Here is a 54177-nt window from a genome sequence, read left to right as displayed (position 1 = left end):
GATTTGTCAGTCAATTATACTTACAACTAATAATTTTCAGAAAGGTAGACGCTATGGAAAGACTTATTCTCGTCAAAACAGACGTGGTCATTACAACATCCGTGAATATGATTCAGGGGTCTGTTTTTGATATGTATGATGAGGATAAGGATAATTATAGGGCATAGCTAGTGCTTTATAACTTACATAGTATACAAAGCCTCATCAAGCGAGAGTTTGATGGGGCTTATTTTTTTAGGAGGTGGCCGATGGATAATTATGTTGATGAAAGAGACTACAAATTACTGGAAAGCTCTGTACAATAGGCTAATTGCTGTTAAAGGTCATCCCTTTTTGATATATTAGAAAAATAGGAGGAGCGACGGATGTTGAAGGACTTTTATGATGAGACTGAACCAATAGTAAAATTGGAACATTTTTATGGGGAACAAAAGCACTTGGTTGATAAGTGCATTATTATTTTTTCAAAAGAAATTCATGACCATATTCTGGAAAAATTTCATTGTGAAGAGATCGCTTCGCTAGGGGCATGTAACGGAAGTATACCTATCTATTGTCTTGAATATAAAGGTGAAAAGATAGTATTTTACCTGACATCAATAGGCTCCGCCGTTGCATCGAGTGCCTGCTATGAAGCACACTGGTTAACCGGTGCGACAAAGTTTGTAATGTTCGGTTCCTGTGGAAGCCTTGATCCGGAACAGACCACCGGAAGGTTTATTGTCCCGACAGAGAGTTACAGAGGTGAGGGCGCTTCATTTTACTATGCTCCGGCCAGTGACTACATTGATATTAAGGGCTGTGATAAATTAGAGGCTATTTTCACAGAACTCAAGGTGCCATATGTAAAAGGTCGTGTCTGGACAACGGATTCTATGCTCAGAGAGACAAAGGGACTTGTGGCCAAAAGAAGAGAAGAAGGCTGCATAGCAGTAGAGATGGAGCTTGCGGGAGTCCAGGCTGTGTGTGATTTTTACGGACTTGAACTGTATGATTTTCTGGAAGCCGGTGATGTACTGGCAGATAGCGGATATGAAGTGGAGGCACTCAATGCAGCAAACCATGATCTGGACAAGTTCTATATTGGCTTGGATATCGCGGTAAGGATATAAATTAATTTAAGGTGAAATCATAGGAAGTGGCGGCCTCGTATACCATGCAGACAGAGATGTTTGGGAAGTTGGATACAATATCAGAAAAGACCAGTGGGGACATGGTTATGTTCCGGAAGCAATGCAGGGAATAATTGATCATATTTCAAAGACCAGAAAAATTCGAGCTATTGAAGGTCAGTTTGCAGCAGAGAACCACAAAAGTCAGCGGGTAATGGAAAAGCTTGGGCATGCATTATTCACATGACAGCGAGTTAGTGAAGCTTGATGGGAGCAAAAGGTATCCTGCAAAAACTTTCATTAAGGAGTTTTGATTGAAATGATACTTGTCACAGGGGCTACAGGATTTGTTGGAAATAAAATAATGGAAATCTGCAATGGTGTCGTTGCAGCGCCATCGCTCAGGAACGCATCTGAGGAGCGGGTCAGGCGGATTATCGAAGAGAGTGGTGTGGATACCATCGTTCATACGGCAGCCATATCGGATATAGGGGCCTGTGAGGCAGATTCGGAGGCGTCTTATATAGCAAATGTTCAGATACCATGCTTCATTGCCAAAGCAGCAGAAGGAAGAAAACTTGTATGCTTTAGTTCTGATCAGGTATACAGCGGTCTTGAGGATGATGGACCTTATGCAGAGGATATAGTAAAACCTGCAAATATCTATGCAGAACACAAACTTGAAATGGAGCAGAGAATCTTGGATATCTGCCCTGATGCAGTTATGCTTCGCGCGGAATGGATGTATGACTATTATCTAAAAAAGCCCAATTACTACATGAACATAATAAATGCCAAGGAATCAGTAGCGTTCAGCTCAAAGCAGTACAGAGGCATCACTTATGTAAAGGAAGTGGCTGAGAATATAGAAAGAGTCATAGCATTACCCGGCGGATCTTATAACTTTGGAAGCGAGACAGATAAGTCCATGTATGATATTACAAAGGAATTTGTAAGTGCGCTGGGGCTGGATATTCAGGTAAATGATGCTCCTACAAGGCATAATCTGTGGATGGATTGTTCCAAGGCGAAAGAGTACGGTGTTGTTTTCAGCAGTGTTTCGGAAGCTCTGTTACAGTGCGCCGAGGATAATGGTAGAGAGAGTAAATAAGATGCTTGCGGCATATGCAGGAGGATATATGAAAATCGAAGAAGAAATAATCACACTAAAAGATGGAAGAAAGCTTACCCTGAGATCTGCGGAGGAAAAAGATTCGCAGACAATGATTGATTATATGGTCAAGACAGCTGAAGAAACGCATTTCCTATGCAGATATCCTGAGGAGATAAATCCTGATCTTGAACACGAAAAGAAGTTCTTAAATGATATTCTGGAATCTGAGGGCTCTGCATTTTTCTCGGTTTTTGATGGAGACAGGGCAGTTGGTAATTGTTCTATATCAGCTCATAGCAAGCATGTTAAGCTCAAGCACAGATGTGATTTAGCGATTGCATTGGAGCAAGATTTTTGCGGATGCGGCCTGGGGACAATTCTAATGACAAAGGCTATAGATAAAGCAAGGGAGCTGGGCTTTGGGCAAGTTGAACTTGGCGTATACGCTGACAATGACAAAGGATTAGCCCTTTATAAGAAGATGGGATTTCAGGAGATGGGCAAGACTCTAAGAGCATTCAGGCTTAAGGATGGTACATATATTGATGAAATCAACATGGTTCTCTTTTTGTAAAAACAGAAGATAAATTGGGGGATGTTAAAAATGAAGATAGAACATGTTGCAATGTATGTTAATGACCTCGAGGCAGCCAGGGACTTCTTTGTGAAATATCTTGGCGGAAAATCCAATGATGGTTATCACAATGTGAATACGGATTTCAGGTCATATTTCATCTCATTCGACGATGGAGCAAGGCTTGAACTCATGAAAAAGCCCGGACTTGTTGATGCCGAAAAACATCTGTTGAGGACAGGGTACATTCACATAGCTTTTTCTGTGGGCAGCAGGCAGATGGTTGATGAGCTGACTAAGCTTCTTAAAGATGATGGCTTCGAGGTTGTAAGCGGACCCCGGACTACAGGCGATGGATATTATGAAAGCTGCATTGTTGGTATTGAGGGCAATCAGATAGAAATTACTGAATGAGGTATGAAATATACAGACATTTTTATGACAAGTTACTACTTTTGAAAGATGAGATGAATACTGAAGCTGCGAAGGAAATTGCCATGAAGAAATAACAAAGTATCAGTGGCCGGATCCATTTGAGAGTGTTGATGATGCCAGGGAGCTTTTACAAGGATTTCTTGATGGGGTGAAGAACGGTGAAACAATACTTCTTTCTGTGCTGTCAGAGAATGGTGAGTTCATAGGGAGCTCGGAAGTGCATGGGCTTTCAGAGGACTGCTGTGAAGTCGGTGTTTGGATTAAAAAGTCTGAATGGAATAAAGGACATGCATATACTGCATTAAAAAAGGCTCTTGATATTGCTCGTACCAAGTATGGTAAAAAAGAATTTTTTTATGAGGCGGATATCCGCAATATTGGAAGCATGAAACTCCTTCGTAAGTTTGAAGATGAATATGAGATCATTGAGCAAGAACTTGAGAAGGTAACCACTGATTCCGGAAAAGAGCTGGAGCTCCAAGGGTATATCATGAAAGTCAGGGAATAGGATGGAATTAAGGAAACATCAAAAAATGAAAAGACAGAAAATCATACTGGGATGGATTAGAATTGTCATAGGCTTGTTTGTATTTGCCTTTGGCGTTCATCTGACAATATTTGCAAATATAGGACTTGCACCATGGGACTGCCTGGGAATGGGAATATCATATCATACGCCGCTTAATTATGGAGTATCCATGACACTTGTTGCTATTGCCGTTCTTGCAATAGATTTGATCATGAAGGAAAAGATAGGCTATGGAACAATAATAGATGCACTTCTGACCGGGAATTTTGTCCAATTCTTCAACAGCGTAAATCCTTTACCTCTCAACAGTAATCTGTGGAGTGGAATAGTCATTATGCTTATGGGTTTTGTTTTCATGGCGCTTGGAATGGCTGTATATATGAAAAGTGAACAGTGCTGCGGACCGAGGGATGCACTGCTTGTCGGATTGGGGAAGCGGATGCCGCGTATCCCGATTGGAATTGTCGAGATTATACTCTGGTCAGTAGTCCTCGTGGCAGGAGTGCTGCTTGGAGGACCGGTAGGCATAGGTACAATACTAAGTACTTTTGGTGCAGGGATTGTGATGCAGATAGTATATAATATTATTAGGTTTGAACCGCGAGAACTGCATCACAGAGGGGTGACAGAGGTTTCGAAAGCGCTTATAACCAGGTAAAACGGGCTATTGACTAAGTTCATGATGGAGAATGAATACTATGAAAAAATATATAGCAGGACCATTATCCCAGGAATTGTGACAGGAATACCTTTTGCAATAGGTGTCTGCTTTGTAGCATATTTGCTCTTTCTTGGAATGCTTGATGTGATGGGAATGAGAGGGTAATGGTATGAAAATTCTTGTTGTTGGGGGAACCAGATATTTTGGAATCCCCATGGTTAATAGCTTACTTCAAAAGGGGCATGAAATTACGATTGCCACGAGGGGCAACTCAAAGCCGGATTTTGAAGACTCTGTGGATTATGTTGTTATGGACAGGATGGATTCTCAAAGTGTTAATGAAGCTCTGGGCGGTCGGCATTTTGATCTCATAATCGACAAGATTGCCTATAGCTCCAAGGATGTAAAGGCACTTTTGGAAAACGTAACCTGTGACAGATATATTCAGATGTCTACGTGCTCTGTTTATCCCAAGGATCATCCTGATATCACGGAGGATGAGTTCCCCTCTGAAAAATATGAGCTACATTGGATAGATCGAATCAAGGATTATCAGGAAACCAAGAGACAGGCAGAAAGAGCGGTGTTTGAGTTCATGGATCCTGAGAACATTTCTTTTGTCAGGTATCCGATTGTTATGGGCGAGAATGATTACACCGGCAGACTGGATTTTTATATTGAGCACATAAGAGATCAGAAGCCCATGAACATTGATGATTATGATAAGGAGATGGCGTTCATCTACGAGAAAGATGCAGGTGAATTTATGGCATACCTGGCAGATCATTTTATAGCCGGCCCCGTAAATGGCTGCTCGAAAGCAACGGTTAAGATCTCGGAGATTATCAGATATATAGAAAAAGGCCTAGGCAAGAACGCTGTTATCAGTGAGCAAGGGGATGCTGCTCCGTATAACGGACTTGAAAATACACGTAGTTTTAGCACAGAAAAAGCGGAATCGACCGGTTATGGATTCCGTGAACTTGGTGATTGGTTATACCCGCTGATGGATGAAAGAATCCGGAAATTGGTCCTCTGACTTTATTTTTTAAAGTTAGGGGGCTTGTTTTTTTGTGGAATAGTATTATAATTAACATTGCACACAATTAAATGTAATAAAATGGAATATGCAGATTGAACGAAAAGGAGGATGCCATGAGCACAGCAGTCAGATATTATTCAAGATCAGGGAACACAAAAAAGGTTGCAGAGTATATTGCAGAAACAGCAGGTGTAGATGCTGTCTCAGTAGATTCAAACAATGCTGAACTTTCAGATAAAGTAGATGTCCTTTTTATTGGTGGGGCGCTCTACGCTTACGGTATTGATGAAAATCTGAAGCAGTACCTGAAGACATTATCCGGTGATAAAGTCGGCAAGGCAGTGGTTTTTTCAACATCATGGCTTTCAAAGCACGCACTGGACCTTATTAAGGATGCTCTGACAAATAAGGGGATCAAGGTTGAGAGCGATACCCTGTATTTTAAGAGCAAGGCTGTAGACGGCTGCAGGGATGAAGCAGTGAAGTTTGCAAAAAAATATATTTGACGAATATGACCAAGGAGGACATAAAGATGATCTATGATTACAAAGTAACTACAGGAACAGGTGAAGAACTTAATCTTGCTGATTACAAAGGGAAGATTATTCTGGTTGTGAACACAGCTACAGGTTGTGGTTTTACACCTCAGTACAAACCAATAGAGGAGCTTTATGAGAAGTATCATGACAAAGGTCTTGAGGTGCTGGATATCCCGTGCAACCAGTTTGGCGGACAGGCTCCCGGTACAGATGAGGAAATCCATGAGTTCTGCACACTTCACTACAATACAACATTCCCTCAGATGAAAAAAGCTGATGTAAACGGTGAGAATGAGCTTCCACTTTACACATACCTTAAATCTCAGAAGGGATTCGAAGGCTTCCAGGATCATCAGTACAGAGAATTACTTGAGAAGATGTTTGCAGAGGCGGATCCTGATTGGGACAAGAAGCCTGATATTAAGTGGAATTTCACAAAGTTCGTAATTGACAGGGAAGGAAACGTAGTTGCACGTTTTGAACCCACAGCTGATGTGGAAGATGTTGAGGCGTGCATAAAATCTCTTCTTTGAAAGTGTTTGGATTTATTAGTATTGACTCTGGCATATCAAGGATGTTTTGATTGAATCTAGAGCGGAAACTATACATCCCTTAGGATGAAAAATTGGAGGATACAACATGGAATGGAAAAAGATAGATGACAGTACATATCAGTATGATGAAGGCGGCGTGAGATTTTTCCTATTGCTTGGGACAGAGCAGGCGCTGCTGATTGACAGCGGTATGGAGGTTCATAACGCCAGAGAACTTGCGGGAGAGATCACAGAGCTTCCGGTCAGACTGTTTAATACACATGCGGACATGGATCACATCGGCAGTAATGATGAATTCGATGAAGTTATGATAAATCCCGCTGAGCTTGTTAATTATGGCAAGCCGCACCCTTCTCAGAAGATAATTCCGATATATGACGGCGATGTTATTGATATAGGAGGACGAAAACTTCTGGCAATTGCTCTTCCCGGACATACGCCCGGAAGCACAGCGCTTCTTGATGAAAACAGCGGAATGCTCTTTAGTGGTGACCCGATCCAGGATGGCGGAATATTCATGTTTGGACCCATGCGTGATATGAGCGCTTACATCCACAGTCTAAAAAGACTTGAAAAATATAAGGGTAAGATAAAGGGCATATATGCAAATCATGGAACTTTGCCGGTGGATTTTTCAATAGTGGAAAAGCTTATCGAGGGTGCAAAAAAGGTTGAAAAGGGTGAGCTTATTCCGACAGAGAGGGATATGTTTGGTCAGACCGTCAAAGCATATGATGTCGGGGTGGCAACATTCCTTTGCGAATAAAAAATTTTCGATTATTTGGGATTATTATGAGGTAGAACAGAAATGGACACAAATACAATTGATATCATGGGAGTAAGAAAAGATGGCGGTCTGGATATGGTATGGGATTCAATTATCACGCTTCCTGCGCTCAGCTTCAGGATGAGTAGCATAATAACGCTTCTTGTCGGCGTACATGTCCTCGTCTGCTTTCCTGAGCGCTAATCTTATATCCTTTGCGTCACTTACAACGCAGCTTCCTATGGCGAGGCTTACGTTGCCGGATTTCTCCGAAAGGTCTCTGACTTTTTGTATTTTATCCGCCACTTCCTCTTTAGTTGTGGAAGGAAGTATTACGGAGAATTCGTCGCCACCTGCCCTGAAGATCTGGTCAATATCAAATACTTCCGTAAGTATATCGGCAGCCTTTTTTATCAGCCTATCACCGGCTATATGACCCTCTGTATCGTTTACGCGTTTAAGGCCGTTCAGGTCAGCAAAAATAACACCAAGAGAATGACTCTTTTTCTCTGATGCATGAGCTAACCTGTCGACAAAATTATTCATTATATTTCGGTTCATGACGCCGGTAAGCATATCACGGGAACTGAGAGTTTCCAATCTGTCCAATAACAGATAATTGCTTATTTCCGAACTTAAGATAAATGTAGTTATTTCCAGAGTTTCTTTTATTGTATCTGATTTTTCAGGGTCAAAATTGTCAGCCCATATATACCCGATAATCTCATCACCTGATTTAATAGGGAAAAGGACAAGAGAAAATATTTTCTCATTTTTAAGCGAATCGTACCAGGCTCGATTCTTTTTCTTCAAATAGTTCATGTCATTTTCATCTTTCAGAATCAGACAGCTGCTTCCTGAGATAGTATCCGCCCAAGTGGAAACCACCTTGTAAAATCCCTTTTCAATATGGAAGCCAAAGGGGTTAAGCTTTGTATCTTCTGCCAGATCCTCACTTAATACTCTGCAGGACTGCTCTTCATTGTTAAGAAGCAAAATGACACACATTTCCGCTGAGCACATTTGTCTTATGGACTTAACAACTTCATTCATGGCCTTTTCAAAGTCATTGTTTTCACTAAGAACCAGGCAGTTATTTAAAACTGCTGTGGCTATTTCCCCTGATACGTCAGACATGGTTTTTGTATTGAGAGAGAGATCTATTTCCATGGTATAAGTGCAGTAGCACAGATTATCATGATCGGTCATAAGCGGCATAAAAACAATATTAAGCCATGCGCCATACCTTTCGGGACTGATATAGGTATGAACCACTTTTTTATTCACCGCTGCCTGAATAGTAGCAGTCTCAAAATTGAGATCCTTAGGAATATAGTCCGTATATACAGAGTTTGGAATAAAGGTGCGATTCTCCATGTTGAGTTCCTGGATTGGATTCTCAATAGAATCTATATATGCTTTATTGCCTGCTACAATACGGATGTCGCCGATATTTCCATCCGGGAGCTTCTCCACTGATAGAACGCATGTAAATGCCCCCATGCTATTGACAATTAAATCAAAATCCATAGTCATCTACCACCTTCCTAACTCTAATGATACGTTATTCAGCTAAAGAGAATTATTAAAAAACCCTAAAATATTAAGTGTAGGGAGAAATAACGATTTAACAGTTTGATAATTCACTGTTAATTGGAAATATTTCTGTTATAGTAAAAGGATAAAAGTGAAGATTCGCTATGTACAAGCAATCTTCATGGGGAACTAAGGAGGAGAAAAACTATGACACCTAAGGTATTACTTTTTATTGTATTAATTGCAGTACTTGCACCGGTTTATCTTTTGTTTGGTGTAGCAACGTCCAAGAATATTAAGGACATGTCTGAAAAGAACAAGGAAGAGTATGAAAAAAACAGGGCCAAACACAGATATATGCTGTTTGGACAGTGCTGGGGAATGGGCATTGGAGTTATAGCAGGATGTATTGCAAATTATTGTATTTCCGGGAAAGTTTCGACCGGAATGTGCCTCGGAACATCATTTGGAATGCTTGCAGGTATGGCCATCGGTGCTATGCTCGATAGAAGAAAAATGGAGCAGGAAACCGAGCAATAACTATTAGAGATAAGGGGATCCTCTCTATGCTTCGCGACGCAGATATCAGGGATGGACTTTGCGACTATCTTGAAACAAAATATGGAAAAATACGTTTCTTTGAAGAACTGACAATGGGAAAATCAAGAGCGGATATTGTCATGGTTACAGACGAGGGGCTCTATGGTGTTGAAATTAAAAGTGATGCAGACACCTATGAAAGACTTTCCAGACAGGTCAGGGATTATGACAGGTTTTTTGACTACAACTATGTTGTTGTGGGAACGACTCATGCAGGGCACATAAAAGAGCATGTGCCTGATCACTGGGGAATTATCACTGTTGAAGATGATGCCGGAAGCCTTGATTGCTACGAGATGCGTGCCCCGATTCGTAGTCCGAAGGTAAAACTGACCAATCAGATGGGACTTTTGTGGAAGAGCGAGCTTGCTGTTCTTCAGGAAGAAAATGGACTGTATAAGTACTCCGATAAGAGTAAAATGTACCGCAAGAAATATCTGATGGAGAGTGTTGATAAAGAACTGCTGAAAAAGCAGATGCTTGAGGTACTTTTCGAAAGAGATTATTCTGTTTTTGAGTAAGGAGGTATCCATATGCGTCTTTTTATAGCAATTGTCCTTGATGAAAATATGACGGATGCCCTGACAGAGATGCAGGATGATCTGATGCGCGAAGGAATCAGGGGCAGTTATACGAGACCAGAAAACCTCCACATCACTTTGGCATTTCTCGGAGAAAATGACGAGCCCGAAAAAGTCGTCGAGGTGATGCGGGATGTGCCTTTGAAGTCCTTTAGCATAAAGGCCTCAGGTACAAGGCGCTTTAAGGATATGGTGTTTGCGAACATTGAGGAAAATCAGGAGCTTCATGATTATGTGAAGCGCCTTAGAAAAGCTTTGTCTGATGAAGACATTGAGTATGACAGGAAAAAGTTTATCCCTCATATCACACTTGTCAGACGGGCGACCGGAAATAAGGATTTCCCCGGGCAATATGAGATTACTACCGAGGAATCGATGAGAGTAAAGGGAATCTCATTGATGAAATCAGAACGCGGAAAGCACGGAATGGTCTACACGGAGATTGGCTATGTGAGAGCTTTCTAAAAAAGATAAGGAGGAATAATTCATGCTCGAAGTAGGAACAAAGGCACCATCATTTGAACTTCCGGACCAAAACGGAGTAATGCATTCGCTGGAAGAATACAGAGGTAAGAAGGTTATCCTCTATTTTTATCCGAAAGATAATACTTCCGGATGCACTAAGCAGGCATGCGGCTTTTCAGAGAGATATCCGCAGTTTACAGAAAAAGGAGCGGTTGTACTTGGCGTGAGTAAGGACACAGTGGCTTCCCATAAGAAGTTTGAGGAGAAGTACGGACTTGCATTCACACTGCTGGCAGATCCTGAGCGCAAGGTGATTGAGGCCTATGATGTCTGGAAAGAGAAGAAAAACTATGGCAAGGTATCCATGGGCGTGGTGCGGACAACATATCTGATAGATGAAGAAGGCATAATCATCAGGGCGAACGATAAAGTAAAAGCGGCTGATGATCCCGAAAAGATGCTAGGAGAATTGTGATGAGCTTTATGTAAGGATGTACCAAGGAGAAGGAGCGAAGAAAAAATCCACTTATTTTGCTTAATTATGAAAGTTTAATACTTTTCCCAAAAGGGTTAAGAGGCTGAGAATCCGGACCGATAAATATATCAGAAAGACAATCATACAGGGAACGAGACAAGCCTCCGGTTTCTGTATGGGAGCCTCCCGAGAAAGCCCGAGCTTTCAGAGGATGTATTAAAACGAAACGATAATAAGAGATTTTCTTCATTTTTTAACTCCTCCTAATATAAATATGTGACCTGAGTAACCTGATCAATGCAGAATTGACCAGGTTATTCTTTTGAACGAATCAGTGCAGAACAGGCCAAAATCAGTGTATGATGAGGCCTGTTCTTTTTGTGCGTTTATACTAGCATCTGAAAGCCACAGAAAAAGAAAAATAAGGGTAGTGTTTTTGCTGTAAATAGATTTTATATGAAGACAAATGAGGATTATATTCGTTATATAAACAAGTGAGTGCTTCAGAAGAAAGAGAGGCGTTAGTTATGAGTGAAAAGAGAATACACAAAAGTAATGATAAAAAGATCTGTGGCGTATGCGGAGGCATTGCAGAATATTTCGGCGTTGATCCTACAATAGTAAGACTTATTTTTGTTCTGGCAGTAATGTTTACGGGCGTAGGAATCCTTCCGTACATCATAGCAGCGATCATCATGGACGAATGTCCTGAAGGCGCAGCAGAAAAAACAACTTATAAAGAAGAAAACAGTTACTCGGCAAATAATAACTATTATGAAACAGATGAACCCGTTGGCTTCAAGTTCCCGATGTCATGAGAATGGGAGAAAATCATGAACAAGACACTTCGAAATGTGTTTGCAGCATGTGCAATAGTAGGTGGCATCTTATTACTTGGAGATGCGCTTGATGAAGGAAATGCACTTTTGATGTGGGAATGCATAGGAATCTTCCTCATAGGAGTGGGCTACCTTTTCCCGGTAAAGCAGGCTGCAAAGTATATACTTGAAAAAACAATTGCGTTAAAGAAAAAGGAAAAAGCTTCCGGAGAGGAAGTTTTCAAATCGGCGTGATAAAAAAAGGAAAAACTGAAGAATATTTTAACTACAAGGGCGGGGTACTTTTCATTTGAATTGTGTCCTGCCTTTTTCATGGGTATAATTATCAAAAACACTGTTGACTCTTCCCTTAGGGAACCCCTTAAGGTTGATTTATCAACAAGAAGGAGGTTTCGAAAATGAAAAAGAAAATGACATCTGGAGAAATGGCAAAGAAGGCGGGAGTATCGCAGAAGGCAATACGTCTTTACGATGAAAAGGGGCTTCTTAAGCCGACTGAGTATTCAGAGGGGAATTATCGCCTGTACGATGCTGCTGCGCTGCAGATCCTTGAAAAGATCGTTGCCCTTAAGCAGATAGGATTTTCTCTTGAAGAAATTCGTGACAATTTAAAGAGCGGTGAGGCAAGTGACATCAAGTCGGCGATGGAGATTCAGCTTCGTAAGATGGAGGAAAAGAAATATCAGCTTGATAAAATCACTGATGCGATAAAGAGGACTTTGGCCCGCAAGGAGAACCTGGACTGGGACGATGTTGCAGGAATTGTACAGTATGTGAATGCCGATCAGACAGCCGACGAGCGCCACTGGGATGCACTTAAGCACACAAGCGGAGAGCTCGACTGGTATGTAAGGATTTTCAGATCGCTTGAGATAAAAGAGGGCAGCAGGGTTCTCGACCTTGGATGCGGATATGCGAAGCTTTGGAGAAACAACTGGACCGAGATTCCAAAGGGCACAAAGATTACGGGATACGATATTCACGGAAGCTGGGCTGATGATTTTGCAAAGTTCATTCCGGAAAACAAGGAAACACTTCCCGAAGACGTAAGTATTGAGCTTGAATTTGAGGATCTTGAGGATGAGAAGACCTGGCAGAAAATAGATGCTACCGGAGAGTATGACGTTGTTGTTGCTCACTACCTTGACTCCGAGATAAAAGATATCGAAGCTATTGTAGCGCATGCAAGCAGCGTGGTTTCCGAAGATGGATATTTTTCATTAAACGGTGCCAACGTGGCAAAGTGGAATAAATATTTCAAAGAAGCTATAGAAGCTGTTGGGGTAGATGCATCTTTCATAGATGAAAAGATAGCTAAGCAGACTGAGAAAAGAAATCAATATATAGCAATGATGGAGAAATACTTTGCAAGGGTTGAGTCGGTTATTTTGCCAAACGTTTGGCATTATACCGAGGCCGGAGAAATTGTAGAGAAAATGAAGGACTACTACAAGGATCAGGAGAAAGCCATCGTTCGTTACGAGGACAAGCTGCTTTCGTACTTCAAGGACAAGATTGAAAAGGACGGTGAGTTTGCACTTGAAACCGGAAGCCAGTTCTGGCATTGCTATAAAAAGTGAAAAAAGTTGGAGGAGCTATATGGGGAACATTTTCATTGATGATACGAAATTCGTTAAAGATCAGTACAAGAATTCAAACGGACTAAGCACCAGAATCTCAATTCACGACAAGTATTCCACCAATAAGATGGGACTGCACAACTGGTATTTTACAGTCATGAAGCTGGAAGAGGGTATGAGAGTTCTGGAGCTCGGCACCGGAAGCGCAGTTATGTGGGTAAAAAACAGAGATGTTATAGGAAAGCTGTCGCAGCTGGTTTTATCCGACATGAGTGAAGGTATGCTCGCTGAAGCGAAGAAGAACCTCGGCGAGATTCCCAATATTGAATATGAAGTCATTGATATTCAGGACATTCCATTTGAGGATAATACTTTTGATGCGGTAATTGCCAACTGCATGCTCTATCATGTGCCGGATATAAACAAGGCGGTATCTGAGGTTCGAAGAGTGCTTAAAAGCGACGGATGTTTCTACGCCGGAACATCCGGACAAAACGGCGTGCTCGAGACCATTGCCGACATTCTTGAGCAGGATATTTCCTATGAGAATAATTTCTCTCTGGAAAATGGAGGAGAGAAACTGGAGCCGTTTTTCACTAATGTCCGGATAGAGCGTTACAAGGATTCCCTTGAGATAACAAATATCGATGATCTCATGGACTACATCTATTCAGGCATCACCTTTGAAAAATCCTGTACTCTCTCACGAGAAGAGGTGAGAGAAAAACTACTGTCCAATATGGCGGACGGTGTTTTGAAACTCCCAAAAGATCCGGGAATGTTTGTAGCGTGGTGAGGGAAATGATTTATCGCGCTCATCGGGGAGTTTAGCCGAAGAAGAAAACAAGCGCAGCGGTTGCGGCAACACTGAAAAGAAAGATTAGTGTTATAAATCTTATTTTTGCACCGCAGGTGTCTGTCTGGATTTCCGGAATTCCATTATTTGTCAGAACATGTACATTAAGGGAATCTCCTGCGTGGAGGTTCCTTTTTGCTGTAAGGACATCGCTTTGCTGCCAGTGACCGTCGAGATTATATTCAACACAATACTTTTCAAAGGTATGATAATAGCTGGAGTGACCGCTAATATAAGCCTTTTCCTTCACAGTACCGAGGCTCTTTACTATATGTCCGCTATAAACGGATGCGCGGAAATAGTTAAACATGCCGATAAAATCCGATACCAGCATCCATATGAGTCTAACTAAGAAAAATCCAAGTATAGCTAAGAAAATATAATCTGTAGGTTTGTCAATCATGATGTATCTCCTTTATAACCGATTGTTTTTCGACGGGACAGCTGTCTTTGCCCCGGTCTATCTATAATACAGTTGGGCTTTGGGAAATGTTGCAGAACGTACAAAAAATATTGAAACAGAGAAGATCACAGATTTTTTTTCACAAATATTACACACTTTGTAACAAAATCTATGATACAATGCAACGCGTAGTTTTGAAAAAGGAGATAAATGTTATGAAAAAAAGAATTTTAGCTATGTGTTTTGCGGTTTCGATGAGTACTATGCTTATTGCATGTGGGGGTGCTTCAAACAGCACTGTTGATGTTCAGGAAGAAGAAATAGCTGAGGCAGCTGAGAGTGAGGCTTCTGAGGCAGCAGAGGAAGCAGCTTCTGATGTAACAGAGGCAGATGTTTCAGATATAGTTGGTGATGTTACAGAGGCAGGCGAGCTTGCCGGAGAAGAAGCAGCAGATGGCGAGGACAAAGCAGCTGATGCCGGTGAAGATGGTGCAACTGATGCCGGCGAGGATAGCGCAGTTGATTACTCAGTCTTCACAAGCGCAAGCAGTGCAGACGTTGAGGCATATGCGCAGAAAATTGTAGATGCTACAAACGCAAAGGATTGGGACACAATCGGTGATATGATCGAGTATCCTATCGGTTCTGAGGAGCTTGGCAACCTTTGCAATAACAAGGAAGAGTTCGTTGCTTATGCTAATGACAAGGGCTTTGACGAAGAGGCACTTGCTAAGCTTCAGTCTTGGAGCGTTTCCGATCTCTGGGCTAATTACATGGGCGCAAGCATCGGCGATGGCGATATCTGGTTCAGAGACCTTAGCCTTGATAACCCTGAATTCAAGATCGTTTCATATCTCGGACTCTATGAGAGCGAAGCCGATGGAGAGATATCAGAGTAATTACAATATAATATGGATTTGAGGATATGCCGTCATGCTGGTGCGTGGCGGTATATTTGTTTTATGGGAAATGGAAAATGCTCACGTGTGGAATTGTCTGAAAAAAGCCATGCTTTATGGATTGTTTACTGTTAAAAGGCTCTTTTTCTGCTATAGTAGAACTATGAATTTGAGGAGGAGAAAATGAAAACAGTTATTAAGTTGGATATTGTAGAAGCACTAAGGAAAGTGGGGCTTCAGAGCGGGGATACGGTGATGGTGCACGCATCTCTTAGCCAAATTGGATATGTATGCGGCGGAGCTCAGGCTGATGAACTAGCGTGAATTAGTGGATTTTGCGGTGTCGTGGATTGAGAAAAACAGGAAATAGGAGGATGTTATGGAGACTTGGTACTATGTTGTGGAAAGTATAGACGGCGATTATGCAAATCTTCGCAGAACGGATATAGAATCCGATGATCTTAAGCTTGTTGCGAGAGCGCTCCTGCCGGATGGCATCGCAGAAGGAATAAAGCTTAAGTATGAGCTGATGCAGTATTCTATTATTGATGGGTGAGAATATGCGGATTGTAAATCTGATAGAAAATACCGAGGGTGTAAAAGGTTGTGCGAGTGCACACGGCCTGTCGTTTTATGTGGAAACAGAAAAGCACAAGCTTCTCGTCGACCTTGGACCTTCGGAGGAGACTATAAAAAATGCAGAAGTGCTTGGAATTGATCTGAAGGCAGTGGATACTGTTGTTTTAAGTCATGGTCATTATGATCATTCGGGGGGAATTATGCCCTTTTCATCAATAAATTCCACAGCTGCGATCTATATGCAGAAATCGGCGCCGGGAGAATATTACGCAGATGATGGAGTGGCAGAGGACCGGGATAGATACACTTATATCGGAATCGATAAGAATATCGCTGACTTGCCTCAGATAAAGCTGATCGAAGGCGATTATGAAATTGATGATCAGCTTACTTTGTTTACCATAGAGGAGCGCGAAGAGGACGTTCCGTTTACCAATGCGCGTCTTCTGGAAAAGAAAGATAGTGGTTATATTAGGGACGATTTCAGGCATGAGCATTTTCTTGTTATCAAGGATGGCGGCAGACATATTCTGATTTCCGGGTGCGCCCACAATGGCATTGTGAATATCCTGAAGGAGTACATCAGGAAGTTCGGGGAAGAACCGGATGTGGTAATAAGCGGTTTTCACCTGATGAAGAAGACCGATTATTCGGATGCGCAAATGCGGGTAATCTCTGACACGGCAAAGGAACTTCAAAAGTATCATACAATCTTCTACACCTGTCACTGCACCGGAATTCCGGCCTATGATGCAATGCATGAGATCATGGGTGACCAGCTTAGATACGTACATTCAGGAGATGAAGTGGTTTTGGGATGAATTTCTTTGTGATTGGTGAGAAGTAAGGAGCATGAGTTATGTTCTTCAAAAAGAAAAGCGAAAAGAAAACCTATGATAAGGAAAACAAGAAACCCGTGATCAAAGCCAGTATTTGTAATGGGGAACAGGTTGCAGGCTTTCTGGATGTTCATACGGGAACTTTCGAGGAAGTAATGCTGATTAGGGATTCGGAAGATCTTTTTCAGTTTAAGGATACGTATGGAATCAGCGGGGATATTGAGAAGATATACTAAGGCGGCATGAGGTTTATATATGAAAGATTTATCTGCGGGACAACAGAAAATAAGCTGCGTGCTTAAACTTATTACTGTGCTGTCGGCGGTAGTAGGCATTTTTCTCAGTGCTTATGCGGGCAGAAAAGACTTCATGGGCGGATCGAGGTTTTTGATGTACTTTACGATTCAGTCCAATATTCTTATTGCCATCATCTGTGCGATAGGTCTTTTCCTGATTCTTGGGAAAAAGAAAATCAGCAAGACCTGGTATGTGGTTAAGTTTGTTGGCACGGTTTCAATAACGCTGACAGGCTTTGTGTTTGGCTTCATGCTCGCGCCTCTTCTTGGAGCAAATGCCTGGAATATTCAAAATACGTTGACGCACCTGATAGTTCCTGTTGTTGCAGTGCTGGATTTCTTTGTTATTGCCCCGAGTGCAGGGATTGCAAAGAAGAATGTGATATTTGTCACCATTCCACCCCTCCTTTATGCAGTCTATGCTGGAATCGGATATGTAAGAGGATGGGAGTTTTCACCGGGAAACAATTACCCTTACTTCTTCCTTAACTGGGGAAGCGCCGCCGGAGCATTTGGCTTCTCAAGCGAGCTCCCATATATGGGCACTGTGTGGTGGATACTCGCACTGCTGGCTTTCCTGATGGTTGTGGGCTACTGTTACCTTGTTATTGCGGATTTGATTGGGAAGATTATACATAGAGGTTAGGGCGGCTGATTGGCTCGCGGGAATATTGTAGAGCAAGTGAAAAGAAAAGGGTAAATCCACCGGAAGGAAAATCCTAATTGGATTTACGCGAAGAATATAATACAAGAAAATAATAAGGAACAGAAACAACATGGTAAAGAAAATAGTAAGAGATCCTCTCTTCTTGCAGCAAAAGTCTGAGCCTGCAACTGCAGCAGACAAGCAGGTTGTAGAAGATCTTCTGGATACATTAAGGGCTAATCAGGATAGATGTGTTGGCATGGCGGCCAATATGATAGGCGTGAAGAAGCGCATAATTGTTGTGGCGATGGGGCCATTTATATTCCCGATGATAAACCCGGTTATTACTAAGAAGACCGGAGCATACCAGACTGAGGAAAGCTGTTTGTCACTTGAGGGTGTAAGGCCTTGCACAAGATATAAAGAGATAGAGGTTGATTATCTGGATCAGGACTTCAAGCCAAAGCACGGGAAATATACGGACTTCACTGCTCAGATAATACAACATGAGATAGAACATTTTGAGGGAATCCTAATTTGATCAAAACACCAGGGAGAAGAGGATGACTAAAGTAAACGATTCAATAACCATAAACAAAACAGTAATAAGAAACAGGCTTACTATGGCGCCGACTGTGAAGTTCGACTATGCAGGGGCGGATGGAAAGGCTACAGAGAAACACATTGAGCATTACAGAGAGGGCTGAGCATGGCTGCGGGCTCATATGCGTGGAGGCGACGGCGGTCACTCCGGGCGGAAGATTTGGCAAGAACCACATGGGGCTCTGGGATGACGATCAGATCGATGGCCATGTGCAGATTGCTAAGGCATGCCACGACGAAGGGGCAGCAGTTATCATACAGCTTAATCACGCCGGCCTAAATGCAAACCCTGAGCTGGGCGAAGTGATTGCGCCGTCAGCTGTGCCGACCCGGGATGAAAATGTATTGTCAAAAGAAATGACAGTGGACGAAATCCACGCCATGCAGGAGAACTATGTGAGCGCTGCGATCAGAGCAAAGAAGGCAGGCTATGATGGAGTGCAGCTTCACGGATGCCACGGATATCTCATAAATCAGTTCATGTCAAAAAAGACAAACCTTCGCACGGATGAATATGGCGGAAGTGATGTGAACCGCGCGAGATTTGGCGCAGAAATTATCCGCAGGATCAGAGAAAAATGCGGAAGTGATTTTCTGATTTCCATAAGAACTGCCGGGATAGAGCCTGATATTGCAACGGCTATCAGCCTTGCGGAAGAATTCGTCAAGGCCGGGTGCGACTATCTCCAGGTATCCACCGGAATAGAGTGGGACGACCCGACGCTCACGGATGAGGGAAAACCGTACAATCAGATTTGTGAGCTTGGCGTCAGATTCCATGAGCACTTTAAGGGGCGCGTGCCGGTTTCATGCGTCAACGGCATCTATGAACCTGAGCTTGCGAAGTATCTTATTGAAAATGAGCTTGTCGATACAGTGGATCTCGGAAAAGCGATTCTTGCTGATCCGGCTTTTTGCGAGGCAGTATTAAACGGGACACCTTTCGTAAAATGCTTTGGCTGCCCGAACTGCCAGTATGGTCCCGGGATGCCGCACAAATGTCCTGCGGAAACTAAACGAAGCAGGAAATAAAGAAGGGGGGAATAGTAGTGTCAAAGACTATGCCATCGATTATCCTGACAATTGCGCTTTTGATCGGATTATTTTCCAGGACAGAATATGCAATTGCTGCGCATGCTGTAACCGGACAATATCCTCTAAGATATGAGTCAAACGGAGGCGCAGGGACTATGGATCCTATTGAGGTATCTATAGGAGATACCTTCGTATTTCCAGAATGTGAATTTGAAGCACCCGCGAATAAAACATTTTTGAACTGGCAAATAACAGGAGTTGATGGAATACATTATCCGGGCGATTCAGTAGTGATAGCTGCAAATTGTGTATCTGGAGGCGCTATAACCGTGACTGCGTATTGGACTAATGCACCTGCAGCCGGCGTAACCACACGTCCTGAGGAAAAAAAGCTGACCTATTCGGGCTCCGCGCAGGAACTAATTACAAGCGGATCAACGTCAGAGGGCACCTTGCAATATGCTATCACAGATACAAACACTGCTCCGACTTATGATAAATTTTCTGCGGAGATTCCAAAGAGAACTGAGGTGGGAGTGTACTATGTATGGTACAGAGTGCGCGGAGATGCTACGCACAGCAACAGTAATCCGGTGAGCATCAAAACTGAAATTACGAAAAAATCAATTGCAGGAGCAACAGTTACACTGAATGCTGCAACCTTGGAATATACAGGCTCTGAGCAGAATGTAAAAGTCGAAAAGGTTATGCTCGGAGGCACAGTTCTTCCGGAAAACTGTTATGACATAACCGGAGATCTCACAGCAAAAGAACCCGGCACTTATAAAGTGACTGTCACCGGCAAAGGCAACTATAAGGATTCCGCGACTGCCGAGTGGATAATAAAAAAGTCAAGCGAGGAAAAAACACCTGATGCAAAATCACGTTTCCTTTCATCAGTCAAAGTAAAACAGAAGAAGGGAAAACTCATAGTCAGCTGGAGTAAAGGCACTGCATCAAAGTTCGATGTTTATGCGGCATATTGCGGCACTGATTTTTCCCAAAGAAATATGAAGACTACAGGCAGAACTACCGCAACTTTCAAAAAGCTTAACGGAAAACCGATTAATTTTAAAAAGAGCTTCAAGATCTATGTTGTGGGCTATGATAGTAATGGTCAGAAACTCGGGAGAACCATTACTGCACATGTTTCCGGAAAAGACAATAAAGAGTTTGCTAATGTCAAATCCATACATCTTTCCAAGAAGAGTGTTTCCGTAGAAGTTGGCAAGACGACAAAGGTTAAGGCATCTGTAAAGCTCGATGATAATTCCAAGAAGATGAAAGAGCATGCACCAATGTTCCGTTATAAATCTTCTGATGAGAATGTTGCTGCTGTAGATGAAAACGGAAATATCACGGGCGTTGGCGCAGGAACATGTGACATATATTATTATGCTGTAAACGGTATTTCGAAGACATTAAAAGTGACCGTGCAATAAGTGAGGAGTAAATGGAGAAACAAATAGATTTTACAGAAGGAAAAATATTAAGGCCACTGCTGGAGTTTGCAATTCCGGTGCTGTTTGCGCTGTTTTTGCAGTCCTTGTACGGTGCGGTTGACCTTCTGATAGTAGGAAAATTCGGAGAGTCCGCGGATGTTTCGGGAGTCTCCACCGGCTCGCAGATAATGCAGACAATCACGAACCTCATGACCGCCTTGTCCCTTGGCATCACTGTTTTCCTGGGACAAAAGATTGGAGAAAAAAAAGGAGAGGAAGGCGGAAACGTTGTCGCAAACGGAATAATGCTTTTTCTATCGCTGGGAGTGATTCTAACAATACTTATTCCCCTGTGTTCGAGCGGACTTGCAAAGGCGATGAACGCACCGCAGGAGGCGTTTGACCTGACCTCAGCGTACATAAGAATTTGCGGAATGGGAATCATAATAATAATAGCCTATAACCTGATCGGCAGTATTTTCAGAGGGCTCGGAGATTCCATCACGCCGCTGGTGTCTGTGCTGATTGCCTGCATTTGCAACATTGTCGGGGACCTTGTTCTAGTGGCCGGTTTTAAGATGGGAACCCGCGGAGCGGCGTATGCCACGGTGGCTGCGCAGCTTGTGAGCGTGATAATCTCACTTGTTTTGATCAGGAAAAAGACGCTGCCCTTCACGCTCAGCAGGCAGAGCTTCAGCGTGGACAGAAGTATTATAGGAAAAATTCTTTTCATAGGTACGCCGGTTGCGCTTCAGGATCTTCTCGTAGGTATTTCATTCCTTGTGATCCTGGCAATAGTCAATGCGTTGGGACTTGTGGCCTCCGCGGGAGTTGGCGTATCGCAGAAAGTATGCGGATTCATCATGCTGATTCCGTCGGCGTTTGCCCAGTCAATGTCCGCTTTCGTATCACAGAACAGAGGCGCAAAGAAATACGACAGAGCCTTCAAGGGCCTGAAATATGCGATAGGCGTGTCTTTCATCTTTGCAGTGGTCATGTTTTACATGGGATTTTTCCACGGCGATATTCTGGCGGGACTTTTTGCTAATGACAAGGAAGTCATCATGGCGGCCTGGGATTATCTGAAGGCGTACGCCATCGACTGCCTGTTTACATGCTTTTTATTCTGCTTCATTGGATTCTTCAACGGCATGGAATATACGAAGTTTGTCATGCTTCAGGGAATCGCCGGCGCGTTCCTTATAAGGATTCCTGTGTCGTATTTCATGAGCAAGCAGGAGCCGGTATCACTTTTCAAAATCGGCCTTGCGACGCCGTGTTCAACCATTGTTCAGATCATAATGTGCTTCATCTGCATGTTTTATCTGCAGAGAAAATTGGGGGAAAATCATGAGCATTGAATACAAGAAACTGACGCAGGAGTACCTGGACACCATCATCAGCATGAGAATCAATCAGCTGACGGAGGAGTACACTTCAGAAGGAAAAACACCCCCTGAAGGCGTCGACCTAAACGCAGCACTTCGCGATTTTTATACGAAAAATATGGCTGCCGGCACCTATGTCTCATGGCTGGCATTCGATGGGGACAAAATCAATTAAGGAAAATGACTGAGGAGGTGCTTATGGCAGTTTACAGATGTAGAGCGTGTGGTTACATTTTTGATGAGGAGAAGGAAGGAAAAAGCATCCGAGACATAGATGTGTGCCCGAGATGCAAGCAACCTGACGATATGTTTGTGCTTGTTGAAGAAGATGGAAACACAGAAGGGAAGGAAGAAAAATGAGCAGCATAAATTATCATGCAGGCGATATAACTAAACTCAAAGTAGATGCGATTGTTAACGCAGCGAACTCGAGTCTGCTCGGCGGAGGCGGCGTTGATGGCGCAATACACAGGGCTGCGGGTCCGGAGCTTTTGAACGAGTGCAGAACGCTTAACGGCTGCAGAACCGGTGAGGCCAAAATCACGGGAGGTTACAACCTTCCTGCGAAGCATGTCATTCACACTGTGGGACCGATTTACAGCGGCAGTGCCTCGGATCCGAAGGACCTTCGTAACTGCTACTGGAACAGTCTGGAGCTGGCAAAAAAGAATGACCTTCACAGCATCGCTTTTCCTGGAATATCTACAGGAGTTTACGGGTATCCCAAAAAAGAAGCGGCAAAGGTTGCCCTCGCCGCTGTTAATGATTGGATTGCTGAAAACGCCGGATACGAGATAGAGATAACCATCGTGAATTTCTCGGAAGAGGATTATCTGATCTATCAGAAAACCGCGGCGGAAATGTTTAACTGATCTTCTGTCCTTTTCCCTTAAGACCTTTTGAGGGAAGGAATTTCTTGTAGGCTGTAAGAACTTTCTTCGGAACCTTTACTTTTGCGTTCGCGTTTATCTTCTTAATATTCTTGTTCTTCGGACCGGTGAATTCAATTGTGTTTACACCGATAACTTCATAGCTGTTTCCGTCGGAGCCCTGCTCAACAGCACCTACAGTCTGTCTCTCAGCAAAGGCAAAAGTACTGAAGTGCGTGATCGTAAATGAAATGGTTCCGTCACTGTTGAACCTCGGATGGATCAGGTCATCCCCAATGCCAGGTCATGATGGTTTTGCCATCTTTCTCCAAGTAAACAAAATAGTAAGCTTCCTGATCTACGACTGTGAAAATTGCGTGATGATCATCACTCCATTTAAGATTGGTGGGTGCAACCAGGGCTGCAGGCGTTTCTGTCTGAGCCGCGGATGTTTCTGCTGCAATAACGGTGAAGTTTGTTAATCCGATTACTGAAAATAGACACAGCATAGCTGTGGTGAAACATAAAAGATTTCTCTTGATTTTGTTCATTCCTCGCTCCCCTTATAAAATTTTCATACCCTCGGACTCTTATACTACATAAAAACTGTGAAATGTGGAATGTGGAAGGAAAAAGGTAAATCTTCCGAAGGAAAATTGCTAAGTGGATTTATGCAGAAATCATGGGTTACCAAGATAACATAAATAATGCATAGATCTGGGTATGGAAAAGATTTTTTGATGCCAAGAAAAAGTGAAAATGAAGAATATCTTGGTAGTGACTACTTCATGAGCAACCAAGATAATAAGAATAATACAAAAATCTTGGTACGAAAAAGAATTTTTGCTACCAAGATAAAGTGGAAAAAAGAAATATCTTGGTAGAGCTGCTTCCAAGCACTACCAAGATATAAAGAATAGTCAACATATATTGGTACAACAAGTTTTGAACACTACCAAGAAAACAAGAAAAGCAATCGTATCTTGGCACAACAAGCTATAAACTCCTCACCTACTATATTCCCTCAGCCCATAATAATAGAACTTCCTGATCTTCTCCTTCAGGGATTCCGGCTCGATTACGATGGCGTCGCGGCCGAAACGCTTGAAGTACTCCTCAAGCTGGAGCTCGGGCCAATCAAAGTAATAGAGGTCGCCTTCAATCTTGGAGACAAGTGGGCGGTTCTTGGTGATTGCCTTGAACTTTCTGACGCCGTAGGGGTTGAGACGGACGACAGCCTGCACGGTAAGACCCACGGAATGAGGGCTGCGGAGGGCCTTTTCCCGAAGCTCTTCCTGAATGTCAGGATTAACAGCAAAAGTATCGGAGGTCACAAAGACACTTCTAAGTCTGGAGATGCGGAAAGTCCTGGGCTTTTTGGCGCGCCTGTCAAAGCACAGTAAATAGTTGCACTGCTCCTCCTTGGAAGGCGCAATGATATAGGGCTCAACATAGTAAGCCTTGTTGTCGCCTGAGGTTGTGGTCGTGAAAGAGAGGACCCTGTGCTCCTTCAGTGCCCGTGAAATATCCTCATAGCTATCTTTGAAAATGATGGCTTCTCGCTCGCTTCGCGGAATGGACAAGTAAGCATTGAACATGTCCTTGAGGTACTGCGAGAGAGAAGTTTCTGCCAGCATATTGTTCTCGATTATCTTCAGAATTTCATAAGAAGACCCGCTCACAGTCAGGGTGAGCGCGGAGTTTTTGCCTCTCTGGAGGTGATCGGCCTTGATATATGTGCTCACGATCTTATCTGCAAGAAAAGCTGCATCCTTCTTACTAATAGAAGAAAGCTCGCTCAGATCCTGCATAATATTCGCGAGCAGTGAGTCGCTGTCGTGCCTATACTGATCAAAGTAGTTCACAATCAGCGTCTTGAGAAAAGCGTTGAGATTCACGCTTTCGTCATTCTTGGTGAACTCGAAGAGTTCAGCGTCATTTATAAGTCTTGATTTTGTATCCTCTGAAAGATAGATTTTATACTTTTCTGTCATATTGCGCCTCTTTTATGGGGATGTATATTACATCATAAAAAACATATTTAAACCATTTATAACATTATATTGGGGTCGCAGAAAAGAGTCAAACTGCATCTTTTTATCTCCAATACACTGCGCTATGATTAAGTCACAACGAAGACAAAGCCAAGTCACAAGCGGCCTGGCGAGTCACAAAGTCAAGTCACAACAGGCCTGGCGAGTTACAAAGACACAGACAGCAACTAACTTACAGGATAGCTAAGAGGTGAAGCACCGGATGAATAATCCGTGATCGCGGGTTCAAATCCCGCTCCAGCCCGGAAGGGTGTATGTGTCTTGAAAAAAGAAGATACTAACAGCAATTAACTAGGGACGCGTTGAAAAGTCAGCTGTAGCATGATTTAGGCATTGCGGGGTAAGAGCCCGCGGCGCGTAAAAAACAGTATCTTGAAAAGCGGCTCATGGAAGCTACAGATCTGTGAGCAACAACAGGAGGAAACCAACATGTTATCATTCTTAAAGAAAGAAGCAAACATCACATATACAGAGAACGGCGCAGTTACCTATGTTTCAACACAGTCCGACTGCCTTGATCTTTTCGCAACAATAGGCGCGCTCAGAAGAGCTTCCGAGGAAGACATCATCACCAGATTCGTGAAGGCGTACGCTGAGGATGCGGACCTTGCGATGAAAATGCTCTTCTTTGCAAGAGACATCAGAGGCGGCCTCGGTGAGAGACGAGTTTTCAAGGTAATCCTTAAGTACCTCGCCGCTACAGAGCCTGAGTCTGTGAAAAAGAACATCGCGAACGTTGCGGAGTACGGCAGATACGACGATCTTCTTGCGCTCATGGACACACCTGTGGAAAAAGAAGTCATGAACTACATAGAGCAAACACTTCGCTCAGATATGAACGCCACCACTGACATCTCTCTCTTGGCAAAATGGCTCCCTTCCATCAACGCAAGCAACAAGGAAGCCATAAGAAATGCAAAGAAGATCGCGAAGGCCCTTGGCATGACTGACTCCGAGTACCGCAGAACCCTGTCGGCACTCAGAGCGCAGATCAAGATCATAGAGAACAACCTCCGTGAGAAGGACTACACCTTTGACTACGAGAAGCAGCCCTCCAAGGCGCTCTACAAGTACAGACAGGCCTTCATCAGGAATGACGGCGAGAGATATCAGGCTTTCATAAATAGAGCGCAGGCAGACCCTTCAGTCATGAATACAGGCGCGCTCACACCTTATGATGTAATCGCACCCGTGATAGACAGAAGAGGTAAAAACTTCAGCGTGGAAGAGAGACAGGCGATGAACGCTACCTGGAACGCGCTCCCGAACTTTGCGGGCGCGGAGAACTCCCTCGTAGTTGCCGACGGCTCGGGCTCAATGTACGGCTGGGACAATCCCACGCCGGCAGCAGTTGCGCAGTCACTTGGCATCTATTTTGCAGAGAAAAATACAGGCGCTTTTCATAATCACTTCATCACCTTCTCGGCGAACCCGAGACTCGTGGAGATCAAGGGATGCGACATAGTGGAAAAAGTCCGCTACTGCATGCGGTTCAACGAAGTCAGCAACACTGACATCGAAAAGACCTTCATGCTAATCTTAAGAACTGCCGTAAACAACAAACTCACGCAAGCTGACATGCCGGAGAAACTCTACATCATCTCCGACATGGAGTTCGACTACTGTGCTAATAATTCCGGAATGACCAATTTTGAGAACGCGAAGGCGCAGTTTGCAAGATACGGCTTCAAGCTTCCCCAGATAGTTTTCTGGAACGTGTCGAGCCGCAATCAGCAGCAGCCTGTAAAAATGAATGACCGCGGCGTGGCGCTTGTATCAGGTTGCAATCCGCAGATCTTTTCAATGTTAAAAGACGGCGATTTGGAACCCTACAAATTCATGATGAGCGTTCTTTCATCGAAAAGGTATGAAAGAATAGCCGCATAGCCGGGACCCAAAAAAGAAAACAGCCGGGAGCGTGCAATACTCCCGGCTCTGACAAAAAGGAAAAAACCAATGAACACAATAGAGATCAAAGGAAAAGTAAACACTGCTCTTTGCTTCGCTAAGGTGATCGAGGACGAGGCAATCGAGCAGATAAGAAGAATGTGCGACTACCCCATGACCGAGGGCTCCAAGATCAGAATCATGCCCGACGTCCATGCCGGGAAGGGCTGCACAATCGGAACCACCATGACCATCACAGACAAGGCCGTGCCCAACGTCGTGGGCGTGGATTTGGGCTGTGGCATGTACACAGTTAATCTCGGAAAACAGAACATCGACCTTGAGAAGCTTGATATGGCGGCTTTTACCGTGCCTTCAGGAAGAGAGGTCTGGGAGGGCAGAGTCGAGAAATTCGACTTAACCGAGCTTCGCTGCTACAGACAGCTGAAAGACACCAAGCGTCTCGAGAGATCCCTCGGGACACTCGGCGGCGGTAACCACTTCATCGAGGTGGACAGAGCTGCCGATGGGACTCAGTACCTCATAATCCATTCGGGCTCCAGAAACTTAGGAAAACAGGTTGCTGAGCTCTATCAGACACTCGCCGTGGACCTTGCAAAAGGTATAGGAGATTATCTCGAGGCAAGAGATGAACTCATCAGAACCTACAAGGACCAGGGCAGAAGAGGCGAGATCCAGGCTGCACTTAAAGAGCTCTACCATAAAAAGTATGTCGAGTTTCCGTCAACCATGCCCGAGGACCTTTGCTACTTATCGGGAAAATACCTTGAGGACTACCTTCACGATGTGGAGATATGCCAGAGATTTGCCAAGAGAAACCGCGAGAAAATGGCCGAGATTTTACTTGAGAAATCAGGTCTGTCAGGCGGGGAGTCTTTTCACACGATACATAACTACATCGACACCGACGAGATGATCCTAAGAAAAGGCTCAATCGCAGCCCACAAAGGAGAGAAGGTTCTGATCCCCATCAACATGAGAGACGGATCCGTGCTTGCGATCGGCAAGGGTAACCCTGAGTGGAACTACTCCGCACCCCACGGCGCAGGAAGAATCATGTCCAGAACCGCTGCGAAGAACAACCTCTCCATGGAGGAGTACAAGGAGTCAATGAAGGGAATTTTCACATCATCCGTCTGCGAGGCGACAATCGATGAGGCCCCCATGGCCTACAAATCCCTTGACGACATCATCGACGTGATAGGGGAGTCGGTGGAGATCGTGGACGTCATGAAGCCGATCTACAACTTCAAGGCCTCAAACTGATATGTGCATAAGCCGTGAAAACTGAATAATGAACAATATAGGCTAAGCAATTTTGTTAATTGTTTAGCCTATTTTTCTGATGCCGGCGTAATTTATAATTGTTTTTGTAGCGTTAAGTCATGATTCTTTTTGTGACATTGGGGGAAATAAATATGAAGAAAAAGAGACGTCTGGTTTCTATTGTTTGCGCTGCCGTTCTGGCACTTTCAGGCCCTGGGGTTCTAGGGGCCGGAGATTTCACTTTGACTGCTCATGCAGAAGAGGAAGATCCGTACGAAATAGGTTTTTCTGATTATACTATTGGAATTGCGAATGAATTTGGCGAGATAATTGATGAAGATACTATCTGTGATGGAGAAGGCCCCACTTATTCTGCAGTGTTTATGGATGAGGAGCTTGAAAATACCGTTTCGGATCCTGAGTATGAGTGGACACTTAGCAAGGACATACAAAAATATCTGTATATAGATGGTTCTGCTACCGGGGACACCATAGCTATTGCTACAAAGGAAGATGCTTTGCGGCAGCTTGGCGGCGAGGTATGTGCGTACGGAGAGCTGACGCTGACTGTATATAGTGATGATCTGGAAGAGCCCCTGGTGAGGGAAATTTCAATTAATTTTGCATTAGACGCGGAGTTCTATATTGCTGACGCGTGCCGAGTAAGCACAGAATTTCCGACACGCACTGTAAAAATGGAAGTTTCTGACAACATAGATCCAGACATGATTTCCTGGGATCTTTCCGGAGATTATGCAGATGACATTTTTTCTGTGAGCAAAACAGGTAAGGATATTACTGTAAAGCTGATGGATGACGCTGCAAACATTGTTGCTGAGAATGGCCTTGATAACGATGATTGCGGTTATCCACTTTATGCGGCAGATATGGAATTTTATTTGGAATCAAAGACCGGAAAGACAATGATGAACCTTCGCACTATGACTCTTGAATTTTATCTGGAGGATTTGTATGAAGTAACCTACTCTCCGGAGGAATTGTACTTTGTCAGAGGTGTTGCCGCAGAGAAGACAATTACGGCAAATATCAAGAACGCCGGCTCCAAGAACATAACTTACAAATGGTCACTGGATGGGTATGATCCGGAATCTGAGAAATGCTTTAAGATAACTCAGACTAATTCCAAAACCGTAAAGGTGAAATATAACGGCTATGCTTCAGAAGATGATTGGTTTGCTTTGCTTCTTGATATTGAAGTAAACGGCAAGCCGAAACCGCTATCCAAGGATACTGGAATCAACCTTTCTGATACGGAAGAAAAACCTAATAACAACGAGGAAGAATCGGGCTCCGGAAATAACGGCGAGTCCGGCTCAGGAAATGGAAAAGAGTCCGGTTCAGGAAATAGCGGCGAGTCAGGTTCAGCCAATGGAGGCAAGCAGGAGAATCCGCCTACCGTTCAACAGAACGAAAACCAGAACAATGACCAGGCTAAGAAACCCAAAGATATAGGCACACTGATTGAAGTTGCCGGCATGAATAATTACAAGTTTGTAGTTACTTCCAATACTGAAGGCGCTGCAACAGTAGCTTTCGCGGGATTAAAAAATAATAAGAAGGACAAAAAGCTCACAATTCCGGCAACTATAACGGATGAAAACGGCATTATGTATACAGTAACATCTATATCCGCTAAAGCCCTTAACGCTAATAAGAAAATCACTAAGGTCGTAATTCCGGAAACAGTAACTCTCATTGGCAAAAAGGCCTTTTACCAGTGCTCAAAACTTGGCACAATAATCATTAAATCAGAGAATCTTACCATAAGGGACAAGGCCTTCGGAAAAATTAAGAAAGGTGCAACCATCACTATATACGCAAGCAAGAAGTTGAAGTTTAACAGAATGGTGAAAAAGATAAAAAAGGCCGGAGCCAAGAGTGCTGAATTCAAATACGAGAAAATTATTGAGTGTTATAAATAAATACGATTGCATTGGAAGGGGCCCTTTCTATTTTTTTGCAGGCGTAGTTCCTGGCTTCTTACTAATTATCTTGGTATTGGAAATGGTAATAGTAATGGAATTGCTGTATATGCCAAGATAATTCTTATTTTTGTTTTTTCTTGGTAATGAATTGCTATTTCGGAACCAATAAATTTTGCCTTAAGCGAATATCTTGGTTGTGGTCTAAATAAGCTGTACCAAAATATTTCTTGTTTTAGATTTATCTTGGCAATAAAATAGCTTTTTTGTGCCAAGATATTCTTGCTTTCACAAATATATTGGTAGAACTTGGATCAAGTCATACCAAGATATATCGTGCTTTAGATTTATCTTGGTAATGAAATGACTTTTTTGAACCAAGAAATATTATTTTTCACGAGTATCTAGGTATAGCCCATAACAAGCTGAACCAAGATATTTCTTGCTTGAGCTATATCTTGGCATTTGGACGTGCAAGGAGTTCATAGTTGAATTCGATACTTGAAAAATGATTACAGAGTGATACAATTACATTGTGCAAAATATAATACAATTGTATCTTTTTATGCCTACCATTGGCGGGCCAAAGCAAGCGAAAGGGGAATTATTAAATGGAATTCAGTGATGTAGTAAAGAATCGTTATTCATGTAAAAAGTACGATACCAGAAAAGTTGACAGAGCTAGACTTAATACAATTCTTGAAGCAGGACGACTTGCTCCCACAGCAAAGAACCTGCAGGAACAGCATGTATATGTAATCGAGTCGGAGGAGTATCTTGCTAAAATTGATAAGGCTACTCCTTGTCGATACGGTGCACCGACAGTTCTTGTTGTAGCATTTGACAAAAAGAATGTATTCACATATCCCGGAGGAAAGAGAGATTCCGGAATTGAGGACGCGTCCATCGTGGCAACGCACCTTATGCTCGCTGCAGCAAATGAAGGCGTCGACAGCTGCTGGCTCAATTTCTTTGATCCTGATGAGCTGGCAAAAGACCTCGGCCTTCCGGAGAACGAAGAGATTCTGATGCTACTTGATCTCGGATACGCTGCTGAAGGCGCCGGCCCGCTCGATAACCATAACAGCAGAAAAGAATTGTCAGAGACAGTTACATATATGTAAGGTAGAATGTATGCTACTGTGCATGCTTGAGAGTATATGTGAATAATGTAGGTTAATGTGTATGAGCTATGAAAAGCTGGTTAGGCTTTTTGTAGCTCATTGTTTTTAAGACGCGCCTGAGCGCAGGGGTATCTTGGAGCTGTCCCCTTACCAAGAAAATGTTGTATTCGTAAGTATTTTGGTAGTGCTTGGATCAAGTTGAACCAAGATATTTCTTGTTTTAGATTTATCTTGGTAAGGAAAGGGCTTATTTGTGCCAAGATATTTTTGATTTGTTTATATCTTGGTAGCAGCTGGAACTAGCTGTGCCAAGATATTACTTGTTTTGGTTCTATCTTGGTAAAGAAATAGAATTTCTATGCCAAGATATTTTTGTTTCCACAAATATCTTGGTAGTGCCTAGAACAAGCAATACCAAGATATATCTTAATATAGACTTATCTTGGCAATTAAATAGAATTTCTGTACCAAGAAATATTTGTTATCACTAATATCTTGGTAGAGGGTCGGAATATGCCATACCAGGATACATTAAAAAAATATAAAACCTACGAGGAAATGGTAATTAGTCGTCGGAAAAATGTTAAAATATTAGGAGTTGGATTTACGGACTGAAGCAAACACTATAATGAGGGGAAATAAATGTCGGAATACTACGAACCTCAAATAAATATATCTTCGCCAGAGATACATAATACAATGGGTGTGATAGTTGTGCTTAAAGACAAGGTAGATGGTGATATTCTAAGGCAAGTGGTAGATGAGCTTCGGGAAAGGTTCCCTTACTTCTATGTGAAGGTAGGGCACAGAGGTGGTGGCCAGCCAACAGAAGCAAGCAAAAATGGCCTGACAACAGAGCCAGCTGACATCATCCCCATCCCCAACGATCTTCCGATGACAATACGTAACACCTGGGAGCCGATAAAACTAAATTCAGCAGAGTCAAACTATCACCTCGCGGCCTGGAAATACGAGAATAAAAGACTTGCATTTGAGATAGATCATGCCCTGACAGATGGGGCGGGGATCATGCCTTACATAAAAAGTGCAATGTATCTGTACCTCTCGAAGGCGACCGGGAAGACCTTCAATTCAGAAGGATTCAGGCTGTCCGGCGACACGATACCCGAATCAGAAACAGGAGACCCCTTCAAGGACATAGATTTCACAGAAGTGGAAGAGCCATTCTACCAAAAGAAACCAATCACAGACTTCCTACGCCTGGTCAATGAACAAGACTATGAAAAGAGAGTATTCTACCTGAAACTCCCGGAAGAACAAATCATGCAATATTGCAGGGACAAAGACGGAAGCCCAAACGTGTTCTTCTCAGTTATGCTGGCGAAAGCGGCAAGACGATATAAAACGAATGATGAAAAGCCGGTCACTGTTTCTATATGCACCGACCGCAAGGCAATCCTTGGAAATCATGACAATTACCGCATGTTTGCGGGGGACTGCAGACTGGACTTCCCCAAGAACAGGGACTTAACCGACATTACTAAGGCTTGCACAATAGCCCGCGGACAGATGATGCTGCAGATTCAGCCTGAAAACGCGCTTTATGAGATCAAGCAGATGAAGCAGATGCAGCAGACGCCACCCGCACCTGATATTTCGTTGGCGAGCATCTGCGTATCCTATGTAACCGGCAGAAGCTTTGGCCCGCTTGATCCCTACATCGAAGAGATATATGTCGTGACAGCCCTATCCAAGATTACAGACATCCTTTGTGAGATTACCTGCATCAACCACAGCTTCTTCATAGCCTTAATGCAGCCGTTCTCATCAGAGGAGTACTATAACTGCTTCCTGAAGGAACTAGATGAAGCAGGAATCCACGATGAGGAACTATCTAGCGAACCCCTGCGCATCTGCGGAATCTAGCAACAAAACAGAATCGAGCCCCGGCACACTAGCCCCAGCCCAAAAAACATAACCCAATAACAGGACATAACCCATGAAAACAGTAAACGTAGTAGCAGCCGTAATCTGTGACGACTACAAAAACAAAACAAAAATATTTGCAACCCAGCGTGGCTATGGTGACTTCAAAGACGGCTGGGAATTTCCCGGCGGAAAAATCGAAGACGGCGAAACCCCGGAGGATGCGCTTATAAGAGAGATAAAGGAAGAACTTGCGACAGACATAGAAGTGCATGACCTCATCAGCATCGTCGATTACGACTACCCAACATTCCATCTGCATATGCACTGCTTCTTTGCAACTGTGAAAAGCGGAGAACTCTCACTTCTCGAGCATGAGGCAGCAAAATGGGTAACCAAAGGCGACATAGACACCCTTGACTGGCTACCGGCTGATGAAGGACTAATACAAGAAATCAAAAAATATATATGAAGAAGTACTTATACAAGAAAAAATTCTTATGAGGAGGAATTTGTAATGGATATTCAGTACTTGTTATGGCTTCAGGAACTTAGGAACGCAACAGGCGGCACTTTTGACGAATTTTTCAATGCGCTGTCGAAAATCGCGGTGGATGTAATGCCGTTCCTGCCGTTCATCATTTTCTGGTGCGTGGACAAAAAGTGGGGCTATCGCTTCATCTACACCTTCGGCATCGCAAACGTGGTGAACGGAATTCTAAAGCTCACGGTATGCGCATACAGACCCTGGATCCGCTCCGACCTGATCGAACCCGCAGGAGACTCCAAGACTGCCGCAACCGGGTATTCTTTCCCGAGTGGACACACCACCGAGGCGACATCTGTCTATGGCACAACGATAGCGTGGCAGCATAAAAAGAGAAAATGGCTGGCCTATGCCTGCGGCATCCTGATCGCGCTGACCGGATTTTCAAGAAACTTACTGGGCGTACATACCCCGCAGGACGTGGTCGTTGGCTTTGGTGCAACTTTGATCATCATCCTTGTATACGGAGTTGTTGAGAAGAAAATCGAGGGCAATGAAAAAACTTTGGACATCCTGACTATCGTCGGAGTTCTCGTGGTTATAGCTTCCCTTATCTACATCTCGGTAAAGTCTTATCCCATGGACTATGTGGAGGGCGAGCTACTTGTGAATCCGAAAAAAATGATGAACGACACCTTCAAACAATGCGGTGCATTTTTCGGACTTCTGTTAGGAAGCTATATTGAACGCCATTATATTCATTACGAGATTCCGGAAGGCTCCAAAAATCTTCCCATTCTCGGATTCATCGGCTTCATGATCGTATTTTCCTGGAAAGAATTCCTGGCACCTGCAACAATCGTTCAGGCCCTCGGCGGACACTGGGGACACTTCATCTCAAGAGCCATCATGTGGTTCTTTGTTGTGGCGATCTGGCCGATTGTTATCAGGAAAAATGCGAATGCATGACACAGCACAGACAACGGAACACATCGAGTATAAGAGAAAATATGTAGCAGTAACTGCATTTTAGAGAGGTACACATATGGAGCGAAAATTCCCCAATCTTACAAAGCCGATAACAATAGGGCGGACGACTTTCAGAAACAGAATGTTCTCAGCGCCCATGGGAGGAACCGACATCGCCAACAACGGATGCATAGGACCTAAATACATCCCACAAGGCGCTCAGGGTAACAGCTGACGGCGTTATCTGCGATGCTTCAAGAGTATCAACAATTACCAACGCGGTTTACTGGGGATACCACGCAGCTCTGGATATCTAATCGAGTTGACTATACTTGCGGAAAATCATGCTTGAAAATGGTATTGTGGCGATTTATAATGTAAATAAGCATTATAAATCGCCAAAACTATGTTATAAGAATATGTTTTGGCGCAATATGATCAAAAGAGGGCGCTTATGAAGATAATTGGAAGAAAGCATGAAAAGGATGTATTGCTGCAGTGCCTCAAGTCAAAGAGACCGGAATTTGTTGTCGTATACGGCAGACGAAGAGTAGGGAAGACATACCTGATAAGAGAGTATTTCAATCAGCAGTTTTCGTTTTATACCACGGGTCTTACGGATGAAAAGACTAAAGGACAATTACGTGCCTTTAATGAGAGTCTCAAGACATGTGGATATGTGAGCAAGACACCTCCTAAGGACTGGTTTGAGGCATTTGCATGGCTGAGAGAATTGCTTGAAAGTGATAAGGTGTATCGCGAGCCTATAAACAACAAAAGGGTGATATTTTTGGATGAACTGCCATGGATGGACACGGCACGGTCTGACTTTAAAAGTGCTTTGGATTATTTCTGGAACAGCTGGGCATCTGCCCAGGAGGATCTGGTGCTGATCGTGTGCGGAAGTGCGACTTCATGGATAATAACTAATTTATTGACTTCCAAAAAGGGATTTCATAACAGGGTTACAAGACGTATTCATTTAGCAGCCTTTACACTGGCAGAATGTGAGAAACTTTTTGAGATGAATGAAGTGGTCATGACCAGGAGCCAGATGATCGAGAGTTATATGGTGTTTGGTGGTGTTCCGCATTATCTCAACCGCCTGGATCCGAGGCTTTCTCTGGCACAGAATATTAATGAACTGTGTTTTAAGGAATATGGAGAGCTTCATAATGAATACTATAATCTGTTCCATTCGCTGTTTGCTAAGCCTGAAAAGCATATTGCCATCCTTGAGACTTTGGCGAAAAAGAAAGAAGGCATGACTAGGACGGAGCTCTCAAAACAAAAGGCAATAGGGGGAGGATCGGTACTGACCAAGAATCTTCGTGAGCTTGAGGAGTGTGGATTTATCCGTAGGTTTTACAATTATACAAAAGAAGAGAATAATGCTGTTTACCAGCTTATAGATCCATTCACTCTTTTTGCCATAGCGTTTATAGAAAATAAGAAATTTGATTCATGGAATGAGTATATAAATTCTCCGGGATATAATTCCTGGAGAGGTAATTCTTTTGAAATAGTATGTCTGAATCATATTAATCAGATAAAGGCTGCGCTTGGAATAAGCGGCATTGAGACAAATGAATTTTCCTGGAGAAGTAAGGAAGGAGATAAAGGAGCTCAGATTGATCTCATAATATACCGCAAGGATGGTGTAATAAACATCTGTGAAATGAAGTTCGCTAACAAAGAGTATATGCTCGATAAAAAAGAATATGAAAAGATCCGGAATAGAATGGAGAAATTTCAGGATGAAACCGGAGCAAAGGAAGCAATTCACATCACACTTATTTGCGGTAATGGTTATAAGCAAAACGAGTACTCCGGAATTGCTCAGAATATAATAGTTGGGGATGAGCTGTTTGAGGATTGATGAAGACACTATAACACAATACTTGGAGAGATTTAAATGATTCATATAGGCTGTCACTTATCGGTTACAAATGGATATGAGGCCATGGGCCGTCAGATGCTGGAGTTTGGCGGAGACACCTTCTCGTGGTTTACGAGAAACCCCAGGGGAGGAAAATCGAAGGATGTAGATCCCGCCGACGTTAAGGCGCTTGAAGAGCTCCTTTCTGAAAAGAGATTCGGAAAACTCGTGGCGCATGCCAGCTACACCATGAACCTCTGCTCGGCAAATCCCGACACGAGGGCCAATGGCCTTGATATGCTGAAAAAAGATTTGGAGAAAATGGAATACCTTCCGGGGCAATTTTACAACTTCCATCCCGGATCCCACACAGGACAGGGAGCGGAGGTCGGAATAGAGCAGATAGCGGACGGCCTTAACAAAGCTCTGTGGCCTGAGATGCAGACCACAGTCCTTCTGGAGACCATGGCAGGAAAAGGCTCCGAAGTCGGAAGAAGCTTCGAGGAACTAAGGAAAATAATTGACCTCGTGGACCTCAAGGACAAAATCGGAGTCTGCTTTGATACATGCCATACCTGGGATGCCGGCTACGATATCGCGGCTGACCTTGACGGAGTCTTGGATCAGTTTGACAAAATAATCGGCCTTAGCAGACTTAAGGCAGTTCACTTCAACGACAGCAAAAATGAACGAGGCTCCGGAAAAGATCGCCATGAAAAACTCGGTCAGGGAATGATAGGCATGAAAGCCATGAAGAGGTTTGCGATGCACCCTGCTTTCGATGGCCTCCCGTTCATCCTGGAGACCCCTAATGATGATGAGGGATATGTGCAGGAGATAGCGACCGTGAAGGGATGGTTTCAAGCCTGATTTCGGTTACAGTTCAGACCCTGGCTTGAGATAAGAAGACCGTTTTGATATGTGATTTTTAATCGTTAGGGTTGTGTGTCAAGCTAAGGTCTGAACTGTAACACTACCTATTGCTGTGTGTTGAAGCCTGCCGAACCGATGTAGCCCTCTTTGTCCTTGTAAGCAATGTTTATGAACGTGATGTTTGAAAAATTAATGGTTCTTCCATTCTTGAAGGATGGTACTGATTTTCCATTTTTCGCCTGGTAGTGAGACCATCTTTTATTTTCTAAAAGTTTATATCCATTTTTCATGGTTATTTTTAGAGCCTTTTTACCTGTGATTTTTTTATATCCAAAGTAGTAATAACCACGTAAGAGTACTTCTGATTGTTAAAAATATTCTTGTAGTTTTTCCCACCAACGAAAACGGACTTGAAGGGATTTTCATAATCGACAGCTTTAATGCGTGCCTTTGAAGTATAGTGTTTGCAGGATAATAAAACAGACACTTTTTATAACGATTATGGAAGTTTGACAGACAGAAATCTAAAGGATCTGTTTCAGTGCCTGGGATGCGATGTTGGAAAGAAGGATCCCGGAAAGAGAATCCTTTTTACAAACTATTGCCTTGGATATAGAAAAGGTTATGAGACCGGAGGAATGACAAAGCAGCTTCTGGACATGGACTCCGAACTGTTTGATGATCTTGTTAATGCTGTAAAGCCTAGGATAATAATATACCGGGAGGATTTTAATGAAAAGGCTTTACAATAACAATCATAAGCTATATATTTGTGATGATAATGGTTTAGAATGTGATTTGTTAAGGAAAGGAATTATGAAGAAGTGTTTACTGACTGCTGCCGCAGTTGTTTTATTGGCAGCAGCTTTTATATCAAAGCCGATCAAGGCTGATGCAATGGCACAGGCTAGGACATGGAATTCGTATCTGTTGCAAACAGGGTATTTTTACGAGCAATTATCACCAAGATTAAAACGAGCATATAGGGCTTATACCGCATTGATGGTTGAACGCCAGTCAACTTTTAGTATACAAAGCGCAGATATCAACACCAAGCTTGGGATTACGGATGATGGTGAGCTGTTTTCTGGGGAAGAATTAGGCATTATTGCAGAAGCAGTTGATTATGACCATCCTGCTCTTATTTCTCGGATTAATGATTCTCACAATGATATTATTATTGACTCGAGTGCCATGGATGATGTGTTAGGTCAAGCAGCAGGGATAGCTGCTACAGTAAGCGGAAGGGAAGATAACGAAAAAGTAAAGGCATTTCATGATTCCCTTGTGAATACTATTACATATTCCTCATCGGCCCCAAATGCGAGAAATGCATATGGTTCATTGATTGATAAGAAGTGCGTGTGTGTTGGTTATACAGATGCATTGTCATTGCTTTGTCATATGTGCAATATTGAGTCCATACCGCAGTATGGTAAAGGCTTTGGCGGTGAGCATGTTTGGAATATTGTGCGTTTGCAAGATGGTGAATGGTATGAGGTTGACTGTACATGGGACGATCAGGGGGATGGTAATGAGCCCTGGTATGAATATTTCCTTAAAACAAAGACTTTCATGGATAGTAGCTACCATGAGCATTATGATGGACAGACTGTTGATGAATTTGGCTATTATTATTGTCTGACATTACCCATTGCTAATGGCACCAAGTATGCTCTCACATCATCTACTCCGGAAACATCCTCTACTGAAAGTAGCGGTTCTGCTACGGAAAATAATGGCTCTGCTGCCAATAATAGTACAGAGCAGCAGAATATTACTGAGTTAGATATCGCGACTGAGCAAGCCCGGAGTGATACTGCTAATAATGCCAATGATCCTTCTCAGAATACGGCTGCAAATTCTGTTGTTAACCCAACTGCTGTGTCAGATTTTTATAGTGGTGGGCATGTTGCAGTGTCGGGGGAGACCATTGTCGTAAATGGCACAGAGGCAGCTATTGTTAAGGGTAGTGGAAACAGTATCCCTTCTTATGTAGCAGTAGGGGAGTACAGATATGAGGTAACTGAGATCAGCGACGGGGCTTATAGTAACAACTCCAGTCTCAAGAGTGTAACAATACCCAAGAATGTAAGGAAGATAGGCGCGAAAGCATTTTATAACTGCAGAAATCTCAAAAAGATCAAATTTGCGGGTAAAAAGGTTAATAAGATTGGAACAAAGGCTTTTGGAAATATTGGAAAGAAGGCAACCGCATCCATTCCCAAAAAGGTTTATGACAAGTATGTGAAGCTCTTAAAAAAGAGCAAGCCTGTTAAGGGGATAAAATATAAGAAAAGATAATGACTAAGGGCAGATGTTTTTCGTCTGCCCTCTATTTTTATATTGACATTATCGGGCTGATGGAATTCGATACGACTGGAAGTGACAGAATAGAGCAGAAAAAGCATGTGGAGAAGATGAGGAAAGAGTTTAAAAATGTAAGATGATTAGCACAGTATAGGATAAAGAAAAATAGGAATACATAATTCTCCAAAACAGATATATAATTGGCAATTCAAAAGGTTTATCTTGTATATAGAGATACCACACCGTTTTCGCAGTAGTTCAGGAGGGCGGGATCATGAAGAAGACAATTATTTCTTTCATTACAGTAGTCGCTGTAGCAATCACCATTTTCGGAAGTATACCTATGAGTGTAGGTGCATATAGTAGCCAGTGTGTAGAGCCCGGATGTACCAGGAAGAGGAGCACCGGAAGTTACTACTGCTATGTGCATAAGCCTTCGACAAGTTCTTCAAGTAGTTCATATTCGAGCAGTTCTAAGTCTTATTCAAGTACTACTGTAAGTAATTGTGCTAAGGCAGGATGTACCAGGAAGAGAAGTACAGGCAGCATCTACTGTTATGTACATAAACCTTCCACGTCATCAAGCAGCAGTCCATCATACAGCAGCAAGAAGTCATATTCGAGTTCTAAGAAATCATCAAGCTCCAAGAAGAAATATGATTCATATGATGTATACAGTTACAAGTCTGCTCAAGATTTTGCTGATGATAAGTACGAAGAATTCTACGACTACGAAGATGATTATGATGATGAAGACGAGGCTTATGATGCAGCTGAAGACTATTGGAATGATCATCACTGATGGGAAAGGAGCTTGTTGCAAATAATGCCTTAAAGGTTCTAAATGTTTTTGCCGATAAAAAAGATAGCAATGGATATGCGTGTCTTTTCAATGGATTGGATCATCCTATGAAAGGACACGTTTTTTTGCTATGAAGGAGGCGATTTTCATAATGGGAATAAACGCACTAGCATCTGATTACTATTGGAATCAAAGTGTTCAATATGGTGTGAATCGAGTATCTGAAGCAGAGCCTGTGGTAAAAGTGGGAAAATATGAAGTCCGTATAAATGATGTAGACCCCCAAAATGCAACTAGGATGGAGATGTTCGCCCTTCTTTCATATATGTATGATCAGGGGCTTACGGATAACCATGGAACGAGAAACGTGATTGGATCGCTATACTTAATAATGCAAAAGAGACATTCTTGACTATACCGGAAACCTATAGGCAAGCTATGAATATAGATCGGATGCTATTTTCACTATTGGATTGATTTTCAGCAAGGTGTATTTATTGGACAACAAATTTGTTAAATTGTGGGCAGTGGTAGTGGTGCTTTGATGTACAGAAGTTGACCGCAATCTAAATTTTTAGGAGGCACGCAATGACTGCAATACAAACAGATTTACAAGAAATGGAAAGATTTAATGGTGAAGTTAAGGCATGGTACGAAAAGGTAAAGGCTAGTAGTATTGCTAGACCCATAACGCCCGATGTACTAAAAGCTAAGGATCAATTTGTTAAGCCATACAGAATCATATTTGGATTCAGGGAAGAAGCTAGATAAAGTTAATTAAGTGGGGGAATTCTCCCAAACAGATATGTATGGGGGATTGTAAAGGAGTTAGAGAATGTACCATTACCTGCAAAAAATAGCAAAAAATGCCGATATGGGTAAGTTAACTTCTTGAAAGAGCTATGTATAAATTTTATAATTTTCATAGAACAGAGATAGATGTAGAGGAGCCAGAAGATGGAGTTTAAAGTTGGTGTAGGTAAATCCGATTTTAGAGATATCCGAGAATCCGGTAATTATTACGTTGATAAGACCGAGATTTTATATGAGCTTGTGCATGATACTGATAATGCGGTAAGTTTATTTACCAGACCTAGAAGATTCGGTAAAACATTGATGATGAGTATGATGGAAAACTTCTTCAATATTAGGAAGGATAGTCATACTTTGTTTGATGGTCTTGATATCTCTGGGCATCAAGACTTTTGTAAGACGTGGATGAATCAGTATCCGGTGCTATTTGTCTCCTTTAAGGACGTGGAAGCTGAGACGTTTGAAGGTGCATATAAAATGCTGGAGACCAAGCTGGCAGATCTTTGTAAAGAGCTTGCACCAATTTTTATTGATACAGTAGTTGATAAAGATGATGAACGAATTTTTATGAAGCTTAAGGCTCAGGAAGCTGATGAAGCGGATGTAAAGAATTCGCTGAAAACAATTATGAGAATGATGAATGCTGTTTATGGTAAGAATTCAATTCTCCTAATTGATGAATATGATGTACCGCTTGCGAAAGCCAGTGAAAAGGATACAAGAGAGAATTCTTACTATTCAAGGATGCTCGATGTGATTAAGGGGATAATGAGTAGTGCTCTTAAAGATAATGAGTTTTTGCAGTTTGCTGTAATAACAGGATGCCTTCGCATTGCTAAGGAGAGTATATTTACTGGAACAAATAATTTTGCATCCTATTCGGTTTTAGATGAGGGTTTTTCTAAATATTTTGGGTTCCTTGATAAGGATGTTGATGAAATTCTTGCTGCAGCAGGTAGAGAGGATGTAAAGGAATCAGTTAGAGAATGGTATAACGGATATATTTTTGGAAGCAATTCGCTATATTGTCCCTGGGATGTGATAAATTATCTTTCAGATCTGAAAAAGGATACTAATCTATTACCTAAGAATTATTGGAAAAATACAAGTCATAACAGCATTTTGCTTACATTTGTTAAACGTACAGATTTTGATGTTGCTGATAAATTTGAAGAATTGTTAAACGGCGGATCTGTAATATCAAAGATAACGGATCAGTTAACATATGATACATTACATTCATCAGAAGATAATCTGTGGAGTGTTCTTCTGATGACCGGATATGTTTCAAAGGCTGATCAGAGTGAAGCCTCGGAAACAGTATCGCTTCGTATTCCAAATATGGAAATAGCGACGATTTTTGAAGATACTGTCGTGGAATTTTTTAATGATACTGCTGATAAGAAATCAATTTCTGAATTGTTATTGGCATTATGGGAAAACAATCAGGATAAAGCAACTAAGATAATATCAGATCTTTTATGGAATACAATTAGTTATAACGACTATCATGAAGATTATTATCATGCATTCCTTGCAGGTATTTTTGTTGGAAGAGGCTACAATGTCGAATCTAATAAGGAAAAGGGCTTGGGCAGACCGGATATCTTATTGAAGGATAAAAAGAATCGAAGGGCAATCATTATTGAGGCGAAGAAGTCTAAAAAGGAATCGGATTTGGATAAAGATTGCAATGAAGCAATTCAACAGATAATTGACATGAAGTATGCTGAAGGCCTATATGGATATGAACAGATATTGTGTTATGGCGTGGCATTTTTTCAAAAACAGGCAAAGGTTAAGAAATTAAAATAAATAACAAGATTAGGTATTATGTGAGCTCTCAGACATATGATCTGAGAGCTCTTTTTGACATTGGGATTTAGGTTAGATTAGCTTATAATATTGGTATCGTGATTATTGAATATCTTATTCTGAGGAGACGAGTGATGTCGGATAAAATAAGTGCAGAGATAAAGAGATTATTTGTGATTCGTGTAGGTTTATGGATTGTTGCTTTTGCTTCTACGGCCTACTGGATCTATTTTTCAATAAAACTGCATATGGATGGAATCTTTGAGGAAACAGAATATGCTACCCTTCTGAGACCGGTTCTGTATACATGTCTGATTATTTCAATTGCGGCGATCTGCATCAGTTTTGCTTTATATCGTCGGAGTCAGAAGCTAAAAAAGGATAATTCTGTTTAAGGATTGGGCTATTGTATTTGGAAGGAGTGAGCTTCGGTGTTAAATGGCGGAGGGGCTTTTTTACTAAGGAGTTTTATACTACGAGTATAATAGACTGCTAAGTATATCGGTGTTACTATATGATATAGAAAGAGATAAGCGGAGCAGACAGAAGGCTCCCGGAAAGGAAAGAGACATGACAACAATTAATCGCATGTATTGCCTGAATAATGAAAGTTATGAATCAGCACTCCAGTATAAATATGAGTGGGGATTTGATTTCATGCGCTCATTTAAAGATAGGCAAATGCGAGAAAGTGTTGTTTTAGCACGGATCCAAAGACAATAGGATCAGAGCAGATAGATAAACATGTTTTGCGTACCGCTTACCTTTGATGAGGCAGGCGGTATTTTTTTGCAGAAAGGAAAGGAGATCAACATGGTTACAATTCCTGCCATTGATATGGTGGCAACCGGAAAAAACATAGCAAAGTTGCGTCAGGATGCCGGATTGTCTTATCGGTGTTTTAGGTGTTCCTATGGATGACATTATTGTTATTGATACCGGTATTCAGGCGCAAGTCAGCGCCTAATATAAAATTATATAGTGGAGCTGTGAGTAAACATGGCTCCGTGCACGGTCCCCTAGTCTAAAGGTTAGGACACAGCCCTTTCAAGGCTGGGATACTCGGTTCAAGTCCGGTGGGGATCATTTTGGGTAGGTAGCCTAGCGGCGAAGGCAGGGGTCTGTAAAACCCTGACAAGAGAAACAGCGTGAGTTCGAGTCTCACCCTGCCCACTATTAGTAATCTGTCACTACATAATACCAGTTGCCACCTAAGGACTCTACTGATACAACGGGATGTCCGCCTTCATTGTCTCGGATCTGCGCTTCACCTCCATCAGCATACATCACAATTCTGGAACCGGATAGCATCCCTCTGAATTCCCAAAATCCCACTTCTATACCATCTTTGTCATTTTCATAGACATAGACCGTGCCATCACTTGATGCCCGTTTATACTTGGCAGGCAGGTTGACCAGAGCTGATGATCCGCCAATTTCTCCGCTAGATATTTTGTCCACCACTTCCTGTCTCATTGGCGTAAGGCGCATGTAGTCAGCCTTTACTTTGACTGCCCCAAAAGGGAAAAGGGAACACACAGAGTATGTTCCTATAAGCAAAACCAATGCCAGGCCGCCCTGAACTGTCCTTTCTCCCTTTAAGTCTTTAATGATTTTGACAATGCAAACAATCAGTATGATTAAAAGTATTGGGTATACCAATAGTGCGAAAATAAATAGGTTATCAAACAGCGTGTCACTCCACCAGCTATTTGCAAAACAAAGAATAAAGAAAATGACAGCCCATAACAGACTATGTCTACTTTTCTTTTTTTCCATCCTCGGTTCCTCCAATCAATAAATTCATATTGTCTCTATCATTGCTGTAAGTTCTGACATAGCATCGTAAGAACCCTTGGGATCTGTATACCCAAGCCCGCCATAGTAGGAGCAGGTATTGCCGCTCTCGGTCACAAATACAAGGCGCCATGCATAGTTTGCGGTGCTATCAGGATCGGTAGGCTCATCTACAGGTATTTTATTCCATTCATCCAAATGATATCTTTCTGCAAAGGTTTTTAATTCCTCTCTTACCCCGTCAGGAATATTGTGAGCTGTCAGATCGTCAACATAGAAGACTCCCTCTGTAATATCAAAAACAGAGCTCTGTGCAAAGGTACCTTCGTTAAAGTAATAACCTATCTTAACGATAGTATCACCTTTTTGTACGGATTCATTGGTATCTCTGTAGATGAAATTGTACATTCTGGTCATATCAGTATATTGATATATATCAGCGGTGTATTTGTATATTTTCCAAGCGTCTTCTCTGGAAGCAATCTGTGTATCGAGAGAAAAATCGGTTACAAACTGTATGATATCCATATTATCAAAGTCAGATGCTTCGAAGCCATATGTATCAACCATAAAATCTATATAATCCCACTCTGTTTTTAAAACATTGCCATTCATTTTTACTATAGCAAGGACACTGGTATCTTCTATCTTATCGCTGCGGTTTATGCCGCTTCCTCCGTTAATAAGTCCGATAAAATCATCCTTTGAATAGGAGTACTTGGTACCTGTAAGTCTTCTGACCGGTATGAGTGCAAGTAGTGAAAGTGTTGCTAATATTAGTATATGTACCCAAATGCGTTTTTTCATGATTCTCAATGTCCTCCGGATAGTGGTCTATATATATGGAACAGATAAGAGGAGGTAATTGTTGCAGGAGGTGCAAATCAGTGCCGAACCGATGCAGAGCTGACTGGGGTATTCTTTTGTCCATTTGCATGGCAGTTAGAGTATAATATTGCTAGCAATTTGTTAGGAAAAAAAGATGGAGCATATGGTATGGCATTGGCACACGATGAAGAGGTTTTTCTATGCTGGATGAAATGTGCAGCTTGCCAATTCAAGGGGTGAGCATCAACTGGGATAAGATAAATAAACGGAGCTATTTACGTGGAATAGAAGCTATCAAGGATCTGGATTATCTTTCTTTTAACAAGAATATAACCATATTTGTTGGAGAGAATGGCAGTGGGAAATCGACCGTGCTTGAAGCAATTGCTGTAAATTATGGTTTTAACCCGGAGGGTGGGACGAAGAATTACAGTTTTTCAACCTATGATTCACACTCCGAATTGTGCGATGCGATAAGACTTTCGAGAGGTGTGAGCAAACCGGGATGGGGATATTTTCTTAGGGCTGAGAGTTTTTATAATGTGGCGACGGCAGAGGAGATGTACAGCAGGGAAGATCCAAGGGGAATACGTCAGCAGTTTCATGAGCGTTCTCATGGTGAGAGTTTTCTCCAATTGGTTCAAACAAATTTTAAGGGGCATGGCTTATACCTTTTGGACGAGCCTGAGGCTGCTCTATCGCCACAGAGACAGCTTACACTTCTTATCGAGATAGTGAACTGCGCCAAGGAAGATTCGCAGTTCATCATGGTAACGCATTCGCCAATCCTTCTTGGTATACCCGGGGCGGAAATTCTGAGCTTTGATGATGGTCAGATACATCCGATCGAGTACGAGGATACGGACAGTTATCAGATTACAAAAATGTTCATAGAGAACAAGGAGCAGCTTTTAAAGAGACTTCTGAGTGAGGAGTAAGTGAAGATATTTGGAGAAAAAGATGGATTTTGTAATTAAGCATTTTAATGAGCTAAGCACAAGAGAGCTTTATGAGATTTTAAAAACAAGATTTGAAATATTTGTCACTGAACAGGAGTGTATTTACCAGGATCTGGATGACAAGGATCAGGATGCAATTCATGTATTTTGCTGGAATGATTCGGGAAGAGTTGCAGGGTGCCTCAGAGTTTTTTGGAAAGATCATGATGATACCGCAGGCGTCGCACAGATTGGCAGAGTAGTGACTCTGGAGCATGGTAAAGGCATCGGAGGAGCAATGCTTCATAAGGGAGTCGATATAGCTATAAACAGGCTTAAAGCACAGAAAATATATCTTGAAGCCCAGGAATATGCTATTGGATACTATGCAAAAGAAGGCTTTGAGGTGGTTTCTGATGTGTTCATGGAGGATGGAATTCCTCATGTGAAGATGGAGCGTATTTGTAATATTTTTGAGCAAGAGAAAAAATAGTTAATTTTTCAAGAGGAAGATCATATATGTGGGAAGCAGAAATTGGAAAAATCAAAGAGGAGTTATCTCGATGGGGTGATGAAATAAATCCCCCTGCTACAGAGGAGGGAATCAAAAGATTAGCGGAAGAAACCAAGAAGCGTTTTCAAGTAGAGATTCCTTCTGAGCATATAGACTTTTTGAAGGAAATGGATGGCCTTGAATATAACGGATGCATGATATATGGAGTAGATGAGGAATTACTTGAAGAGATTCCGGATAGAACAGTATATGGTCTACTGGAATACAATGATATGCGATCTCAGGGAGACAAGGAAAAGAGATTGTCTTTTGCCGAAAGTGAAACCTTGCTTTACATATATAGCTTTGAAGATAAATCATATTATAAGTTAGATAATTTTCTGTACAAGAAATTGAAAAAGTACAACTCTTATGCTGAAATGATCAAAGACATCATTAAAAAGTGTATAGAATAATAGGGCGTCTTTAAAAGATGCCCTATGCTCTTTCATCCTCCCAGATACTCTATATTTTTCTCTACTATATCCATTGAAAAAACTGCCCCATAAAAGGACCGGTACAACTCCCACAGTTTTTCATTGGATATGATAGTGCTATTTTCAAGCACAAGTATGATAAAAGGGACGCCAAAGCACCTAACTTTGAGTCCTGTATCGATGCAGCCATTCCGTTTGTAAAAACCTATGCGCCTTGTTTGCAGCGCTTTAAGGTCGCGGTCATTAGTATAAGCGGGATCTTCTACCTCAAGGATAACAAGCCCGGCTTCTGACATATATTCACGAAGCATCCTGATGATTTCACCGCCAAGACCTTTATTCCTGTGCTTTGGATAAACAGCAAGATAGTCCACAAGGTAATTCATTCCCTGTTTCACAAGGAATGTGTACCCGATTATCTCAGAATCATCATAAATCCCCAGACACTCATATATTCCATCATCAACAGCTTTGAGAATGACCGGGAGCTTTTTGAGCTCATCCTCGATAAAATCGTGAACCAGACGCTCCTGATATATAGTTGTGATCTCAGCGTTTTGTAGCTTTTTTAGTTTCATTTGATACAATATGTTCTACCCCACTATGTTCCTTCTGGAGATACTCCTTCATAAATGTCGGAAAAGCTCTGTATTTGTCCAGTTCCGAGATCGGAAGCCAGTACATGTTTTCTTTAACTCCTTGAGTATAGCTGTCACTTTGAAGTTCTTTGGTTCCCCTTGGCTTCATAAGGAAATACATTGCTATCTCGTGACAATCCATTCCTTTTAAAGAGCCTTGATTCTCGGTAAAAAAGTTTTCATGAATCACAGCAAGGCGATCGATTTCATAAGCGACGCCGGTCTCCTCCAGCACTTCTCTTTTCACGGCATCTTCAGCTGTTTCTCCTATGTGAACAGCGCCTCCGATAGAGTAGTAATAATCATCAATTTCATTTCCTGCAAAAAGAACACATCCTTCTTCAACGATAATAGCCGCAGCTCGATATCTGAACCATTTATTATCATTGGAAAAGCCACAATCATAATCCATAGTAATAAGCTCTTCTTCCATATAATTCCCTATTAAAGTATAAAACCAAATACGCATACAGTAAGGCAACCAATACCAAATAGTATGCATAGTGCGTACTTTAGCGTTCTGGTATACATTTTAGCCTTATTTTAATGTGGGTTCAAACCCAAAAGTAAATGAGAAGACCTTTTTAATGACTTGGTACCCATGATTTGAAAATTGATGGGTACCAAATGCTCGAAAAAGCCTTTTCATTTACAAATCACATGCCCCCCTTTGGTTATTTGCCAATTTGCTCTACCGGTGGAGTATAATATTGCTAACAATTAAGTTTTTCATAATGAAGGAGGTTAGGTATGGCAGACATTGCGGAAATCATCAAGCAGATCAATGGTAACAAGGAGCTGATGGCTCAGATTGCGAAGGCTGATCCGACACAGGCAAAGGAGCTGTTCAAGAAAGCAAACATCGATGTCAGTGAATCGGACATCAAGATGGTACAGGCAGCAGTTGCTGACGGCAAGCTGGATCTGGGAGATATCAAGAATCTCGCCGGTGGATTATTTAAAAAGTAATAGTGTTTATGCTGAGCGGTGCTTCGTAAGAGGTTCCGCTCTTTTTAGTTGAGGTTTTTTAACCCATTTCTGAACAGCCACCATTAAGACAGGACATGCATGTATGAATTACATAGAGTATGCCTATAATTACGATAATTATCTCAATGACAAATAAAATTGTAAGTGTTTTGGCAAACTTACTTCCGGGATACTTTTCCATCGCAATAAGTGCAATTACAAAGCCCGCTATAAGCAGGAAGCCGGCTACTATTGCTACCTCTGTAAACAACATTAGATTGCCGATAATCCAACATGCAAGGGCTGCTATACACAGATCTTTGCCGCCTTCATTATTTTCATCACTTGAATTAGGCATAGGACTCGGATTTTGGTAGGTGGTTTGCCCATCAAAAGGTTATTCGTTGGCCTATTTACACGGCTGATAGAGTATAATAGTGCTAACAATTTGTTTTAGGAGTAATGAAAAATGTGGGAAATGGATTATGAATCAGCAGCAAATCATTGGATTTTGAAGGATAAAGAATCAGTACATATGGAGAAGGCTGCGCTTGAGGAGAAAATTGAGAGCTTTATAAAAGGACATAATACCTGTGCGCTTGCAACGGCTTCTTCGGAAATGGTGAGAAATACGCCTATTGAATACAACTATGTGGATGGTGATTTTTATTTCTTTTCAGAGGGAGGTCTTAAGTTCAAGGGGCTAAAAGAAAACAAGAATGTTGGCCTGGCTATATTTGAATCATATGGTGGATTCGGACAGCTTAAGAGCCTTCAGGTAGAGGGCATTGCCGGTATGGTGGAACCTTTTTCCGATGAGTACCTGAAGATAATGGAACATAAGAAGATTCCGGTTGATGTCATGAAAAAACTTCCGGAGCCTATGAATCTCATCAAGGTTGTGGCTACGAGTTATGATTATTTGGATTCTGATCTGAAAAAAGACGGCTTTGGCAGCAGGCAGCATATGGAGGTAGCACGTTGATACAGATATTCGGTACGAAAAAGTGTAATGATACAAAGAAAGCAGAGCGATTTTTCAAAGAGCGCGACATAAAGTTCCAGTTCGTTGATATGAAGGAAAAAGGCATGAGTAAGGGCGAGCTCACATCAGTTGCCAGTGCCAATGGAGGCATCATGAACATGGTGAACCCCAATGCGAAGGATAAGGATGCCGTAGCCCTTTTGAAGTATATTGCTGATGAGGACAAGCTGGAGAAGCTTCTTGAGAACCAGCAGATCATTAAGACACCGGTTGTAAGGAATGGAAAGCAGTCCACACTGGGGTATCAGCCTGAAGTGTGGAAGAAATGGGAGTAGCAATTAGGTTTTCATAAAGAAGGCCCTGTGTTGCGGCTAGAAACGCGACACAGGGCATATATTATTTTACTTTGATATTCTTGGTTTTACTCCATTCAGAATAAATTCTGTCAGAGCCTGATTTTTTGAAGGTACGAATTCTGAAATAATACTTTTTGCCGGACTTAAGCTTTTTAATCGTCTTTGTAGTTGTTTTGGTTTTGCCGACTGTTACAGACTTAACATCCTTCTTGAAATTCTTATCTGTGCTGTACTGTATCTCATAGCCTTTGATGCCGCCTTTGGCCTGCTTCTTCCAAGTGAGAGTAGCACACTTTTTTCATACATATTTCCCCTAAAACAAAATTCTTTCCCTCGAAGAATGGTTATTTTTATTTATATATTATTTTGACATTCTTATTCGCTTTTCTAGCAGCTTTTTCAATCTTCTTTGCTATCTTTGAGCCTTTCTTTACGCCTTTTATCGTAACATTTTTTAAGTTTTTGGCTCCTGAAAAAGCATTTTTATCGACTGAAGTAAGATTTTTTGCGTCAATGGTAACGTTTTTTACTCTCTTGCCGGTAACGGCCTTTTTTCCGAGTGCTGTTACAGGATACTTATTATCGCCTATTGTAACGGTCTTTCCGATCTTCACGGTCTTCTTGTTTTTTGTTCCCGTTACTGTGACTGCATTTCCATCAGAAGATGCCTTTACCTTGGTGCCTGACTTATCTGCAGTTTCCTCTCCGGGCTTTAAACCAGTTTCTGCAGGAGTGTCTTTACTGTTCTGAGCCTGTTCGTTATTCTGTGGCTCCGCTTTATCTGATTTTTTCTGGCCACTCTCATTTCCTGGAGCTTCATTGGCAGAGGGCTCATTTTCAGGAGTATCGCTCCATATCGCATATAGGGTGGTTGTTTCTCCTACATTACCAAGGTTTGTCCCCGAAACAATAGCCTCATTTGTATAGGCAGGTGCCCCGTACTTTTTTGTGCTCCATCCTTTAAACGTAGCTCCACTTTTTGTGAAGGTATTATTGGGCAGACCGCTCGAGCCATACTTATATGCAAAACCGTCAGCCATGTTTCCGCTTCCGCCATTAGGATCGAATTTCAGGTTTATTTTATCAAACCTGCCGGCACGGACATTTTGCAGCGCCATTGTCCTGAGGGGATTAATGGATAATGTAACTGTCTTATGCTGGTCGCTTGCTGCCGTAAAAATGCCAGCCCAGTCAGATTCCGGAAGGGCAGAAACATCAAGAAAAGTAGCACTTGAAGTTGCTGTTATTCCTGATATAACAGGTTTCACAGTGTAGCCATTTGGACTTAAAACGGAAATCTGTCCTGTTATCGTGCATCCTGTAACCTGAGATGCCATGTTAAAAGACGGGGTTGAATACATTACCTGCAGATTACTAAACGACCCGCCAGATATATTTCCAACGCCGAGCATCACATGATCATTAAATGTACCATTAGTAACTGTTGCGTACTCATTAAGGCGAACTTCACCGTTAAATGTGCCGCCGCTTATGGTCGCTGTATAAAGGTCATCACCATATACGGTAACATTCCCGTTGAATGTGCCGCCGCTTATGATTCCGCCTGCATTTAAATGTATCTCTCCTGTATATGTGCCGGCAGTTATTTCATCACCTGCACCTATTTCCAGTGGATATGTGTTGCTTCCTGAATCATACGTTGTTGCATGAGCAGGTATGCGGGCCATCCCAAACAGTCCTACAACAGCTGATAAGATAAGTAGCTTTTTAAAACTCTTCATACGAATCCCTCCATTTTTGCTAAAACCTTCATGGCTACCATTTTAGCATGTTTCTATGTGTCAGGCATAAAATAGAAAGGTGAAAAAAGAATATTTTGCCATATGAATGTTTGACCTGATTCATAACGTGATAAAATATGGACAGAAATGCTTGATGATAGTGGCCGGGGAGGATTGAAATGGTAAACGAAACAGTAAAAGAGTATCTTATCAGAAGGAATTTTGGGGACAGATTAACTGAGCATGCTGAAACCATCGATACAGTTGAGCATGCAGCTCAGCAGATAGGCTGCAGCGAAGCAGAAATTGCAAAGACGTTATCTTTCATGGTTGAGGAGAAGCCTGTAATCGTTGTAATGGCCGGAGATGGGAGAGTTAATAGTTCGAAATTCAAAGCGCAGTTCCACACAAAGCCTTCAATGGTGGCAAGGGACCTTGTTGAAGAATTGACAGGTTTTCAGCCCGGAGGAGTATGTCCTTTTGCAGTAAAATCGGGAGTCCCGATCTGGCTTGATGTTTCGATGAAGCGCTTTGAATATGTTCATCCGGCGGGTGGGAATGAGTTTACATCCGTTAAGCTTTCCCCTGATGAACTTGAAAAAGCTGTCGATGCAGAGGGATGGTGCGACGTATGTAAAGGCTGGTATGACGAGGCTTGATTTGAAAGAGGAGAAAAATGAAAGAAGTGCTTGAATTTAATCACAAGAAACAATGCGGACTTTGGCTCATGCTTATAGGAGTAGTTTTGATTATCTCCGCAGTTTTGGGTGGGAGGTTTCTTGTTAATCCTTTTGTGTTTCTTATTGGATATTATGCCTGCTTTTTTGGCGTGAATGTGAATAAAAAACTTAGGAAAAAGCTTTCACAGGGGAGCATCTCAAAAGTACAGATAAGGATGATTTACATAAGTATAGCGGCGCTGTTCATTCTGATGTTTGCTATAGCAGGTCCATTTATCCCCGGTTGGCATTGGAGACAGATATGGCTGGGAGTGCTTCTGGCAACAGCAATCCACTTTTTGCTTTGGTTCGTTGTTCATGGCCCGAGCATGATAATGCTTGGAATTGTATGTATCATCATAGCTGCAGTCGGGTATATGAATCCCGGTATTCCTCTTTTGTGGATTGTTGTAGCTGATGCGGCTGTAAAAATAGATTTTGGGGTGTATTTATTCTTTTTTTCAAAATCATCTAAATTTGGGGATGAAGCACAGGTATCTGGGTTATGATTATTCGTAATCTTCCGGAAACATGATGATGTTGCGGATCATGGTAGTGATGAAGTCGCGGCATTTTCCGCAGCCTGTACCACATCCGGTCGCTTTCTGGACTTTTTCATATGTATCTGCGCCATTTTTTACAGAATCGAGAATTTTGCCATAATTAACGTTTTTGCAGGAGCATGCTATTTTTTCTCTTTTCATATCAGATATCCCTCCATAGATTGATTGTGATAGGCGTTTGCAAAACGCCGAAAGCCGCATAAATACGGAGTTTTTGCTCTATAAAAAATGAATAACCCCTCACCGGATATGGTACAATAGAATT

Annotated in this window: 73 protein-coding genes, 3 tRNA genes and 1 pseudogene; 64 read left to right on the top strand and 13 right to left on the bottom strand. The window is 42.2% G+C overall.

What is annotated here, in order from left to right:
• Positions 1-365: 365 nt before the first annotated feature.
• The 12 genes from G596_RS0115465 to G596_RS22440 all read left to right on the top strand — a co-directional run bounded on the left by G596_RS0115465 (position 366) and on the right by G596_RS22440 (position 7326).
• The gene (locus tag G596_RS0115465) at positions 366-1112 is read left to right on the top strand and encodes a nucleoside phosphorylase (RefSeq protein WP_022762733.1); all 747 of its coding nucleotides are present in this window, start codon (positions 366-368) and stop codon (positions 1110-1112) included.
• Positions 1113-1128: 16 nt separating this feature from the next.
• Positions 1129-1359, top strand: coding sequence for a GNAT family N-acetyltransferase (locus tag G596_RS24530; RefSeq protein ID WP_081646769.1), 231 nt, complete (start codon positions 1129-1131; stop codon positions 1357-1359).
• A 72-nt stretch (positions 1360-1431) separates the two neighbouring features.
• Positions 1432-2223: an SDR family oxidoreductase gene (locus G596_RS0115455; protein WP_022762731.1), complete on the top strand. Its 792-nt coding sequence runs from the start codon at positions 1432-1434 to the stop codon at positions 2221-2223.
• A 28-nt stretch (positions 2224-2251) separates the two neighbouring features.
• Complete coding sequence (locus G596_RS0115450) at positions 2252-2800, top strand: GNAT family N-acetyltransferase (RefSeq protein ID WP_026671377.1); 549 nt, start codon at positions 2252-2254, stop codon at positions 2798-2800.
• Positions 2801-2830: 30 nt separating this feature from the next.
• Complete coding sequence (locus tag G596_RS0115445; protein ID WP_022762729.1) at positions 2831-3214, top strand: VOC family protein; 384 nt, start codon at positions 2831-2833, stop codon at positions 3212-3214.
• 91 nt (positions 3215-3305) lie between these two features.
• Positions 3306-3743 carry a GNAT family N-acetyltransferase gene (locus G596_RS0115435; RefSeq protein ID WP_081646768.1) on the top strand — a complete coding sequence of 146 codons (438 nt, stop codon included), beginning with the start codon at positions 3306-3308 and terminating at the stop codon, positions 3741-3743.
• A gap of 25 nt (positions 3744-3768) precedes the next feature.
• Complete coding sequence (locus G596_RS0115430; protein WP_022762726.1) at positions 3769-4422, top strand: YczE/YyaS/YitT family protein; 654 nt, start codon at positions 3769-3771, stop codon at positions 4420-4422.
• Between the two features lie 21 nt (positions 4423-4443).
• Positions 4444-4590: a hypothetical protein gene (locus G596_RS24985; protein ID WP_022762725.1), complete on the top strand. Its 147-nt coding sequence runs from the start codon at positions 4444-4446 to the stop codon at positions 4588-4590.
• Positions 4591-4594: 4 nt separating this feature from the next.
• Complete coding sequence (locus G596_RS0115420) at positions 4595-5464, top strand: NAD-dependent epimerase/dehydratase family protein (protein ID WP_022762724.1); 870 nt, start codon at positions 4595-4597, stop codon at positions 5462-5464.
• 116 nt (positions 5465-5580) lie between these two features.
• Entirely contained in the window at positions 5581-5973 is a 393-nt protein-coding gene (locus G596_RS0115415) for a flavodoxin family protein (RefSeq protein ID WP_022762723.1), read from the top strand.
• Between the two features lie 26 nt (positions 5974-5999).
• Positions 6000-6539 (top strand): glutathione peroxidase, encoded by a 540-nt coding sequence (locus tag G596_RS0115410; RefSeq protein ID WP_022762722.1) that lies wholly within the window; start codon positions 6000-6002, stop codon positions 6537-6539.
• 106 nt (positions 6540-6645) lie between these two features.
• Positions 6646-7326 carry an MBL fold metallo-hydrolase gene (locus G596_RS22440; protein WP_022762721.1) on the top strand — a complete coding sequence of 227 codons (681 nt, stop codon included), beginning with the start codon at positions 6646-6648 and terminating at the stop codon, positions 7324-7326.
• Between the two features lie 108 nt (positions 7327-7434).
• Here G596_RS22440 and G596_RS0115400 read toward each other — a convergent pair whose 3' ends face one another.
• Entirely contained in the window at positions 7435-8856 is a 1422-nt protein-coding gene (locus tag G596_RS0115400; protein WP_026499041.1) for a sensor domain-containing diguanylate cyclase, read from the bottom strand.
• A 213-nt stretch (positions 8857-9069) separates the two neighbouring features.
• Between G596_RS0115400 and G596_RS0115395 the strand changes: the two genes are divergently transcribed.
• The 8 genes from G596_RS0115395 (at position 9070) to G596_RS0115355 (ending at position 14198) form a co-directional block, all read left to right on the top strand.
• A complete protein-coding gene (locus G596_RS0115395; RefSeq protein WP_022762719.1) occupies positions 9070-9402 on the top strand; it encodes a hypothetical protein in 333 nt (110 codons plus the stop codon).
• A gap of 26 nt (positions 9403-9428) precedes the next feature.
• On the top strand, positions 9429-9983 hold the full coding sequence (locus tag G596_RS0115390) for a sce7726 family protein (RefSeq protein ID WP_022762718.1): 555 nt from the start codon (positions 9429-9431) through the stop codon (positions 9981-9983).
• A gap of 12 nt (positions 9984-9995) precedes the next feature.
• Positions 9996-10508: an RNA 2',3'-cyclic phosphodiesterase gene (thpR, locus tag G596_RS0115385; RefSeq protein ID WP_022762717.1), complete on the top strand. Its 513-nt coding sequence runs from the start codon at positions 9996-9998 to the stop codon at positions 10506-10508.
• 22 nt (positions 10509-10530) lie between these two features.
• Positions 10531-10983 carry a thioredoxin-dependent thiol peroxidase gene (bcp, locus tag G596_RS0115380; protein WP_022762716.1) on the top strand — a complete coding sequence of 151 codons (453 nt, stop codon included), beginning with the start codon at positions 10531-10533 and terminating at the stop codon, positions 10981-10983.
• Positions 10984-11510: 527 nt separating this feature from the next.
• A complete protein-coding gene (locus G596_RS25790) occupies positions 11511-11801 on the top strand; it encodes a PspC domain-containing protein (protein WP_022762714.1) in 291 nt (96 codons plus the stop codon).
• Between the two features lie 15 nt (positions 11802-11816).
• Complete coding sequence (locus tag G596_RS0115365) at positions 11817-12056, top strand: hypothetical protein (RefSeq protein WP_022762713.1); 240 nt, start codon at positions 11817-11819, stop codon at positions 12054-12056.
• 164 nt (positions 12057-12220) lie between these two features.
• Entirely contained in the window at positions 12221-13402 is a 1182-nt protein-coding gene (locus tag G596_RS0115360) for a MerR family transcriptional regulator (RefSeq protein WP_022762712.1), read from the top strand.
• 19 nt (positions 13403-13421) lie between these two features.
• Complete coding sequence (locus G596_RS0115355) at positions 13422-14198, top strand: class I SAM-dependent methyltransferase (RefSeq protein ID WP_022762711.1); 777 nt, start codon at positions 13422-13424, stop codon at positions 14196-14198.
• A 31-nt stretch (positions 14199-14229) separates the two neighbouring features.
• Here G596_RS0115355 and G596_RS0115350 read toward each other — a convergent pair whose 3' ends face one another.
• Complete coding sequence (locus G596_RS0115350) at positions 14230-14661, bottom strand: hypothetical protein (protein ID WP_022762710.1); 432 nt, start codon at positions 14659-14661, stop codon at positions 14230-14232.
• Between the two features lie 215 nt (positions 14662-14876).
• Here G596_RS0115350 and G596_RS22430 point away from each other — a divergent pair, with 215 nt between their 5' ends.
• From G596_RS22430 to G596_RS0115280, 14 genes are all read left to right on the top strand, one after another.
• The gene (locus G596_RS22430) at positions 14877-15560 is read left to right on the top strand and encodes a hypothetical protein (RefSeq protein ID WP_022762709.1); all 684 of its coding nucleotides are present in this window, start codon (positions 14877-14879) and stop codon (positions 15558-15560) included.
• Between the two features lie 183 nt (positions 15561-15743).
• Complete coding sequence (locus G596_RS24980) at positions 15744-15884, top strand: hypothetical protein (protein ID WP_022762707.1); 141 nt, start codon at positions 15744-15746, stop codon at positions 15882-15884.
• Between the two features lie 55 nt (positions 15885-15939).
• Positions 15940-16116 (top strand): hypothetical protein, encoded by a 177-nt coding sequence (locus tag G596_RS0115330; RefSeq protein ID WP_022762706.1) that lies wholly within the window; start codon positions 15940-15942, stop codon positions 16114-16116.
• The gene (locus G596_RS0115325; protein WP_022762705.1) at positions 16109-16960 is read left to right on the top strand and encodes an MBL fold metallo-hydrolase; all 852 of its coding nucleotides are present in this window, start codon (positions 16109-16111) and stop codon (positions 16958-16960) included. Before G596_RS0115330 ends, G596_RS0115325 begins: the two co-directional genes overlap by 8 nt.
• A 38-nt stretch (positions 16961-16998) precedes the next feature.
• Positions 16999-17214: a hypothetical protein gene (locus tag G596_RS0115320; protein ID WP_022762704.1), complete on the top strand. Its 216-nt coding sequence runs from the start codon at positions 16999-17001 to the stop codon at positions 17212-17214.
• A 19-nt stretch (positions 17215-17233) separates the two neighbouring features.
• The gene (locus G596_RS0115315) at positions 17234-17920 is read left to right on the top strand and encodes a Pr6Pr family membrane protein (RefSeq protein WP_022762703.1); all 687 of its coding nucleotides are present in this window, start codon (positions 17234-17236) and stop codon (positions 17918-17920) included.
• Between the two features lie 130 nt (positions 17921-18050).
• A complete protein-coding gene (locus G596_RS0115310; protein WP_022762702.1) occupies positions 18051-18461 on the top strand; it encodes a peptide deformylase in 411 nt (136 codons plus the stop codon).
• Positions 18462-18483: 22 nt separating this feature from the next.
• On the top strand, positions 18484-18627 hold the full coding sequence (locus G596_RS24975; RefSeq protein WP_155829306.1) for a hypothetical protein: 144 nt from the start codon (positions 18484-18486) through the stop codon (positions 18625-18627).
• A complete protein-coding gene (locus G596_RS22425) occupies positions 18605-19555 on the top strand; it encodes an oxidoreductase (protein ID WP_049944870.1) in 951 nt (316 codons plus the stop codon). Before G596_RS24975 ends, G596_RS22425 begins: the two co-directional genes overlap by 23 nt.
• A 17-nt stretch (positions 19556-19572) precedes the next feature.
• Positions 19573-21000 carry an Ig-like domain-containing protein gene (locus G596_RS0115300; protein ID WP_022762701.1) on the top strand — a complete coding sequence of 476 codons (1428 nt, stop codon included), beginning with the start codon at positions 19573-19575 and terminating at the stop codon, positions 20998-21000.
• Between the two features lie 11 nt (positions 21001-21011).
• A complete protein-coding gene (locus G596_RS0115295; protein ID WP_022762700.1) occupies positions 21012-22361 on the top strand; it encodes an MATE family efflux transporter in 1350 nt (449 codons plus the stop codon).
• Positions 22351-22563, top strand: coding sequence for a hypothetical protein (locus tag G596_RS22420; protein WP_022762699.1), 213 nt, complete (start codon positions 22351-22353; stop codon positions 22561-22563). The genes G596_RS0115295 and G596_RS22420 overlap by 11 nt, the downstream gene beginning before the upstream one ends.
• Positions 22564-22586: 23 nt before the next feature.
• A complete protein-coding gene (locus G596_RS24970; RefSeq protein ID WP_022762698.1) occupies positions 22587-22748 on the top strand; it encodes a hypothetical protein in 162 nt (53 codons plus the stop codon).
• On the top strand, positions 22745-23260 hold the full coding sequence (locus G596_RS0115280) for an O-acetyl-ADP-ribose deacetylase (RefSeq protein ID WP_022762697.1): 516 nt from the start codon (positions 22745-22747) through the stop codon (positions 23258-23260). Before G596_RS24970 ends, G596_RS0115280 begins: the two co-directional genes overlap by 4 nt.
• 284 nt (positions 23261-23544) lie before the next feature.
• Here G596_RS0115280 and G596_RS0115275 read toward each other — a convergent pair whose 3' ends face one another.
• Both G596_RS0115275 and G596_RS0115265 read right to left on the bottom strand, forming a co-directional pair.
• Positions 23545-23808 carry a hypothetical protein gene (locus tag G596_RS0115275; protein WP_022762696.1) on the bottom strand — a complete coding sequence of 88 codons (264 nt, stop codon included), beginning with the start codon at positions 23806-23808 and terminating at the stop codon, positions 23545-23547.
• 456 nt (positions 23809-24264) lie between these two features.
• Positions 24265-25251, bottom strand: coding sequence for a WYL domain-containing protein (locus G596_RS0115265; protein WP_022762694.1), 987 nt, complete (start codon positions 25249-25251; stop codon positions 24265-24267).
• A 237-nt stretch (positions 25252-25488) separates the two neighbouring features.
• Here G596_RS0115265 and G596_RS0115260 point away from each other — a divergent pair.
• The 11 genes from G596_RS0115260 to G596_RS0115210 all read left to right on the top strand — a co-directional run bounded on the left by G596_RS0115260 (position 25489) and on the right by G596_RS0115210 (position 37644).
• A tRNA-Ile gene (locus tag G596_RS0115260) sits at positions 25489-25552 on the top strand.
• A 188-nt stretch (positions 25553-25740) separates the two neighbouring features.
• The gene (locus G596_RS0115255; protein WP_022762693.1) at positions 25741-27198 is read left to right on the top strand and encodes a DUF2828 family protein; all 1458 of its coding nucleotides are present in this window, start codon (positions 25741-25743) and stop codon (positions 27196-27198) included.
• Positions 27199-27267: 69 nt separating this feature from the next.
• A complete protein-coding gene (locus tag G596_RS0115250) occupies positions 27268-28485 on the top strand; it encodes an RNA-splicing ligase RtcB (protein WP_022762692.1) in 1218 nt (405 codons plus the stop codon).
• Positions 28486-28637: 152 nt separating this feature from the next.
• Entirely contained in the window at positions 28638-30428 is a 1791-nt protein-coding gene (locus G596_RS0115245; protein WP_022762691.1) for a leucine-rich repeat protein, read from the top strand.
• 611 nt (positions 30429-31039) lie between these two features.
• Complete coding sequence (locus G596_RS0115240; RefSeq protein ID WP_022762690.1) at positions 31040-31552, top strand: nitroreductase family protein; 513 nt, start codon at positions 31040-31042, stop codon at positions 31550-31552.
• A gap of 642 nt (positions 31553-32194) precedes the next feature.
• The gene (locus G596_RS0115230; protein ID WP_022762688.1) at positions 32195-33439 is read left to right on the top strand and encodes a hypothetical protein; all 1245 of its coding nucleotides are present in this window, start codon (positions 32195-32197) and stop codon (positions 33437-33439) included.
• A gap of 73 nt (positions 33440-33512) precedes the next feature.
• On the top strand, positions 33513-33911 hold the full coding sequence (locus G596_RS0115225) for a (deoxy)nucleoside triphosphate pyrophosphohydrolase (protein ID WP_022762687.1): 399 nt from the start codon (positions 33513-33515) through the stop codon (positions 33909-33911).
• Between the two features lie 45 nt (positions 33912-33956).
• On the top strand, positions 33957-34895 hold the full coding sequence (locus G596_RS0115220) for a phosphatase PAP2 family protein (protein WP_022762686.1): 939 nt from the start codon (positions 33957-33959) through the stop codon (positions 34893-34895).
• A 76-nt stretch (positions 34896-34971) separates the two neighbouring features.
• Complete coding sequence (locus tag G596_RS24965; RefSeq protein ID WP_022762685.1) at positions 34972-35130, top strand: hypothetical protein; 159 nt, start codon at positions 34972-34974, stop codon at positions 35128-35130.
• Between the two features lie 219 nt (positions 35131-35349).
• Positions 35350-36774, top strand: coding sequence for an AAA family ATPase (locus G596_RS0115215; RefSeq protein ID WP_022762684.1), 1425 nt, complete (start codon positions 35350-35352; stop codon positions 36772-36774).
• Positions 36775-36810: 36 nt separating this feature from the next.
• Complete coding sequence (locus G596_RS0115210) at positions 36811-37644, top strand: deoxyribonuclease IV (protein WP_022762683.1); 834 nt, start codon at positions 36811-36813, stop codon at positions 37642-37644.
• A gap of 107 nt (positions 37645-37751) precedes the next feature.
• Here the strand turns inward: G596_RS0115210 and G596_RS0115205 are convergent, their stop codons facing one another.
• Positions 37752-37937 carry a hypothetical protein gene (locus tag G596_RS0115205; protein ID WP_022762682.1) on the bottom strand — a complete coding sequence of 62 codons (186 nt, stop codon included), beginning with the start codon at positions 37935-37937 and terminating at the stop codon, positions 37752-37754.
• A 174-nt stretch (positions 37938-38111) separates the two neighbouring features.
• Between G596_RS0115205 and G596_RS0115200 the strand changes: the two genes are divergently transcribed.
• From G596_RS0115200 to G596_RS0115145, 11 genes are all read left to right on the top strand, one after another.
• Positions 38112-38399, top strand: coding sequence for a hypothetical protein (locus tag G596_RS0115200; protein ID WP_022762681.1), 288 nt, complete (start codon positions 38112-38114; stop codon positions 38397-38399).
• A gap of 64 nt (positions 38400-38463) precedes the next feature.
• On the top strand, positions 38464-39951 hold the full coding sequence (locus G596_RS0115195) for a leucine-rich repeat domain-containing protein (RefSeq protein WP_196805238.1): 1488 nt from the start codon (positions 38464-38466) through the stop codon (positions 39949-39951).
• On the top strand, positions 39951-40097 hold the full coding sequence (locus G596_RS24960) for a hypothetical protein (protein ID WP_022762679.1): 147 nt from the start codon (positions 39951-39953) through the stop codon (positions 40095-40097). Before G596_RS0115195 ends, G596_RS24960 begins: the two co-directional genes overlap by 1 nt.
• A gap of 134 nt (positions 40098-40231) precedes the next feature.
• Positions 40232-40759: a hypothetical protein gene (locus G596_RS0115185; protein WP_022762678.1), complete on the top strand. Its 528-nt coding sequence runs from the start codon at positions 40232-40234 to the stop codon at positions 40757-40759.
• Positions 40759-40893, top strand: a complete 135-nt coding sequence (locus G596_RS25785) for a hypothetical protein (RefSeq protein ID WP_022762677.1) — start codon at positions 40759-40761, stop codon at positions 40891-40893. The genes G596_RS0115185 and G596_RS25785 overlap by 1 nt, the downstream gene beginning before the upstream one ends.
• A gap of 17 nt (positions 40894-40910) precedes the next feature.
• Entirely contained in the window at positions 40911-41171 is a 261-nt protein-coding gene (locus G596_RS0115175; RefSeq protein ID WP_022762676.1) for a hypothetical protein, read from the top strand.
• Positions 41172-41347: 176 nt separating this feature from the next.
• Positions 41348-41530 (top strand): hypothetical protein, encoded by a 183-nt coding sequence (locus tag G596_RS0115170; RefSeq protein WP_022762675.1) that lies wholly within the window; start codon positions 41348-41350, stop codon positions 41528-41530.
• 186 nt (positions 41531-41716) lie between these two features.
• Entirely contained in the window at positions 41717-43387 is a 1671-nt protein-coding gene (locus G596_RS0115165) for an AAA family ATPase (RefSeq protein ID WP_022762674.1), read from the top strand.
• A gap of 134 nt (positions 43388-43521) precedes the next feature.
• On the top strand, positions 43522-43782 hold the full coding sequence (locus G596_RS0115160; RefSeq protein WP_022762673.1) for a hypothetical protein: 261 nt from the start codon (positions 43522-43524) through the stop codon (positions 43780-43782).
• 618 nt (positions 43783-44400) lie between these two features.
• Positions 44401-44473, top strand: a tRNA-Glu gene (locus G596_RS0115150).
• A gap of 4 nt (positions 44474-44477) precedes the next feature.
• Positions 44478-44560: transfer RNA gene (locus tag G596_RS0115145), tRNA-Tyr, on the top strand.
• Between the two features lie 3 nt (positions 44561-44563).
• Here G596_RS0115145 and G596_RS25605 read toward each other — a convergent pair.
• Positions 44564-45166: a hypothetical protein gene (locus tag G596_RS25605; RefSeq protein ID WP_022762672.1), complete on the bottom strand. Its 603-nt coding sequence runs from the start codon at positions 45164-45166 to the stop codon at positions 44564-44566.
• Positions 45167-45190: 24 nt separating this feature from the next.
• Entirely contained in the window at positions 45191-45991 is an 801-nt protein-coding gene (locus G596_RS0115135; RefSeq protein ID WP_022762671.1) for a hypothetical protein, read from the bottom strand.
• A gap of 221 nt (positions 45992-46212) precedes the next feature.
• Here G596_RS0115135 and G596_RS0115130 point away from each other — a divergent pair, with 221 nt between their 5' ends.
• From G596_RS0115130 to G596_RS0115120, 3 genes are read left to right on the top strand one after another with little or no spacing between them, the layout of a single operon-like run.
• Entirely contained in the window at positions 46213-46950 is a 738-nt protein-coding gene (locus tag G596_RS0115130; protein WP_022762670.1) for an AAA family ATPase, read from the top strand.
• Between the two features lie 22 nt (positions 46951-46972).
• The gene (locus G596_RS0115125) at positions 46973-47443 is read left to right on the top strand and encodes a GNAT family N-acetyltransferase (protein WP_022762669.1); all 471 of its coding nucleotides are present in this window, start codon (positions 46973-46975) and stop codon (positions 47441-47443) included.
• A 26-nt stretch (positions 47444-47469) separates the two neighbouring features.
• Entirely contained in the window at positions 47470-47919 is a 450-nt protein-coding gene (locus G596_RS0115120; protein ID WP_022762668.1) for a YrhA family protein, read from the top strand.
• A gap of 32 nt (positions 47920-47951) precedes the next feature.
• On the opposite strand, the gene G596_RS0115115 is transcribed toward G596_RS0115120, so the two are convergent.
• Positions 47952-48518 (bottom strand): GNAT family N-acetyltransferase, encoded by a 567-nt coding sequence (locus tag G596_RS0115115; protein WP_022762667.1) that lies wholly within the window; start codon positions 48516-48518, stop codon positions 47952-47954.
• Positions 48490-49011 (bottom strand): NUDIX hydrolase, encoded by a 522-nt coding sequence (locus tag G596_RS0115110; RefSeq protein WP_022762666.1) that lies wholly within the window; start codon positions 49009-49011, stop codon positions 48490-48492. The genes G596_RS0115115 and G596_RS0115110 overlap by 29 nt, the downstream gene beginning before the upstream one ends.
• Positions 49012-49328: 317 nt before the next feature.
• On the opposite strand from G596_RS0115110, the gene G596_RS0115105 reads away from it, so the two are divergent.
• Positions 49329-49547, top strand: a complete 219-nt coding sequence (locus tag G596_RS0115105; protein ID WP_022762665.1) for a hypothetical protein — start codon at positions 49329-49331, stop codon at positions 49545-49547.
• A gap of 58 nt (positions 49548-49605) precedes the next feature.
• Here G596_RS0115105 and G596_RS0115100 read toward each other — a convergent pair whose 3' ends face one another.
• Positions 49606-49905 carry a hypothetical protein gene (locus G596_RS0115100; protein ID WP_022762664.1) on the bottom strand — a complete coding sequence of 100 codons (300 nt, stop codon included), beginning with the start codon at positions 49903-49905 and terminating at the stop codon, positions 49606-49608.
• 111 nt (positions 49906-50016) lie between these two features.
• Here G596_RS0115100 and G596_RS0115095 point away from each other — a divergent pair, with 111 nt between their 5' ends.
• Positions 50017-50532, top strand: coding sequence for a pyridoxamine 5'-phosphate oxidase family protein (locus G596_RS0115095; RefSeq protein WP_022762663.1), 516 nt, complete (start codon positions 50017-50019; stop codon positions 50530-50532).
• Complete coding sequence (locus G596_RS0115090; RefSeq protein ID WP_022762662.1) at positions 50529-50867, top strand: arsenate reductase family protein; 339 nt, start codon at positions 50529-50531, stop codon at positions 50865-50867. The genes G596_RS0115095 and G596_RS0115090 overlap by 4 nt, the downstream gene beginning before the upstream one ends.
• Positions 50868-50928: 61 nt before the next feature.
• Here G596_RS0115090 and G596_RS25995 read toward each other — a convergent pair.
• Positions 50929-51165, bottom strand: a pseudogene (locus tag G596_RS25995) (fibronectin type III domain-containing protein); the annotation flags it as partial.
• A 73-nt stretch (positions 51166-51238) separates the two neighbouring features.
• A complete protein-coding gene (locus G596_RS0115080; protein WP_022762660.1) occupies positions 51239-52630 on the bottom strand; it encodes an InlB B-repeat-containing protein in 1392 nt (463 codons plus the stop codon).
• 179 nt (positions 52631-52809) lie between these two features.
• On the opposite strand from G596_RS0115080, the gene G596_RS0115075 reads away from it, so the two are divergent.
• Positions 52810-53289, top strand: coding sequence for a YbaK/EbsC family protein (locus tag G596_RS0115075; RefSeq protein ID WP_022762659.1), 480 nt, complete (start codon positions 52810-52812; stop codon positions 53287-53289).
• A 17-nt stretch (positions 53290-53306) separates the two neighbouring features.
• Positions 53307-53858 (top strand): DUF6609 family protein, encoded by a 552-nt coding sequence (locus G596_RS0115070; protein ID WP_022762658.1) that lies wholly within the window; start codon positions 53307-53309, stop codon positions 53856-53858.
• On the opposite strand, the gene G596_RS0115065 is transcribed toward G596_RS0115070, so the two are convergent.
• A complete protein-coding gene (locus G596_RS0115065; protein WP_044928819.1) occupies positions 53859-54053 on the bottom strand; it encodes a (2Fe-2S)-binding protein in 195 nt (64 codons plus the stop codon). It lies immediately after the preceding gene.
• Positions 54054-54177 lie beyond the last annotated feature (124 nt).

Source organism: Butyrivibrio sp. AD3002 (assembly GCF_000420905.1).
Classification (GTDB): domain Bacteria; phylum Bacillota; class Clostridia; order Lachnospirales; family Lachnospiraceae; genus Butyrivibrio.
Note: the sequence above shows the minus strand (reverse complement) of the source record. Positions and strands in the feature narration are given on the sequence as shown.

Coding starts and splice junctions, on each gene's coding strand:
- G596_RS0115450 (WP_026671377.1), top strand. CDS start 2,252: ATGAAAATCGAAGAAGAAATAATCACACTAAAAGATGGAAGAAAGCTT.
- G596_RS0115295 (WP_022762700.1), top strand. CDS start 21,012: ATGGAGAAACAAATAGATTTTACAGAAGGAAAAATATTAAGGCCACTG.
- G596_RS0115245 (WP_022762691.1), top strand. CDS start 28,638: ATGAAGAAAAAGAGACGTCTGGTTTCTATTGTTTGCGCTGCCGTTCTG.
- G596_RS22420 (WP_022762699.1), top strand. CDS start 22,351: ATGAGCATTGAATACAAGAAACTGACGCAGGAGTACCTGGACACCATC.
- G596_RS0115225 (WP_022762687.1), top strand. CDS start 33,513: ATGAAAACAGTAAACGTAGTAGCAGCCGTAATCTGTGACGACTACAAA.
- G596_RS0115240 (WP_022762690.1), top strand. CDS start 31,040: ATGGAATTCAGTGATGTAGTAAAGAATCGTTATTCATGTAAAAAGTAC.
- G596_RS0115135 (WP_022762671.1), bottom strand. CDS start 45,991: ATGAAAAAACGCATTTGGGTACATATACTAATATTAGCAACACTTTCA.
- G596_RS0115310 (WP_022762702.1), top strand. CDS start 18,051: ATGGTAAAGAAAATAGTAAGAGATCCTCTCTTCTTGCAGCAAAAGTCT.
- G596_RS0115265 (WP_022762694.1), bottom strand. CDS start 25,251: ATGACAGAAAAGTATAAAATCTATCTTTCAGAGGATACAAAATCAAGA.
- G596_RS0115095 (WP_022762663.1), top strand. CDS start 50,017: ATGTGGGAAATGGATTATGAATCAGCAGCAAATCATTGGATTTTGAAG.
- G596_RS25790 (WP_022762714.1), top strand. CDS start 11,511: ATGAGTGAAAAGAGAATACACAAAAGTAATGATAAAAAGATCTGTGGC.
- bcp (WP_022762716.1), top strand. CDS start 10,531: ATGCTCGAAGTAGGAACAAAGGCACCATCATTTGAACTTCCGGACCAA.
- G596_RS24985 (WP_022762725.1), top strand. CDS start 4,444: ATGATGGAGAATGAATACTATGAAAAAATATATAGCAGGACCATTATC.
- G596_RS0115070 (WP_022762658.1), top strand. CDS start 53,307: ATGAAAGAAGTGCTTGAATTTAATCACAAGAAACAATGCGGACTTTGG.
- G596_RS0115445 (WP_022762729.1), top strand. CDS start 2,831: ATGAAGATAGAACATGTTGCAATGTATGTTAATGACCTCGAGGCAGCC.
- G596_RS24980 (WP_022762707.1), top strand. CDS start 15,744: ATGAAAACAGTTATTAAGTTGGATATTGTAGAAGCACTAAGGAAAGTG.
- G596_RS0115220 (WP_022762686.1), top strand. CDS start 33,957: ATGGATATTCAGTACTTGTTATGGCTTCAGGAACTTAGGAACGCAACA.
- G596_RS0115120 (WP_022762668.1), top strand. CDS start 47,470: ATGTGGGAAGCAGAAATTGGAAAAATCAAAGAGGAGTTATCTCGATGG.
- G596_RS24965 (WP_022762685.1), top strand. CDS start 34,972: ATGGAGCGAAAATTCCCCAATCTTACAAAGCCGATAACAATAGGGCGG.
- G596_RS0115365 (WP_022762713.1), top strand. CDS start 11,817: ATGAACAAGACACTTCGAAATGTGTTTGCAGCATGTGCAATAGTAGGT.
- thpR (WP_022762717.1), top strand. CDS start 9,996: ATGCGTCTTTTTATAGCAATTGTCCTTGATGAAAATATGACGGATGCC.
- G596_RS0115455 (WP_022762731.1), top strand. CDS start 1,432: ATGATACTTGTCACAGGGGCTACAGGATTTGTTGGAAATAAAATAATG.
- G596_RS0115410 (WP_022762722.1), top strand. CDS start 6,000: ATGATCTATGATTACAAAGTAACTACAGGAACAGGTGAAGAACTTAAT.
- G596_RS0115280 (WP_022762697.1), top strand. CDS start 22,745: ATGAGCAGCATAAATTATCATGCAGGCGATATAACTAAACTCAAAGTA.
- G596_RS0115170 (WP_022762675.1), top strand. CDS start 41,348: ATGACTGCAATACAAACAGATTTACAAGAAATGGAAAGATTTAATGGT.
- G596_RS0115215 (WP_022762684.1), top strand. CDS start 35,350: ATGAAGATAATTGGAAGAAAGCATGAAAAGGATGTATTGCTGCAGTGC.
- G596_RS0115205 (WP_022762682.1), bottom strand. CDS start 37,937: ATGAAAAATGGATATAAACTTTTAGAAAATAAAAGATGGTCTCACTAC.
- G596_RS0115115 (WP_022762667.1), bottom strand. CDS start 48,518: ATGAAACTAAAAAAGCTACAAAACGCTGAGATCACAACTATATATCAG.
- G596_RS0115430 (WP_022762726.1), top strand. CDS start 3,769: ATGAAAAGACAGAAAATCATACTGGGATGGATTAGAATTGTCATAGGC.
- G596_RS25785 (WP_022762677.1), top strand. CDS start 40,759: ATGGGAAAGGAGCTTGTTGCAAATAATGCCTTAAAGGTTCTAAATGTT.
- G596_RS0115100 (WP_022762664.1), bottom strand. CDS start 49,905: ATGCCTAATTCAAGTGATGAAAATAATGAAGGCGGCAAAGATCTGTGT.
- G596_RS0115230 (WP_022762688.1), top strand. CDS start 32,195: ATGTCGGAATACTACGAACCTCAAATAAATATATCTTCGCCAGAGATA.
- G596_RS0115080 (WP_022762660.1), bottom strand. CDS start 52,630: ATGAAGAGTTTTAAAAAGCTACTTATCTTATCAGCTGTTGTAGGACTG.
- G596_RS0115175 (WP_022762676.1), top strand. CDS start 40,911: ATGGGAATAAACGCACTAGCATCTGATTACTATTGGAATCAAAGTGTT.
- G596_RS24970 (WP_022762698.1), top strand. CDS start 22,587: ATGGCAGTTTACAGATGTAGAGCGTGTGGTTACATTTTTGATGAGGAG.
- G596_RS0115125 (WP_022762669.1), top strand. CDS start 46,973: ATGGATTTTGTAATTAAGCATTTTAATGAGCTAAGCACAAGAGAGCTT.
- G596_RS0115075 (WP_022762659.1), top strand. CDS start 52,810: ATGGTAAACGAAACAGTAAAAGAGTATCTTATCAGAAGGAATTTTGGG.
- G596_RS0115255 (WP_022762693.1), top strand. CDS start 25,741: ATGTTATCATTCTTAAAGAAAGAAGCAAACATCACATATACAGAGAAC.
- G596_RS0115195 (WP_196805238.1), top strand. CDS start 38,464: ATGAAGAAGTGTTTACTGACTGCTGCCGCAGTTGTTTTATTGGCAGCA.
- G596_RS24975 (WP_155829306.1), top strand. CDS start 18,484: ATGACTAAAGTAAACGATTCAATAACCATAAACAAAACAGTAATAAGA.
- G596_RS0115275 (WP_022762696.1), bottom strand. CDS start 23,808: ATGAACAAAATCAAGAGAAATCTTTTATGTTTCACCACAGCTATGCTG.
- G596_RS0115350 (WP_022762710.1), bottom strand. CDS start 14,661: ATGATTGACAAACCTACAGATTATATTTTCTTAGCTATACTTGGATTT.
- G596_RS0115330 (WP_022762706.1), top strand. CDS start 15,940: ATGGAGACTTGGTACTATGTTGTGGAAAGTATAGACGGCGATTATGCA.
- G596_RS0115185 (WP_022762678.1), top strand. CDS start 40,232: ATGAAGAAGACAATTATTTCTTTCATTACAGTAGTCGCTGTAGCAATC.
- G596_RS0115415 (WP_022762723.1), top strand. CDS start 5,581: ATGAGCACAGCAGTCAGATATTATTCAAGATCAGGGAACACAAAAAAG.
- G596_RS0115400 (WP_026499041.1), bottom strand. CDS start 8,856: ATGGATTTTGATTTAATTGTCAATAGCATGGGGGCATTTACATGCGTT.
- G596_RS0115160 (WP_022762673.1), top strand. CDS start 43,522: ATGTCGGATAAAATAAGTGCAGAGATAAAGAGATTATTTGTGATTCGT.
- G596_RS25605 (WP_022762672.1), bottom strand. CDS start 45,166: ATGGAAAAAAAGAAAAGTAGACATAGTCTGTTATGGGCTGTCATTTTC.
- G596_RS0115320 (WP_022762704.1), top strand. CDS start 16,999: ATGTTCTTCAAAAAGAAAAGCGAAAAGAAAACCTATGATAAGGAAAAC.
- G596_RS0115355 (WP_022762711.1), top strand. CDS start 13,422: ATGGGGAACATTTTCATTGATGATACGAAATTCGTTAAAGATCAGTAC.
- G596_RS0115360 (WP_022762712.1), top strand. CDS start 12,221: ATGAAAAAGAAAATGACATCTGGAGAAATGGCAAAGAAGGCGGGAGTA.
- G596_RS0115325 (WP_022762705.1), top strand. CDS start 16,109: ATGGGTGAGAATATGCGGATTGTAAATCTGATAGAAAATACCGAGGGT.
- G596_RS0115210 (WP_022762683.1), top strand. CDS start 36,811: ATGATTCATATAGGCTGTCACTTATCGGTTACAAATGGATATGAGGCC.
- G596_RS22440 (WP_022762721.1), top strand. CDS start 6,646: ATGGAATGGAAAAAGATAGATGACAGTACATATCAGTATGATGAAGGC.
- G596_RS0115165 (WP_022762674.1), top strand. CDS start 41,717: ATGGAGTTTAAAGTTGGTGTAGGTAAATCCGATTTTAGAGATATCCGA.
- G596_RS0115420 (WP_022762724.1), top strand. CDS start 4,595: ATGAAAATTCTTGTTGTTGGGGGAACCAGATATTTTGGAATCCCCATG.
- G596_RS0115105 (WP_022762665.1), top strand. CDS start 49,329: ATGGCAGACATTGCGGAAATCATCAAGCAGATCAATGGTAACAAGGAG.
- G596_RS24960 (WP_022762679.1), top strand. CDS start 39,951: ATGACTAAGGGCAGATGTTTTTCGTCTGCCCTCTATTTTTATATTGAC.
- G596_RS22430 (WP_022762709.1), top strand. CDS start 14,877: ATGAAAAAAAGAATTTTAGCTATGTGTTTTGCGGTTTCGATGAGTACT.
- G596_RS0115250 (WP_022762692.1), top strand. CDS start 27,268: ATGAACACAATAGAGATCAAAGGAAAAGTAAACACTGCTCTTTGCTTC.
- G596_RS0115315 (WP_022762703.1), top strand. CDS start 17,234: ATGAAAGATTTATCTGCGGGACAACAGAAAATAAGCTGCGTGCTTAAA.
- G596_RS0115110 (WP_022762666.1), bottom strand. CDS start 49,011: ATGGAAGAAGAGCTTATTACTATGGATTATGATTGTGGCTTTTCCAAT.
- G596_RS0115130 (WP_022762670.1), top strand. CDS start 46,213: ATGCTGGATGAAATGTGCAGCTTGCCAATTCAAGGGGTGAGCATCAAC.
- G596_RS0115065 (WP_044928819.1), bottom strand. CDS start 54,053: ATGAAAAGAGAAAAAATAGCATGCTCCTGCAAAAACGTTAATTATGGC.
- G596_RS0115465 (WP_022762733.1), top strand. CDS start 366: ATGTTGAAGGACTTTTATGATGAGACTGAACCAATAGTAAAATTGGAA.
- G596_RS0115390 (WP_022762718.1), top strand. CDS start 9,429: ATGCTTCGCGACGCAGATATCAGGGATGGACTTTGCGACTATCTTGAA.
- G596_RS0115395 (WP_022762719.1), top strand. CDS start 9,070: ATGACACCTAAGGTATTACTTTTTATTGTATTAATTGCAGTACTTGCA.